Source organism: Paraburkholderia sp. CNPSo 3272, assembly GCF_024206495.1.
In the GTDB taxonomy this organism is placed as follows: Bacteria; Pseudomonadota; Gammaproteobacteria; order Burkholderiales; family Burkholderiaceae; genus Paraburkholderia.
The window spans coordinates 57672-113601 of sequence record NZ_JAMBPQ010000019.1; the positions used below are offsets into that span (position 1 = coordinate 57672).

Here is a 55930-nt window from a genome sequence, read left to right on the forward strand (position 1 = left end):
TGCGAGCTGAAGGAAGCGCAGATTCGCGACGGCCTGCATACGTTCGGCGAATCGCCGCAAGGCCAGCAGCGGCGCGACACGCTGCTCGCGCTCGGGCGCTATGCGTGCGGCGACGGGCAGGGGGCGAACGCGGGTCTCATCGACGCACTCGCGCGCGACCTGTGCATCGATCACCTCGTCGATCCGGCCACGGTCGATTGGGCTGCGCCGTGGCATGGCCCGCGTCCGCCGCAGCTCGCTGCGGTGAGCGATACGCCATGGCGTCATGCGGGCGACACGCGCGAACGCCTGGAAATGCTCGCGGCTACGCTGATTGAAGACATTTGCTCAGGCCAACGAAGCGATGCGCAGCAGGCATCGCTGCCGCATGCGGCCCAGGTGCTTGCGCGCCTGCGCGATGACGTGCTGCCGCGCCTCGACGCCTGCGGCCCCGAAGAGATGCGTCAGCTGCGCCGTGGCTTGGAAGGCCGCTTCGTGCCGCCGGGTCCGAGCGGTTCGCCCTCGCGAGGCCGCCCCGACGTGCTGCCCACGGGCCGCAACTTCTACTCCGTCGATACGCGCGCCGTCCCGACCCAGGCGGCGTGGACGCTCGGCATGAAATCGGCGCATCAGCTCATCGAGCGTCACCTGCAGGAGCACGGCGACTACCCGCGCGCCGTGGGGCTTTCGGTATGGGGCACGGCGACGATGCGCACCGGCGGCGACGACATCGCCCAGGCGTTTGCGCTGATCGGCGTGCGGCCGAAGTGGGCCGCCGGCAGCCAGCGCGTGTCCGACTTCGAGATCATGCCGGTCGAGGCGCTGGACCGGCCGCGCATCGACGTAACGCTGCGCGTATCGGGCTTCTTCCGCGACGCCTTTCCCAACGTCATGCATCTGTTCGACGCCGCCGTGCAGGCGGTGGCCGGTCTAGACGAGCCGGAGCACCAGAATCCGCTGCGCGCACGCGTGCTGCGCGAGCGCGACGCGCTGGTCGCGAACGGTATGGCCGCCGACGAGGCGCGCCGCCGCGCGGGCTGGCGCGTGTTCAGCGCGCGCCCCGGCGCGTACGGCGCGGGCTTGCAGTCGATGATCGACCATCGCCAGTGGCAGACCGACGCCGATCTCGCGCACGCGTACCAGGCGTGGGGCGGCTACGCCTACGCGCAAAAGAGCGCGGGTGACGAGGCGGGCGAGGCGTTCCGCGCGCGTCTCGCGACGCTCGACGTGGTCCTGCAGAACCAGGACAACCGCGAACACGACCTGCTCGACTCGAACGACTATTACCAGTTCCAGGGCGGCATGGCCGCGGCGGCGCGGCACTTTTCGCAGGCGCAGCCCGCGCTCTATCATGCGGATCACAGCAACCCCGCTGCGCCGCGCATTCGTCCGCTGCACGAAGAGATCGCGCGCGTGATCCGCTCGCGCGTGGTCAACCCGAAATGGATCGATGGCGTGAAGCGTCACGGTTACAAGGGCGCGGCGGAAATGGCGGCGACCGTGGACTATCTGTTCGGCTATGACGCGACCGCGCGCGTGGTGGGCGATCATCAGTACGCGCTCGTCGCGAACGCCTACGTGCACGACGACGACACGCGCGAATTCATGCAGCGCCACAATCCGCACGCGCTGCATGCCGTGTGCGAGCGGCTGCTCGAAGCGATCCAGCGCGGTCTCTGGCAGGAGCCGGGCGAGCATCGCGCACAACTCGAACACCGTCTGCTCGAAGCCGGGCAGCATCTGGAAGGATCAGGACCATGAGCGCTGCGGCCACGCGTCCCGCGTTTCCCTTTACCGCGCTGGTTGGCCAGGCGCCACTGCAGCGCGCGCTGCTGCTCGCGGCCATCGACCCCGCGATAGGCGGCGTGCTGGTGAGCGGGCCGCGCGGCACCGCGAAATCCACGGCGGCGCGCGCGCTCGCGGCGCTCCTGCCGGAAGGCGCGTTCGTCACGCTGCCGCTCGGCGCGAGCGAGGACAAGCTGATCGGCACGCTCGACCTCGAAGCGGCGTTGCGTGAGAGCGCGGTGCGCTTCGCGCCGGGGCTGCTCGCGCGCGCGCACGGCGGCGTGCTCTACGTGGACGAAGTGAACCTGCTGCCCGATGCGCTCGTCGACGTGCTGCTCGACGCGGCAGCGAGCGGCGTGAACACGGTGGAGCGCGATGGCGTGTCGCACACGCACGACGCGCATTTCGTGCTGGTCGGCACGATGAATCCCGAAGAGGGCGAGTTGCGTCCGCAATTGCTCGATCGCTTCGGCTTGATGGTCGAACTCGGGACGCCTTATGACGTCGCTGAACGGCAACGCATCGTCAAGGCGCGTCTCGCGTTCGATGCTGATCCGCAGGCGTTTTGTGCGGCGCGCGAGGCCGAACAGCGCGCGCTCGCGCAGCGTATTGCGGCTGCCCGCGATGCGCTCGACAAGCTCGACTGGAGCGATGCCGTCCACGAGCGCGCGGCGCAGCGTTGCATCGAGGCCGCCGTTGACGGCTTGCGCGCCGACCTCGTGATGCTGCGGGCGGCGCGTGCGCTCGCGGCGTTCGAAGGGGCGCAGGCGGTGAGCCCGCAGCACGTCGACGAGGTTGCCAATTGTGTGCTCGCGCATCGCCGGCACGCCATGCCGCAGCGCTCCGACGCGCCGTCTTCCCCTGAGCAGCGGCCGCCCTCATCCGCACCCATGAGCGAAGACAAGCACACCGAAACAACATCGGATGCCGATTGGGGCGAGATGCCGCCCGAGCCCGTCGCGGCGAAGGCCGTAAAGGGCGTGATCCCGCTGCCAGCAAAAAAACGCTGACCCGTCGGGCACAGGCCGCCGCCTCGGTACAGGGCGGCGCTCGACGGCGAGAAGGCCCGGGGCGCGGTCCCGCGCAAATCGCGAAGCGCGGCGAGCGCATCGCCTGGCCGCCCACGCTCGCGGCCAAACGCGCCGGGTCATTGCAGGCGCAACATTTGCGCTACGCCCAACGCAAGACGGGTTCCGGCGCGCTACATTGCTTCGTGCTGGACTGCTCGGCTTCGATGCTCGCGCGTGGCCAGCTCGCGCTTGCCAAGGGGTTGTTGGTCGCACTATTCGACCGCGCCCGCGCCGAGCGTGTGGAAGTGGCGCTGATTGCCTTCGGCGGTGCCGGGGCCGAGCTGCGGTTCGGGCCCGCGGTGCCGCGCTGGTGGAACGAGCGCTGGATCGAGCCGATCGGCGGGGGCGGCGGCACGCCGCTCGAAGCGGGCGTCGGCCGCGCGGCGCAGGTGCTCGAAACCGCCGCGCGCCGCGATCCGGCACGCGCGCGCCATCTCTGGCTGTTCAGCGACGGCCGCACGACGCAGTGGCCCGCGCGGCCACGCCACGCCGACCATGTCACGGTGATCGATTGCGAACTTGGCGCGCTGCGCGTGGGGCGTTGCGAGGCGCTCGCGCAGGCATGGGCCGGCGAGTGCCTCGACGCTCAGGCGCTGCTCGCCTGAACGCGCGTCAGCGCACGCTGCCGGTCCAGTAGAGCACGTCGTCCTGACGATCGAAAACGTAGACTTTCATCGCCATCTGCTCGGCGGCCGTGAGGCGGTCGAGTTCGAGGCCGAGCGTCGCGTGCGCGGGGTCGCCCGTTTCCGCTTGCACGTTGCGGATGACCGCGCTCGTTTCGATCGCCGTTGCGTTCTCGCCCGAGCGCAGCTGGAAGGCCACGCGCAGCCGCTCGCCAACCTTGCCGAGCGCCCACGCGGCGCTCACCGAAAGTCCGAGCGCGCTGATCCCGCGTGCGAGCGCCACGCCGTCATAACCCGTGCCTTCCTCGCCGATGCCGTAGCGCACGGGAAATTGCGCGCGCACGCGAACCGAGCGGCGTTCGCGCAGGCGGCGGATGTTGGCGGGCTTCGACAGCACGAGGTAGTCGAGCGGTGACTGGCTGAGCGCATGCACGGTGCATACGAAGCGATAGACTGCCTGGCTCGCAATCGCGACGATTTCCACGTTTTCGCACGGCGTGATGGCGATGGGGCGGCCATCGACATAGGGCGTCGTCACGAAGAGCGCTTCGTTGGGCGCGAAACCGATCAGGCGGCACGGGTGCATCGGCGCGCCGCTCGCGCCCATCTGCGGACGCAGGCCCATCAGCGCGCCGATGGTCAGGTGCATGTCGCGCGTGGTGGCGGCGGTTTCGCTAATGCCGGGTGCGTTCCTGGCCGTCGCGCTCTCCGGTGTGGCCTCGAGCCGTTCCATGTCGCCGCGATGCGGCGCGAAATGCAGGAACAGAAAGTCGCGTTCCGCTTCGCCCATCAGCACCGCGCCGGCGTCGAGCAGCAGGGCGCCGTCGCTATCGACGACAGGCCATGCGAGCGGCTCGCCTACCGGCAGGGCTTGCGGCGTGAGTGGGGCGGCTTGCGTTGCGGCGTCGGTGGTTTCGGGTTGATCTTCGGTGGTCGGGTTGGTCATCGGCGCAGGGTGGACGGTGAGCGGTTCGCGTAGTGAAGGCACTTCGCGGGTTCATCTGGTTTACGGCGCTGCGGCAGCGAAATTGAGTGTGTGCCGCGATTCGAAGGCGGTTTCGCGAGCCGCAGTATGATGGCGCCTGAATGCAATCTGTAATCGGCCGGCACGCGGGACAAGCGGTATCAACGGAACGCGCGGAGCAAAGAGGAAACGCCTCATGAAGCTCTGGACACGATGTTTGCGAATCCTCCGCCAATGGAATCGGGCGCTCATGCAGTGGCTGGGCAGCCATCCGTTCATTGTCGGCACGATGGGCTCGCTGGTCGGCGCGGCCATTGTGGCGATCGTGCTGCTGGGGCTGATGCAGCAGCGCAGCCAGGCCATCGTCAGCACGCAGCACAATTCGGGCGCGCTCGTTGCGCTAATGTCGAACGACCTCGAGGCCCATTTCAGTATCTGCGATCTGGTGCTGCTCGATGCCGCGGAGAGCGCGCGCGACCCGCGCACGCAAAGCCTGCCGGCCGACTTTCGCCGCAAGCTGCTGTTCGGCCGCGTAGCGACCGGCGCGTATCTCGACGACGCGTTCTATGCCGATGCGAGCGGCCATATCGTCGAATCGCGCGACGGCCGCGCGTATCCCGGCGTCAATCTCGCAGACCGGGACTATTTCACGGCGCAGCACGAGCGCTCGGTCGGCATGTATATTTCGGACCCGATTCGCTCGCGCACGCGTGAGGGTCAATATTCGATCGCGCTGTCACGCCGCGTGACCGAGTACGACGGCTCGTTTGGCGGCGTCGTGGTGCTCACGATGCGTCTTGCGTATTTTCAGCAACTGTTCGACCGGCTCGACATCGACCCGAAGGGCAGCGCGTTCATCATGCTCAGCGACGGGATTTTGCTTGCGCACCATCCCTATTCGGACTACGAAGTGGGTGCGCAAATCGGCGAGCTGGATTACGTCGAGCCGATGCTGAAGACCACTGCCGGCTCGTTCATCGCCGTGGGCGGGGACGACGAGGTCGAACGCATCTACACGTTCAAGCGCGTTCCGCACACGTTGCTCATCGCCGTGGTCGCGCCTTCGGTGGACGGCGCGCTCGACGCGTGGCGCCACCGCCTGTGGATCTATGCGCCGATGGCGTTGATCTTCGGCGCGCTGATCGCGGCTTCGTCATGGCTGCTCGCATTTTCGATGCGCACGCGGCTCGCCACGCAAATAGAATTCGAACGTCTCGCGGTCACCGACGCACTCACGGGCCTCTTCAACCGGCGCGCACTCGACTTACGCATGGAAACCGAATGGCAGCACGCGAGGCGCGCATGCGAACCGCTCTCCGTGCTCTTCATCGACATCGACAAGTTCAAGCTCTTCAACGACTTCTACGGTCACGGGGAGGGCGATAAGGTGCTCGCCGCCGTGGCCCGCGCGATACGCGAGGCCTGCCGCCGCGCAACGGACATGGTTGCGCGATACGGCGGCGAGGAGTTCGTCGCGGTCCTGCCGGCCACCCCGGCCGACGGCGCCGTGAAAATCGCGGAAGCGGTGCGCCAGCAGGTGGCGGCGCTGGGCATCGCGCACGAGCACAGCGAATACGGCACGCTGACCGTGAGCATTGGCTGCGCCACCTGCGTGCCGCACAAGAGCGATGGCGCGCAGGCGCTGTTGCGTGCCGCCGATGCGGAGCTTTACGCCGCGAAGCAGGCGGGGCGCAATCAGGTGAAAGCGCGCGAGTTCGAAGGCGCGCCACCGGACCCGCGCGACTCGCTGCCTACCTTGAAGGTGTGAGCGCTTTCTTAGGCGTCCTCGCGATACCAGCGAGGCGTGTAAATCCACTCGCGGCCGTCGCCGCGAGCGAACCCGCGCGTGGTCGACGACCCGACGATCACCATCGTGCGCATATCGACGTCGGCGGAACGCAGTTCGCCGAGGGTCGTGGCGCGCAGCGTCTCGCCGGGGCGTCCCACGTCGCGGCCCAGCACCACGCGTGTGTGCGGCGCGCGCACGCTGCGCACGATCTCCAGCGCGCACTCGAGCTGCCAGGGCCGCGCGCGCGAGATGGGGTTATAGAACGCCATCACGAGATCGGCCTGCGCTGCGTGCAGCAGGCGCTTTTCGATCACCGTCCACGGCTTCAGGTTGTCGGAAAGCGAAAGCATGCAGAAGTCGTGGCCGAGCGGCGCGCCGATTTGCGCCGCCGTGGCGAGCGCTGCGGAAACTCCCGGCACGATCGCCAGTTCGACGGCATGCCAGCGTGCGTCATCCGAGCCTTCGAGCGCTTCGAGCACGGCGGCCGCCATGGCGAACACGCCGGGGTCGCCCGACGAGACCACGGCCACGCGCCGGCCCTCGCTCGCCATCTCGAACGCGTGGCGGGCGCGCTGCAGTTCCTCGCGATTGTCGGTGGCGTGGCGCAGCTGGTCCGCGCGAAACGGGCCGGCCATATCGACATAGGTGGCATACCCGACGATATCGGTGGCGCTGTCGAGCGCGGCGCGCGCGGCGGGCGTGAGCAAGTCGGCGCGGCCGGGGCCGAGGCCCAGCACCGTGAGCTTGCCACGCGGGCGGCCCAGCGCGAGCGGGTCGAGCGGCGCGGCCGCGCAGGCGAGGGCGACGCCGTTGTCGTTCGGCGCGCAGTGCTCGACGTTTGCCGCAAGGTCGAGGGCGGCGAGCGCGGCTTGCGGCGTGTTCTCCGCGCCATCGACGAAGCGCAGCGGTACGCCGAGTTCCGTTGCGGCCTGCGCGAGCGACGCATCGCGCATGTGCGCAGCGGGGGCGACGAGCGCCGCGAGCGCGAGCGGCGCGAGACCGCGCGCATCGAGCGCGTGGCGCACGCTATCGGCAAGCGCCTCGTGCGGCGCACCCACGGCCGCGACGATGCTGCGCGGATGAATCACGAGGTCGTCGGGACTGCCGTTCCAGGCTTGCGCGCTCACGCGGATGGCATGGCGCGCCTCGGCGTCGCGCGGCAGATCGACGTTCTCCAGCCACGGTGCCTGGCCGTCCACGCGCGTCGTTGCGCCCGCAAGCAGATCGGAGACGAAGCGCTTGCCTTGCGCGAGGCTCGCAAGCGCATAGCCCGCGGGCGGATTGAGCAGGCAGGTGCCGAAGCGCAATTCGCCGCTGGTGGTGATGGCGGGCGCCACCGCGAGCGCCGCGCCGATTTCGCGCGCCATGACGTTCACGCCCGTGAGTCCCCCGAGCAGCGGCACGACGGCGCTGCCGTCCTCGGCGAGCGCGAGCACCGGCGGCTCCGCGCCCTTGTTGGCAAGGAGCGGCGCGAGGCAGCGGATCACGATGCCCGCCGCGCACAGCGCGACGATGGGCAGGCCGCGCTTATAGCATTCGCGCAAATGCGCGCCAAGCTCGCTGAACGCGACATCGCCTGCCACGCGGCCCTCCAGCGCATGGACCTGCGCGCCAGGGTAAAGCGCCTGCACGCGCCGCGCCGTGGCGAGCGCGCCGGGACCGAGAATGACGATGGCGGGCGGCGTCACGGCTGCCATTTCGCCCCCGGCACGACGAGCAGCGAGAAGTACGGCGAAGCCATCGGATCGACGTCGTCGAGCGGGACGATGCGCTGGTTCGCCATGGTTGCGCGCTCGACATACAGCGCGCGCTGCGCGAGGCCCAGCTCGCCCAGCACGCGGCGCACCTTGTCGAAGTTGCGGCCCAGTTTCATGATCACGGCGGCATCCGCGTCGGCCAGGCGCCGGCGCAATTCGTCCTCGGGCAGCACGCCCGAGAGTACGGCGAGGCTCTGGTTGCGGTAGACGAGCGGCACGCCCAGCACCGCCGCACCGCCCAGCATCGAGCACACGCCCGGCACGACTTCGGCCTCGTAGTGCGCGGCGAGCCGGTCATGCAAATACATGTACGAGCCGTAGAAGAACGGATCGCCTTCGCAGATCACCGCCACGTCGCGTCCGGCGTCGAGATGGCGCGAAAGCATTTGCGCCGCGCCGTCGTAGAAGTCGGCGATGATCGCTTCGTACGAGAGCGGCGGTTCGAGCGCTTCGGTCGTCACCGGGTACACGAGCGGCAAGCGTTCCTGCTCCGCTTCGAGATGGGCCTCGACGATGCCGAACGCATTGCCTTTCTTGCCCTTCGCGACGAAATACGCGACCACGGGCGCGGCCTTGAGCAGCCGCAGCGCCTTGAGCGTGAGCAGTTCGGGGTCGCCGGGGCCGACGCCAATGCCGTGCAGACGTCCTTTACGGATCATTTATTCGGTCTCCGAAGCGAGTGCGTTGACGGCGGCGGCGGCCATTGCGCTGCCGCCGCGGCGGCCGTGCACGACGACGAAGGGCACGCCGTGACTTTGGGCTGCGAGTTGCGCCTTGGACTCGGCCGCGCCGACGAAGCCCACAGGAAAGCCGAGGATGAGCGCGGGGCGCGGTGCGCCGGCGGCAATCATGTCGAGCAGGTAAAAGAGGGCGGTGGGCGCATTGCCGATCGCAACGACGCTGCCTGCGAGATGCGGCCGCCACAGCTCGAGCGCGGCTGCCGAGCGCGTGTTGCCGATGTCGCGCGCGAGATCCGGTACGGCGGGATCGTCGAGCGTGCAGATCACGGCGTTGTTCGCGGGCAGGCGCGCGTGCGTCACGCCATTGGCGACCATTTTCGCGTCGCAGAGAATAGGCGCGCCGCCGGCGAGCGCGTTGCGGCCCGCCGTGCCCGCGCCTGCGGAAAACGCGAGGTCGGCGGCAACGTCCACCATGCCGCATGCGTGAATTACGCGCACGGCGAGCTTTTCGAGGTCGGCGGGAATGCGCGAGAGGTCGGCTTCGGCGCGGATCGTCGCGAACGACTCGCGATAGATCGCCTGGCCGTCGCGAATGTAATCAGACATCTTGGATACTCCGGGGCCGCTGCGCGAGTGCGAGCGCAGCGGCTTCGATCGTCAGGTTGCGCGCGACGAGTTGGCCAAAGCGCTGGCCGAAGCCGCTTTGCGTATCGTCGCGCTCATACAGGTCGTAGTGGTCCGGGTCGCTGGCGAGCAACGTGAACGGCGCGCAATGCGCGGCCGCGCAGGAGCGCTCGCAGCCGCTCAGGTGGGCTTCGGCGCCGGGCGGCAGCAGGGCGGCGAGGCGCTGTGCGTCGGCTTTAGTGTCCGCGTGGCTTTTGACGCATCCGGTTGAGCCCGTGCACGCGATGAGGCGTGCGCGCGGGTCGGCGCGCGAGACGATGAGACCGAGCGCGTGCAGGCGCTCGAGCGTGGCGGGCATGGCGTGCGCGGGCACGTTGGGCAGCAGGACGCCCTGCCAGGGCGTCAGGCGCAATGTCGCGTCGCCCGAGTCTTCAGCGAGTGCGGCTAGCGCGCGCAGCGTTTGCGCGTCGATACGACCGAGCGCGGGCTGCGCGCCCACATAGCCGCTGCCGTCGCTATGCAGCGCGTGTGCGCCGAGGCGCAAGCCGGCGGGACTCGCCACGCGGCGCCATGCGTGCAGCGCGGCGTCGTCACGCATCAGTGCGAAATCCCCATGCTGTTGCGCGCGCTGCAGCAGCGCATCGAGCGAGTGAGCGGCGAGGACGTCGCGCATGCGTGTGGCGTCCGCGCCCGCGAGGTCGAGGAACGCATGCAGCAACGCGCGCATCGATGCGCAAACGTCTTCGGCCGCGAGCGTGCCGACTGGCTGCGCTGTGGGGCAACCCGCGAGGCCCAGGGCGAAGCGCACCGTTGCGCCATGCGGCAACGTGGCGAGCCAGATGTCGTGCGGGTGCTCGAGCATCGCTACACGTTCGCCGCCGTCCAGTTGCAGCGCGAACTTGGGCGAGAGCGCGGCGAATCGCGGCTCGCGCTGCATCATGTCGATGAGCGCGGCGGCGAGTTCCGTCGTGTCGCACAACGCGTCTGGGTCGAGGCCCGCGAGCGGGCTCAGCATCACGTTGCGCAGTTCGTCGGCGGCGCACGCGCGCTCGTCCGGGCTCGCGGCGTCGATGCCGGCGGGGCCGAGGCCCGCGCCGATCAGCGCGGCGCTCAATGCTGTTTCGTCGCCGGCTCGCACGCCGCGAATCTGCACGTTCGCGCGATTGGTCAGTTCGAGCACGCCGCTCGCGTGCGTCGCCGCAGCGTCAGCGAGGGCGCGTGCACGCGCGGCGCTCAGGACGCCGCCAGGCAGACGGATGCGGCACAGGCCGCCGTCGCGAGCCGCGACCACGCGCACGAGCCCCGGGCACGCCGAGGGGCGGAGCACGGCCAATGCGACAGCAGGCGAGACGGGCTTCGTTTCGTGTTTCAAGGCATTACCGGATAAGCATCACGCTGGAGCGGCGCGTTACCCGCACGGCAGGCGGGAAACGGCAGCGATATCGGTACACCCCGCCCGATATGGGTTCGCGCGAACAGTCGGCCGGCAGGTCTCCTGGCTCACAGGTCGTCGACCGCATCGGCCTTCCCGGTAATACCAGTGGCTCGGGTGGATGCGGTCTCGCTGCTCACAGTCGCGGGGGCGGCCGGGATTGCGATCCGGAGTTAGCGCTTCAGCGCTTACTCCGGTCCCATGCAAAGCTGCCTTAACGGCGCCGGCGGACACGGTATTATGCCCGTTTTCGCGCGTGCTCCACCCCACGATCGGGCTGCGGGCCGTGTCGGTGTAGAGAAACAGGCAACCAAACAGGCAACGGCGGGAGAGCGAATGCAGGGCACGCAGGCATGGCTGACGGTGGTGGGCATCGGCGACGATGGCTACGCGGGGCTCGGGCGCGACGCGCGGCGCGCGCTGTTCGACGCGGCCCTCGTGACAGGCGGCGAGCGCCATCTCGCGATGCTGCCCTCGCGCGTGCGTGCGCGGCGCGAAGCGTGGCCGCAGCCGTTCAGCGTGGAGGCGCTGCTTGCCTACCGCGAATCAAATCAGTCCGTATGCGTGCTCGCCAGCGGCGACCCCATGCTGTTCGGCGTGGGCGCGACACTCGCGCGCCGCGTGGTGCCCGGTGAAATGCGCGTGCTGCCCGCGCCTTCATCGCTCTCGCTCGCGGCGGCGCGCAAGGGATGGGCGCTGCAAGATACGGCGATGGTCTCGCTCGTCGGCCGTCCGCTCGATGCGCTGCGCCGCCATCTCTACGCGCGCTCGCGCGTGCTCGCGTTGAGCGCGGAAGGGCGCACGCCCGCGGCGCTTGCCGCGTTGCTCGCCGAAGCGGGCTTCGGCGCTACGCGTCTTGCCGTGTTCGAGCATCTTGGCGGTCCGCTCGAACGCCGCATCGAAGGCCGCGCCGATGCGTGGCACGTCGAAGAAGCCGCGGCGCTCAATCTGGTCGCGTTCGAATGCGAAAGCGATAGTGCGCAGACGCCCGCGCGCGGCTGGACGCTCACGCCAGGCCTCCCCGACGACGCCTACCGCCACGACGGTCAGATCACGAAGCGCGACGTGCGCGCGCTCACGCTCGCGCGTCTCGCACCCACGCCCGGCGCGTTGCTGTGGGACGTGGGCGCCGGCAGCGGCTCGATCGGCATCGAGTGGATGCGCTCGCACGCCGCTTGCCGCGCGATCGCAATCGAGGCGCACGCCGGGCGTCAACGCTTCATCGAGCACAATCGCGCGGCCTTGGGCGTGCCGGGTTTGCAAGTCGTTGCGGGCCGCGCGCCCGAGGCGCTCGCAGGACTTGCCGCGCCCGACGCGGTCTTCATCGGCGGCGGCGTGAGCGTCCCCGGCGTGCTGGATGCATGCTGGGCGGCGCTCGCGAGCGGCGGGCGGCTCGTCGCAAACGCGGTGACGTTGCAGAGCGAAGCGGCACTCGTGGCATGGCGCGCGCAGCACGGCGGCACGCTCACGCGCATCGGCATCGGCGAGGCGCAGCCGCTGGGAGGCTTCGACACCTGGCGTCAGGCGCTGCCCGTCACGCTTTACGAGGCCGTCAAGCCATGACCGCGCGCATCCTGCTGCTCGGCGGCACCGGCGATGCGCTGGCGATCGCGCGCACGCTCGGCCCGCAGCATGTGTACTCGCTCGCGGGCCTTGGCCGCGTGCCTGCCGATCTCGCCTGCGCGGTGCGGGTGGGCGGCTTTGGCGGGGCCGAAGGGCTCGCGCGCTTTCTCGCCGACGAAAACATCGCGCTCGTTTTCGACGCCACGCATCCCTATGCCGCGCAGATCAGCGCGAACGCGGCGCGCGCATGCGCGGCGGCACACGTGCCGTACTGGACGCTGCGGCGTGCGCCGTGGCAGCCGCAGATCGGCGACGACTGGCGCATGGTGAGCGGCTGGGCTGGCGTAGTCGAAGCGATTGCGCCGTTCGCGCGCCCGCTCTTCACGCTCGGGCGCGAGCCGCTTGCACATCTGAACGAAGTGCCGCAGCAGCAGTACTGGACGATCCGTTGCCTCGAAGCGCATCCCGGCCACGCCCGTGCGCGCATCATCGACGCGCGCGGGCCGTTCACGGCCGAGGGCGAGCAGGCGCTTTTTACCGAAGCGCGCATCGACGTCGTGGTCAGCAAAAACAGCGGCGGCGCGGCGACCGAAGCGAAACTCGCCGTCGCGCGCAATATGGGCTTGCCTGTGGTGATGATGCAGCGGCCGCTGCTGCCGGACGCGCAATGTGAATTCACATCAGCGCAAGAAGCAATCGACGCGCTCGCGAACCCTATTCAGCGGAGTTTCCACGCATGACCGTTTTCTTCATCGGCGCGGGTCCGGGCGATCCTGAACTGATCACCGTGAAGGGCCAGCGCCTCGTGCGCAGCTGCCCCGTCATTCTCTACGCGGGTTCGCTCGTGCCGCCCGCCGTGCTGGAAGGCCACCGCGCACACAAGGTGGTGGACACCGCGCCGCTCACGCTCGACGAGATCGTCGTGCTGCTCGAAAGCGCGCATGCCCAGGGCTTCGACGTGGCGCGCGTGCATTCGGGCGACCCGTCGCTCTACGGCGCAATCGGCGAGCAGATCCGCCGACTGCGTATGCTCGGTATTCCTTATGAAGTCGTGCCCGGCGTGACCGCGACCGCTGCGTGCGCGGCGGCGCTCGGCAGCGAACTTACGCTGCCCGGCATTTCGCAGACGCTCATTCTCACGCGCTACGCCACGAAAACGTCGATGCCCGAAGGCGAGCAGCTAGGCGACCTCGCGCGTCATAAAGCGACGCTCGCGATTCACCTGGGCGTGCGCCATATCGCGCGTATCGTCGAGGAATTGCTGCCGCACTACGGCGAGGATTGCCCGGTCGCGGTGATCTATCGTGCGAGCTGGCCCGACGAGGAACGCGTAACGGGCACCCTCGCAGATATCGCGCGGAAGGTACTGGCTACGGATATCGAGCGTACTGCGCTCATTCTCGTGGGACGCGTGCTCGCGGCGGACGGATTTGCGGATTCGACGCTGTACGGTGCGCAGAAGCGCCAGGGCTAAGAAAGCGCACGCAAGTGCGCGCGCAGCTTGTCCACCTCGCCCTCGGCGAACTCCTTTTCGATCTGCACATGCGTTTGCTGCCACAGCGGAAACGCCGCGTTGAGCAGCCGATGCCCCTCGTCCGTGAGGCTCAGCAAACGGCTGCGCTTGTCTTCCGGGTCCTGCTCGATGACCACGAGACCGCGCCGCTCCAGCGGCTTGAGCGCGGCCGTGAGCGTGGTGCGGTCCATGGCCAGTAGCGACGCCACGTCTTTCATGCCCGGCGGATGCGGCCGGTTCAGCGACATCAGCAGCGAAAATTGTCCGTTGGTGAGATCGAGCGGACGCAGCACGTCGTCGAAAAGGCGCGCGAGATTGCGTGCCGCCCGCTGCATATGCAGACACAGGCAGCAATCGCGCACCGATAGCGTGGTTTCGAAGGGGAGTTTCTTTGCGCGTGCCATATTGCAATTATGTTGATATCAACCTATGCTGTCAAGGCCGGATGGGCGACATGCCGTTGCTCCCGTTTTCAGACCAGCAACCAGACCAGCAGTTGGAGGACACATGAGCGATCAGAAACTGTTTCTCGCTGTTTTTCTCGGTACCAAAGACAACGCACGCATGAAGGGTTGGGCGGCGCTTTCCGAAGCGGATCGGCACGCAAAGGAAAAGGAGGGCATTGCAGCCTGGCACGCGTGGGTCGAAAAGCACAAGGCGTCGATCGTCGATATGGGCGGGCCGCTCGGCAAGACCAAGTCGATTGGCGAGCATGGCATCGCGGACATATCGAACGCGCTAACGGGCTATACCGTTCTGCGTGCCGCATCGCACGAAGACGCCGCGAAGCTGTTCGAAGGACACCCGCATTTTTCGATTTTTCCGGGCGAGGGCGTCGAAGTGATGCCGGTTCTACCGATTCCCGGGGTCTGAACGGAGGCGTCGTCATGAAACTCTACGGCTTTGCCGGCACCCGTTCGCAGCGCGCGCTATGGGGCCTCAAGGAAGTCGACGCCGATTTCGAATTCATCTCGGTCAATCTGCTCGCAGGCGAGCACAAGCGGCCCGAATATCTGCGGATCAATCCCGCGGGCAAAGTGCCCGTGCTGATCGACGGCGAGCGCGTGATTCCCGAATCGGCGGCAATCGTGCTGTATCTCGCGGATAAATATCCGCAGAAGGCGCTGTTGCCCGCGGATCTCGACGAGCGGGCCCAGGCGTATCGCTGGACCCTGTTCGCGGTCACCGAACTGGAGCAGCCGCTCTGGAGAATCACGCGGCATTCGTTCCTGTATCCGCCGGAAAAGCGCAGCCCCGCCGATATCGAACTCGCGCGGGAGGACTTCGGAAGCATGGCCGCGGTGCTCGAAAAGCACCTCGAAGGACGCGAGTTCATCGTCGGCAACAAGCTTTCGGTCGCCGACTGCGTGACGGTGTATCTGATGGACTGGGCCAACGAAGTGCAACTGCTGGAGGGCTTCCCGCGCTTGCAGACGTATCTCGAACGCCTCTACGCGCGTCCGGAGGCGCCGCAGCGCATCGCCGAAGCGCGCAAGGCGGCATAAATGGAAAACGGCCCAACCGGATCACGCCGATTGGGCCGCCTCGCTACCGCGTCACACCATGTCAATGCGCCCGCGCATGCTCATGATCCACATGCGTGCGCGGTTGCGTCACCGTGCTCACCACCACGAGCACGATCACGTTCACGAACAGCGCCAGGAAGCCGATGTTGACGTCCTTGAGCGCATCCGGCGCGAACGGAATCAGCTGAGCCACGCTCACGTGCGTGAGTGTCGTGATGATCACCACGAGCACGCCCGCCACGATGCCGCAGAACGCGCCTTGCTTCGTCACGCGATTGCGCGCGGAAAGGCTGCAAACCAGCGCCGGGAACAGCTGCGTGACGAAGTTGTAGCCCATCAGCAGCAGCGCGACGATGGTGTCGCCGCCCCTGAGCGTGAAGCCGACCGCCACGAGCGCGATCACCGGCACGAAAACGCGCGCGAGCTTCGCGACCTGCGCGTCGTCCGCGTTCTTCGAGAGTGCGCCGCGATAGACGTCGTTGGCGAGCAGCGTCGAAGCCGTGGTGAGGATCATCGAGCCCGGCACGAGTGCGGTGAGCACGCCTGCCGCGCCGATTACGCCCACGAACCACGGGTCGAATGTTTGCAGCGCGAGACGGAACAGCGAAAGATCGATGTCCGGACCCTTGAGGCCCGGCACCTTGAGCACGGCCGCGAAGCCGCAGAAGAATACGAACAGCAGAATGAGCTGATAGAGCGGCAGGATCATCGCGTTGCGGCGGAAGATGCGCTCGTTCTTCGCGGTGTAGACCGACATGAAGGTGTGCGGCCACATGAAGAACCCCAGCGCTGTGAGCAGCACGGTGGACTGGAACCACGTCACGCTCTGACCTCGCGCCGGGAACGTGAGGAAGCCGGGCTTGGCGGCGTCGATGGCACGGAACATCTCGCTCAGGCTGCCGTAGTGGTGGATCGGCAGGTAGATGCCGAGGAACACCGCGATGGCGAGAATCATCGTGTCCTTCACGACCGAGTTCCACGCACAGCCGCGCACGCCCGAAACGATCACGTAAGCCGTGACCACGGCCGCGCCGATCCAGATCGCCGCCGTCGAGGAGATCGCGCCATAGGAGGCCGTCGTCACGATGATGCCGAGACCCTTGAGCTGCAGGACGAGATACGGCACGAGCGCGAGCACGCCCACGCACGCCACCAGCACGCCCAGCGCGGGGCTCTGGTACTTGCGCGCGAAGAAGTGGGGCTGCGAGACGAGCCGGTGCTGCTTGGCGAAGCGCCATACGGGCGGCAGCATCCAGTACGAGAGGATGTATGCAAGCGTGCCGTAAGCCAGAATGTAGTAGACGGGCGCGCCCTTGCCATAGGCGAAGCCGCTGCCGCCGAGGAACGTGAAGGTGGTGTAGATCTCGCCTGCCATGAGCAGGAACACGAACGCGGTGCCGAAGCTGCGGCCGCCCACGGCCCACTGCTCGAGATTCATGTCGTGCCCGCGGCGGGCGCGCATGCCGAGGTAGAGCGCGACGAAAGTCATCGCCGCGATGATGATGAGGGCGCTCATGATCGCACCTCCGCATCCGCTTCGCCCGAAAGCCGGTTGACCGGGTCGAGCCGGTAGACGATCCCCATGATCACCGCGGCCAGCACGACCCACATGACGATCCATGCGAGCACGAGCGGCATGCCGAGCACGAGCGGCTCAGTGCGATTGACGAACGGCACCCCTAACAGGATGCCGATAAAGGGCAAGGCAGCGAGCAACCGCAGTGACATGGCAACTCCTCTTTCAAATGAGAAGAAAAGAAACGTCGCGTCGGGGTGCGAGGCCACCCACTCTATGCTTGGGAACGCGCCCCGTAAAGCTGCCAAAAATACTGAAGGGGCTGCGGTAAGGATTGGTGCAACGCGCCATTTTTCGGGGCGTTGGCCGACGTCGATCAGGCACGCCTGACGCCGATCCGGCTACACTTCTCGCAGCCCGGCGCGCTCTTTTTGCGCATGCCCTTACCGGATCGACTCCATGATCGAGAGCCTGATTTCAGACATCCTGTTCGGTTTTATCGGACTTATCAGCATCATTAATCCCTTCAGCGGTGCCTTTGTTTTCCTCGATCGCTCCGCCACACTCACCGACGAAGAGCGGCGCCTGCTCGCCAAGCGTGTGGCGATCAACGCGTTCTTCGTGCTGGTCGCGGCGTTTTTCGTCGGCACGCCCATTCTGCATTTCTTCGGCATTTCCATGGAAGCGCTGCGGATTGGCGGCGGCCTCGCGGTGGCCGTGAGCGGCTGGCAAATGCTCAACGCGCCCGAGCCCGAACCCGCCCCGGTCGATCATCCGGTCAAGCCCATGAGCGCGAGTTCGGCCTCCGGCAAGGCCTTTTTTCCGCTGACCATTCCGCTCACCACCGGCCCCGGCTCCATCGCCACAGCCATTGCGCTGAATGCCAACCGCACGCACAAGCTTTCGGCGTGGCTGCTTTCGAGCTTCGCGTCGATCGTGATCTCGACGCTCGTCATGCTCGTGATCTATTACGTGTATAGCCGCGCCGCGCGGCTTTCGCAGTACCTGGGTGTGGAAGGCACGCGCGTGGCCATGCGCGTGTCGTCGTTTCTGCTCCTGTGCATCGGGGTGCAGATCATACTGACTGGCCTGACCGGCTTTCTCACGCCGATCGCCGACCTGCGCGCCGCAAAGTAGCGGTGCCTGCAAACGGGCCGGCATACACGAGCGTCCTTACGCGAAGGAGACCACCATGTGCCGCTGGCTCGCTTATACGGGAAACCCCGTGCAGCTCGAAACCGTGCTCTTTCACGCACGCCATTCGCTGATCGACCAAAGCCTGCACTCCACCAAAGGCGCGACCACCACGAACGGCGACGGTTTCGGGCTCGGCTGGTACCAGGACCCGCACGACATTCCCTATCGCTACCGCAGCGTTCATCCGGCCTGGAACGACCGCAACCTGCGCGAACTCGCGCGCGCGGTGCGTGCGCCCATGTTCGTCGCGCACATCCGCGCGGCCACGCATACGCCCGTGCAGGAAACGAACTGCCATCCGTTTCGGCACCGGCGCTGGATCTTCGCGCACAACGGGCTGATCCGCAGCTACCCGCTGATGCGGCGCGATCTGCTGGTCGCGATCGATCCGGGGCGCTTCAATGCGCTCGAAGGGTCGACGGATTCGGAAACGATGTTCTATCTCGCGATGACGTTCGGCCTCGAAGTCGAGCCCGTTCTTGCGCTGGAACGCATGGCCGGTTTTGTCGAGGAAACCGCAAAAAAACATGGCATCGAGCCGGCGCTCAATATGACCGTCTGCGCATGCGACGGCGAGCAGATCGTCGCCGCGCGGTATTCGAGCGAACGCAATTCGCGCTCGCTCTATCACACCACGGCGTTCCGGCATTTGCGCGAACTGTATCCCGACGACCCGCGCATCACTGCCGCCGGTGACGACGCGTATCTGCTCGTTTCCGAGCCGCTCGGCGATACGCCCGATGTATGGGCCGAAGTGCCGGAATCGACGGCGATCGTCGTGCGCGGGCCCGAGGTCGAATACCGGCCGTTCGTGCCGGTCGCGCCTTGAACTGACGGCGGGCGCCTTAAACCGGGGTCACGCGCCCCGGCGTCTTCGCCTTGCCGCCGCGAGCGCGAGCACCTCGTCAAATAGCGTGACGTCCACGGGCTTCACGAGATGCATCTCGAAGCCCGCTTCGCGGGTGAGTTCGATGTCGGCGGCCTGGCCGAAACCCGTCATCGCGGCGAACAGCGTGTGCTTGAGCGGCGGCAGCGCGCGCAGGGTGCGCAGCGTCGCATAGCCGTCGATCTCGGGCATGGCGATGTCGATGAGCGCCGCGTCGGGGGTGAAGCCCTCCACTTCCTCGCGCGCGTGGGCGGCGCTGTAGGCCACGCGCACGTCGTGGCCTTTGAGTTCGAGCAGCATGGCGAGGCTGTCGGCCGAATCGCGGTTGTCGTCGACCACGAGCACGCGCAGCGGCGGCACGCCGGCTTCGGCCAGTGCGGCAAGTTCGGCCGTGTCCGGCGTGAGCGGCGGCGGCTGCACGGCATGCGCGGCCTCGCGCGCGAACGGCAGGCGGATCGTGAACGTGCTGCCTTTGCCGGGCCCATCGCTCCTGGCGGAGATGGTGCCGCCATGCAGCTCGATGAGCGAGCGGCACAGCATGAGGCCGATGCCGAGCCCGTTCTCTGCGGGCCCCGGCGCCGAGCGGTCCTGGCTGAAGAGGCCGAAGATCGACTCGTACGTGCCGGGCCGCAGGCCGCGGCCTTCGTCGTGCACCTGGATCTGTACGGCGCGCGCGGCGGAACGCACGTCCACGACGATATGGCTGCCGTCGGGGGAGAACTTCGAGGCGTTGTGCAGCAGGTTCTGCAGCACCTGCACGAGCCGCGTGTGATCGCCCGTCATGGTGAGGGTCTCGTCGGGCATCTGCACGTCCACGTGCTGGCCGCGCGCCGAGGTGAAGGGCTGCGCCGCGTCGATGGCGTGCGCGACCACTTCGCGCAGGTCGAGCGGCGCCTCGCGCAACTCGATCTTGCCCGACGTGATGCGCCCGACGTCGAGCAGGTCGTCCACGAGCCGCGTGAGGTGCACGATCTGCCGGTCGATCATGTCGCGTGCGCGCTCGATGTCGGGGCTCGGCGCATCCATGAGGCGCATCGTGGCCACGGCGTTGCGCACCGGCGCGAGCGGGTTGCGCAGTTCGTGCGCGAGCAAGGCGAGGAACTGCTTCATCTGCTCGCTCGAATGCTCGAGTTCGTCGGTACGGCGGCTTTCGGTCATGTCGCGCGTGACCTTCGCGAAACCCGTGAGGCGGCCTTGGCCGTCATGCACCGCGGTCAGCGTGACACTGGCCCAGAACATCGAGCCGTCCTTGCGCACGCGCCAGCCCTCGGTCACCACCCGGCCCAACTCCTTCGCGCGGCGCAGCTCGCGTTCGGGCTGGCCGGCGGCGACTTCGTCCGGCGGATAGAACACGGAAAAATGCTGGCCGACTATCTCGGCCGGGCGGTAGCCCTTCAGGTTGGTCGCGCCGGTGTTCCAGCTCACGACGTGGCCGTGCGGATCGAGCATGAACATCGCGTAGTCGCTCACGCTTTCCACGAGCAGGCGAAAGCGCTCTTCGGAAAGACGCAGCGCCTCGACCTGGCGGCGTTCGGCGGTGAGGTCGCGCGTGACCTTGGCGAAGCCGGAGAGCGAGCCGTCGCGCTCGTGCAGCGCGGTGATGACGACGTTGGCCCAGAACATCGAGCCGTCCTTGCGCACGCGCCAGCCTTCGTCGTTGAAGCGTCCGTGCAGCGCGGCCTGCTCCAGCTCGTGATCGGGCCAGCGGCGCGCGTTTGCTTCGTCGGTGTAAAAACGCGAGAAATGCTGGCCGATGATCTCGTGCGCTTCGTAGCCTTTGATGCGGGCCGCGCCGCGATTCCAGCTCACGATGTAGCCGTGCCTGTCGAGCAGGAAGATCGCGTAATCCTCGATCGGCTCCACGAGCGCCTCGAAGCGGCGTTCGTGGTGGCTTTCGGCGGCGGTGTTGTGCGGGGCGATGCCGGGGTCGGGCGTCGTCATGGTCCTCGGGTCTGTCATAGGGCCTGTTCACGGAGTTGACAGGCTCTGGCCTCTTGAATGGACGTCCCGCGTGCAGCGGGCGCCGCAGCTTACCACGCGCGCTGCCCGGAGCGGTCGTACTTTTCGGCCATTGCCGGAATGCCGGCCCGCACGTGGCGTTCCGCCCGGCGCACCTGGCGGGTGAGCAGCACGACGTGCGGCGGCACCACGCGGCGTGCGCGCAAGGTCCAGAGCGCGCCGCGCAGCAGCGCCACGCCTGCCGGGCCGAGCGAGCGCTGGCGCGCGAACACGGCGAGCGCTCGGCCGGTCGCCGCGATCGCGTCGCGCGCGGGCAGCCGCATCCACGCGACCCAGGCGGTGTTGCGCGCGAGCGCGCATTGCTGCGCGCGCGTGAACCACCGGTAAAGCGGCTCGCGATGCGCGAGCGCCTGCTCGCAATAGACGATCTGATGGCCGGCCGACAGCATGTCGAGGGCGGCCAGCTCCTCGGCGCCGCCGTGTGACAGCCGCTCCTCGTAGCCGCCGAGCGCGCGGAACACGGCCGCGCGGAAAATGCACGCGCCGGCCATGAAGTTGGTGAGCGCCGGGCCGGCCCCGCCTTCCGCGCCCGGCGACGTGGCGGCGAGCATCAGGCAGGCGGGGTGAATTTCGCGCTCGTCGCCGCTTACCACGCGCGCGTTGAGGACGGCGACTTGCGCGTGGGCGTCGAGCAGGTGCGCCGCGCGCGCGAGTGCGCCGGGTGCGAACCAGGTACTGTCGTCGCAGCACGCGACATAGTCGGTGCGCGCGAGCAGCACGGCGCGATTGAAACCGGCCATGCCGTGGTCGCCCAGCGACTGGACGATGCGCACCTGCGGGAAGAGCGACGCCAGCAGGGAGACGGTGGAATCGGTGGAGCCGTTGTCGGCCACGATGACGTCGGGGTGTTCGGGAAGGGCGGTGAGGCGGGCGACGGTATCGATGGTTTGACGCACGTGATTGCGCGTGAGGACGACCACCGTCACGCGCGGCGCGCTGGGAGTTCCGGGGGCAGGGGCGGAGTCGTTCATCGCAGCAGGCGGCGGGAGCCGGCCGGTGAGTTGTCGAATTGACCTTGTCAGCATACGCCGATGGCGCGCGACATGCAGTAGATGACGTGGGCCAGGGGCTGGGCGGCGCAGCGGCGGTGCTGCGCTGCACCTTCGGGCGGTGCGCAATTTTCGCGCCGCGTGCGAGTGGCGCGCGCGATTAGCGCGATCAGGCGATTCGCCGCTCAGTCGCGGGCGCAGACTTCGTCGAGATGGTCGAGCAGGTCGGCGGGGTCTTCATACACGCGCAGCGCGCCCGCGCTTTTCAGTTCCTCGGTGCCGTAGCCGCCCGACTGCAGGCCGATGCCGAGCGCGCGGCAGCGCTGGGCCGCGAGCATGTCCCAGACGCTGTCGCCTACCACGAGGCAGCGCTCGATCGGCACGCTCAGCCGCAGCGCCGCGGCGACGAAAAGATCCGGGTCGGGCTTCGCGTGGCGCACTTCGTCGCGCGTGATCACGGTCGTGACGGACGGGTCCACGCCGAGCGCCTGCAAGTTCACGGACGCCGTGGCGAGCCGCCCGCTCGTGGCGATCGCCCAGGGCACCTGCGCGGCGCTGAGGGCGTCGAGCAGCGCGCGGGCGCCGGGTAGCGGTCGCACCTTGTCGGCGTGGCGGCGATAGGCATCGGCGTGCAGTTTTTGCAAGCGCGCGATACGCTCGGGCGCGATCGACTCGTGGGCCTCGTGGGTCTCGCGCAGCAACTGGTTCATGAAGAGCCCGCCGCTCATGCCGATGCGCCGGTGAATGCGCCACACCGAAAGCTCGATGCCGTCCGCGTCGAGCGCTTCCTTCCATGCGAGCACATGCTGATACACGCTGTCGACGAGCGTGCCGTCGAGGTCGAACAAAAAGGCCGTTTCGTTGCGCATGGGTGGCTCCTGTGGCTACAAGACGATTACGCGGTGTGGCCGCAAAAAGTGTACGCCGCGCGCCGTTGGCGTGCGTCGCAGCGGGCGCGCGGCGTCGCCTCAAGGCGCGCTGGCCGCAGCCGCCCCGGACGCCCCCGGTGCGCCTTGCGCGGCGCCCGTCTGCGGATACATCTGCAGCAGCACCCGCAGGACGCCGTTGGTCCAGCCAAAGCCGTCCTGCAGCGGATATTCGCCGCCGCCCGCCGACGAGGCCTTCGTGGCCGACGCGCTCACGTCGTATTTCTCGACGAGCTTGTGCGTGCGCGTGTAGTAGGCGAGGTTCGTCGCAATCCAGCGCGTGGCGATTTCCTGCGCGAGGTCCTGTTCGCCGTAGCGGCGCAGCCCCATGACCGCGAGATATTGCAGCGGCGCCCAGCCGTTCGGCTCGTCCCATTGCTGGCCGGTCGCGACCTGGGTGGTGGCGAGGCCGCCGGGGCGCAGCAGTCCGGCGCGTACCGCGGCGGCCACTTCCTGCGCCTGTGCTTTCGTCGCGACACCCGCATAGAGCGGGTAGACGGTCGCCGCCGTGAGCCGGTGCGTGAGCGTGCGGTGCGCGAAGTCGTAGTCGCTGTAGGCATGCAGTTGCGGGTCCCACAGCACGCGGTCGATGGCGTCGGCGCGTTGTTGCGCGCGCTTCGTCATCAGTTCGGCCTCGCGCGCGTCGCCCTTCAGGCCGTAGGCCTTCGCGAGCGTGCGTTCGAGAATCACCATCAGCGAATTGAGGTCGACCGGCGCGAGCGAGGTCACGTCGATGGTCGAGAGCGTGTGGCCGTCGGCGAGCCAGCGCGAACTGTAGTCCCAGCCCGTTTCCGCGCCCGCGCGCAGGTTGCGCCAGAGATCAGAGGCATCGCGCTGCGGGGTGGCGCGCGCGGTCAGGATGTCCTCGCGGTATGACTCGTCGCGCGGGCGGTTGCGTGCGTCCCAGTAGCGGTTGAGCAGCGTGCCGTCGGGCAGGCGCACGAGGTGGCGCGCGGCGTGGCCGGGCTTGAGCGTCTGCGCGCCGGCCATCCAGTAGTCGTATTCCTTGCGCAGTTGCGGCAGGTAATGGAGGTACACGGCGTCGCCGTCTTTCTGCGCGACGAGGCTCACCATCTGCGCGAAAAACGGCGGCTGCGAGCGGCTCAGGTAGTAAGTGCGATTGCCGTTCGCGATGTGGCCGTAGCGGTCGATCAGCGCGGCGAAGTTGTTCAGTTCGTCGAGCGCGAGTTCGTGGCGGCCGCTGGCCTCCAGGCCGAGCATGATGAAGTACGAATCCCAGTAGTAGATTTCGTTGAAGCGCCCGCCCGGCACGACGTACGCAAAAGGCAGCGGCAGCAGCGACGAATACGGATTCGGCTTCGCGTCGGGACGGCGGCTCAGCACGTTCCAGAGCGTGTCGATGTGGCCGACGACATCCTGGTTCGGATCGGAAACGTAGTGATCTTCGGATTGCGCCGGGGCCGTGAAGTACTGGTTCACGAACTGCGTGAGCGCGGCCTTGCGTGCGGCGTTGTCGTGCTGACCCGCGTGTTGCTGGCGCCAGCGCTCGTAGGCGGCTGTGATCTGACTCGGGCGCTGGTTGGGCAGCATGTCGGCAAACGTCTTGCTGTCGGGGAAGATCTGCGCGAGCTGCACGTCGTGATAGAGGCGGCCGTAGAGGTCGGCGGGCGTGGCGGGCTGGCTCTCTTTTGCGGTGTCATGCTGCGCCGGCGAGCGAACCGGCGTGGCCGATCGCGCCGGCGTTTGTAATTCCTGCGCGTTGGCGGGTGCGCTCGCCGAGGCTGCGGCGTCGGCTTGTGCGTCGGCAGCCTGGGCGGTTTGCGCAAGCGGCCAGGCGAGGCACAACGCAGCGGCGAGCGCGGCGGCACAGGAGATGGGGCGGGATGTCGTGGCGGATGTGGGTGTGCGGGAGCGGAACGGAAAAGACATGGGCTTGATGTTTTTGATGGGCGACGAGCGCGCCCGCGCGCAAACCTGGGGCGCAGGCGAAGCGCGCAAACGAAGCAATTCCCGTTCCGCGCCAACGGTTAAACGAGACGGGCGGCGACCTCAGTATTCAAAATCGGGATACTCCGTATTCTCCATATCGCGTTGCGCGATAACGGGCGTAGCGGCGAAACTTGCGAAAAATCAATTCAAGCAACGCCGCATCAGGAGACATCTCATGCGCACTCAGATTGGCATCATCGGCGCCGGGCCCGCGGGCCTGCTTCTTTCCCATCTTCTGCATTTGCGCGGCATCGACTCCGTCGTGCTCGAGCTGCGTGGCCGCGAGCAGATCGAATCGACCATACGCGCCGGCGTGCTCGAGCAAGGCACGATGGACGTGCTCACCGAAGCGGGCGTCGGCGAGCGCATGAAGGCCGAAGGCGCGCTGCATCACGGCTTCGAACTCGCGTTCGAAGGCAAGCGCCGCCGCATCGATCTCACTGGCCTCACGGGCAAAGCCATCACCGTCTACGCGCAGCACGAAGTGCTCAAGGACCTCGTGGCCGCGCGCGTGGCCGCGGACGGCAAACTCTTCTTCAATGTCTCGGACACGTCGATTCACGGCGTCGAAACCAGCACGCCGTCGATCCGCTTCACGCTCGAAGGGGAGGCGCACGAGCTGCACTGCGACTACGTGATCGGCTGCGACGGTTTCCACGGCGTGTCGCGCGCCTCGATTCCGGCAACGCTGCGCCAGGACTACGAGCGGGTGTTCCCGTTCGGCTGGTTCGGCATTCTCGTCGAGGCGCCGCCCACTTCCGACGAACTCATCTACGCGCGGCACGATCGCGGATTCGCGCTCGTCAGCACGCGCTCGCCGAACGTGCAGCGCATGTATTTCCAGTGCGATCCGAAGGACGACGTCGACAACTGGTCCGACGACCGCATCTGGGCCGAGTTGCACGCACGCGTCGATTCGCGCGAAGGCCACCGGGTGGTGGAAGGCAAGATCTTCCAGAAGAACATCGTCGGCATGCGCAGCTTCGTTACGACCACGATGCAGCACGGGCGCCTCTTTCTCGCGGGCGACGCGGCGCATATCGTGCCGCCGACCGGCGCGAAGGGCCTCAATCTCGCGGTGGCGGACGTGCGCGTGCTGACCGCGGCGCTCGTGGCCTTCTACAAGGAAGGCCGCACCGATCTGCTCGATGGCTATAGCGAAACGGCGCTGCGCCGCATCTGGCGCGCCGAACACTTCTCGTACTGGATGACGCGCATGATGCACCGCCTCGACGACGCCACGCCGTTCGAACAGCGCCTGCAGGTTGCGGAACTGGAGCACGTCACCACCTCGCGCGCCGCCGCGACCGCGATGGCCGAAAACTACGTGGGCGCGGTTGCCGTGTGAGGTAAGCGCAACGTATGAAACGACCGCGCGAGTCCCGCAGGGCTCGCGCGGTTTTTTCTGTTTACGGTGTCGGGTTGGACAGCTTCAAATCGCCGTGAGCGGCGCGATGCCCAGTTCGGTTGTGATATCGGCGAAAGGCTTTCTCACGGAGTCGGGCAGCGTGATCGTCTGCATGTGCCGTTCTCGATTCTCCGCTTCGTACTGGCCAGGGTATTGCACCGGCTGCGCCGGATCCTGCGGCGGGCAGCTGAGCAGATAGTCGAGGAACGACTCGACCTCCTGCGAGCGCCACGTCGTGTTGAAATCCACCTGCGGATCGAGCACCAGCGCGAACAGATTGTTGGTCGCCACGCCGTTGCGCGGATTGTCCGGATGGATCGTGCCGCCGCCCGAGAGCACGCCCGCGAGCAGTTCCGCCACGAGTCCGAGCGCATAGCCCTTGTGCAGGCCGAACGGCAGCAGCGCGCCGGGCGGGTCGGCGAACAGCACGTGGGGGTCCGTGCTCGGCTGGCCGTTCGCGTCGATCACCGAGCCGTCGGGCGCCGGCAGACCGTTTTCGGCGAGCACGCGCGCCTTGTTCACGGCAATGGCGCTCGTGGCGATATCCACGACGAAGGGCGGCCGCCCGCCCGGCAGCGGGCCCGCGAAGCACAGCGGGTTGGTCGTGAGCCGAGGCTCGCGCCCGCCGAACGGCGCGACGGTCGGCGCGCGATTCACCACGTTGGTGAACGCGAGCAGCACGTAGCCCTGCGCCGCGACCATTTCGCCGTAGTGGCCCATGCGCCCCAGGTGATGGCTATGACGCAGCGTCACGATGCACTGTCCATGTTCGCGCGCGCGGGCGATCGCGTCTTCCATCACGACCTTGCCAATGTGCTGGCCGAAGCCGCTGTGGCCGTCGTAGCCGATCAGGCTGCCGCGGTCGACGACGCGCTCGGCGCGGCCGTCGGCGGTGACGAAACCCGCGGCCAGCACGCGCTTGTAGTTCGGCAGGATCGACAGGCCATGGCTCGCGTAGCCCACGCGGTCCGATTCGATCAGATGGTCGGCCACGTCGGCGGCGATGTCCTCGGGCACCGAGACGTTCGTGAGCACGGCCGTGGCGAAGCGGCGTGCGTCGTCGATCTTGACTTCCATGAGCGGCTCCTTGCTAACGGTGCAGCGTTCGCGTGCAGTGATCAGATCCAGCCCAGCCAGCGCCACCACGTCGCGGCGAACAGCAGCAACAACACGTAGCCGACGGCGGTCAGCACGATGCCCACGCGCGCGAACTGCTTCGCCGTGAACGTTTCGGTGGCGAGGCACACCATGTTTTGCGGCGCGTTGATCGGCAGGATGAAGCCGAAGCTCACGACATACCCGAGCAGCATGGTGAGACCGAGCCGGTTGAAGTCGCCCTGCATGGACTGCAGCACCGACACGAGGATCGGCAGCATCGCGGAGGTGAGCGCCGTTGCGCTCGCAAAACCGAGGTGGATGAGAATGAGAAAGGCCGAGAGAATCGCGAAGGCCATGAACGGCGTGGCGGTGTCGAGCCCCGTGTGATGCGCGACGAGGTCGCCGAGCCATTGGCCCGCCTTCGTCGTGAGCAGCGCCGTGCCGAGGCTGATGCCCACGCCGAACACGATCACCGTGCCCCACGGAATGCGGCTTTGCACGGTCTTCCAGTCCATCACGCCGAAGCGCGGCAGCAGCAGCAGCACGAGCCCCACGTAAGTGACCGAAGTGGTGTCGAACGGGTGCAGCTTGCCTTCGGTCGCCCAAAAGAGCAGCAGGCCGATGGAAACCCCGAGCAGGCGTTTTTGCGGGCCCGTCATGGGGCCGAGTTCGCGCAGCGAGGCTTCGACGGCTTCCTTGCCGCCCGCGATGGCGTCGGCTTCGGGCGGCAGCATCTTCAGCACGATAAAGAGCAGCGCGGCCGACATCACGATCGCCCAGGGCGCGCCCGCAATCAGCCAGTCGAGCCACGTCACGCGTGCGCCGAGCATCTTGTCCATGAAGCCCACGGTAAGCAGGTTCTGCGCGGCGGCGGTCTGGATGCCGACGTTCCAGATGCTCGTGGCCTGCGCGACCACGATCATGATGCCCGCCGCGATGTTCGAGCGCTTGTCCACGCCGAACGCCGAGATCACGCCCACCATGATCGGCACGACGCAGGCGCTGCGCGCGGTGGCGCTCGGCACCACGAGCGAGAGCACGACGGTCACGGCGACCGCGCCGATCAGGATGCGCCGCGTGGTCGTGCCGATCAGCGAGAGCGTGACGAGCGCAATACGCCGGTCGAGCCCGGTGACGGTCATCGCCGCGGAGATAAAGAGTGCGCCGGCCACGAGCGCGAGCGCGGAATTGGAGAAGCCCGCGAGCGCCATGCTGATGGCTTTGTTCGTGCCGTAGTCGACCGCGGGGTTTTCGATGGTGGGCGCGGTGCCCACGAGAAACGCCATGAGCGAGGTGATGATGATGGCGCTCGCTTCGTACGACACCGCTTCGGTGAGCCACACGACCACGGCGAACGCGAGGATCGCGAGCATGCGCTGGCCGGCGGGCGGGAGGCTATCGGGCAGGGGCAGCAGAAGCACGACGACGAGCGCGATCACGCCCGCGATCAGGCCCACAGGTATGCCTCTTTTCTGTGGCGCTGCGCTCGCGTTGGCGGCTGGCTGGGGTGCGTTCATGGCGATGACTCCATGTTGGGCATGCACGCGGCATGGCTCGCGTGTCGCTTCTGGCAGAGCGCATGCAGCGTCGACGGCGGCGGTGTGGCGGCTTGCGGACGAGTCAGCGCATTCGCTTCGCGGATCGTACTGCCTTTCGACTGATGAAGCGTTTAGTGTGTACGGCGGGAGCGGGCGAGCGCGAAGGCGGGGCAAGTGCAGCGTTGCAGCATGCTGCGGGTGAGGCGGGCAACGTGATGGTGGAGGCGTTTTAACCGGCAAAACGGCCGGTTAAAACGGCCGCTGACGCGAATTACTGGCTGGCGCCAGCAGCAGCGTTAGCTTTCTTCTGTGCGTCCTGCAGGTTCTGCGGATAGTTCGGGTCGTTCAGCGCCGGCTTGTAGCCCGCGTCTTCCAGCTTCTTCAACTCGGCGTTGTTCTTCGCGCGGGCTTGCTTGCGCTCGGCCTTGCGCTGCGCTTTGGCCTGAGCCTTGGCCTGTGCTTTCTGTTCCTTGGTGAGCGGTTGCGAGGCCGCGGCGGCGGCGGGTGCACTGGCTTCCGTTTGCGCGAATGCCGGCGCGGCAACGCCGATCAGGAATGCGGCGGTTGCCGCGGCGAGAGTCAGCTTGCTGGTGGTGGAGCGCATTGATTTCCCTAATGATTGGTTTGAATGACTTACCCAGGGCTGGGAGGACGGGCGCGCATGGCTGCGGCGCGCCCGTTGCTCAATGTAATCGATCCCCACAAAAGACGGTAGCAAGCGCTGACCCTGGCTTGCTGGTAACCGCAGCGGCGACCCCGGCGGCCTCGCTGGGCACTCAGGCGCCGAGTTTCGCGGCCGCCGCTGCGACTACTCGCGCGCGCTCGGCGAGCGACGCAGCTGTCTGCGCGCGCAACCTTTCCACGATTGCGCGCGGCGCGGTGGCGGGGTCGCCCGCATCGAACGGCGGCGCGGGTGCGTACTCGAGTTCGAGCTGCAGCGCCTGAGCGGCCTCGTCGCCGATCAGTTCAGCGGCGAGCGTCAATGCGAAATCGATACCCGCGGTGATCCCGCCGCCGGTCAGCACGTTCCCATCGCGCACCACGCGCGCTTTCACGGGCAGCGCGCCGAGCGGCTCCAGCAGTTCGTGGAAGGCCCAATGCGTGGTCGCACGGCGTCCGCGCAGCAGCCCGGCCGCGCCGAGCACGAGCGCACCCGTGCAAACCGAGGTGACGTAGCGCGCCGTGCTCGCCTGGCGGCGCAGGAAGGCGAGCGTCTCGTCGTCGGGAATCAACTGAGAAACGCCGCTGCCGCCCGGCACGCAGACCACGTCGAGCGGCGGGCAGTCCTCGAAGGTCGTGTCGGGTGTGAGCATGAGGCCGGTGCTCGAGCGCACCGGGTGGAGCGTCTTCCAGATGAGCCGCGCCCGGGTGTCCGGCATCGAGGCGAGCACGTCGTACGGACCGGTCAGGTCGAGCTGTTGAACGTTGGGAAATGCGAGAAATCCGATCTGCAGTGCCATGTGATGTTCCCGGTCAAGGTTGGACTGTCGAAAAGGCCGACGGTGTGCCGATGATTCGGGAATCACTGTAATCTTGCGCCGCTCCACAACCATGCCAAAAACCGCGCAAAAACTGCCAGCGGCGCGCGAGCCATGCATGGAAGCACTCGGTGATCGAGACACGCGCCGCGTTCAGCCGCGGCTTAATTAGCCACAGCGTAAGCAGCGCGCTTGCTGCTTCGAACTCAGGCCGGCATCTTGCGGAACGTCACCGCGATGCGGTTCCAGCCGTTGATCGCGATGATCAGCAGCGTGAGGTCAGCGATCTCCCGATCGCTGAAATGCGGCTTCACGCGTTCCCACACTTCGTCGGGCACGTGCGTTTGCGCGAGCAGCGTGACAGATTCGGTCCATTCGAGCGCCGCGCGCTCGCGCTCGGTGAAGAATGGCGTCTCGCGCCACACCGATACCGTGGCGAGCCGGCGATCGGTTTCGCCGCCTTTGCGCGCATCTGAGGTGTGCATGTCCACGCAGTAGGCGCAGCCATTGATCTGCGAAGCACGCAGGCGCACCAGTTCCGCGAGCGGCTTTTCGATCGAGCTTTTGCTCGCGCGCTCTTCGAGCGCAATCATGGCCTTCGTGCCTTCGGGGCTGGCCTTGTAGAAATCCAGACGTGCTTGCATGAGCGTTCACCTGTCGAGTTGAATTTCGTGGCGCTGTCTTCGACAGCGACGTTGACAACGATGCGTTGGACTTGCGAATTGCGTAACCACAGGGGCACTTTAGGCGTTGTGCTGGCGCGTTCACATAGCCATTCTGGCAATATTTCGGGTGACCACTTTCACCCCCGTCGAGCGCTACCTGCAGCATCATCATGGAACTCCACGTCACCGTGTCGGGCCGTCGCGACCTCGCCGGCCAGATCTATCGCCAGTTGCGTGACAGCATCGTCGATGGCCGTCTGGCCGGCGGCACCCGCCTGCCGTCCACGCGCGATCTCGCCTTGCAGCTCGGCGTTTCGCGCAAGACCACGCTCGACGTATTCGAACGCCTGCTCGCCGAAGGCTATCTGAACTCGCGGCGTGGTTCGGGCACATTCGTGGCCGAAACGCTCGAACGCCTGCCCGCGCGCGAGCGCGGTGATCCGAATCCGCAGATACGCGCGGCGACCGCTGCCATCACGATCGCGCGTGCCGGGAAGGCGCCGCGTGCGGCGCAGGCCACGCCGTGGTGGCACGCGCAAGCCGAGGCGCTGCACGGTTCGCTGCCGCGCCTCGATACACGGCTCGCCTGCGACTTCGCGGGCGGCGTCACCGACAAGTCGCGCTTTCCCTTCGACATCTGGCGGCGCTGCATCAACGACGCTCTGCGCGTTCAGGCGCGCGGTTACGGCTTGTATCGCGATCCGGCGGGTGAGGAGAAGCTGCGCCTTGCGGTGTCGCGCTATCTCGCCTTCAACCGCGCGGTGCAGGGCACCTGGCAGGACGTGATCGTCACGCAGGGCGCGCAGCAAGCGCTCGATCTGCTCGCGCGCGTGACGCTCACACCCGGCGACGTCGTGGTCGTGGAGGACCCGGGCTATCCGCCCGCGCGCGATATCTTTGCCGCGCTGGGCGCGAAGGTCGTGCCAGTGCCGGTGGATCGCGACGGGCTCGTCGTCGCGCGGCTACCGAAGGCGGCGCGGCTCGTGTACGTCACGCCGTCGCACCAGTTTCCGCTCGGCATGCCGCTGAATCTCGAGCGGCGCGTCGCGCTGCTCGCATGGGCGCAGGCGTGCGGCGCGCTCGTGATCGAAGACGACTATGACTGCGAATACCGCTTCGAGGGCCGCTCTTTGGAGCCGCTCAAGAGCCTCGACAACGCCGGTCTCGTGGCTTACGTCGGCACGTTTTCGAAGACCATCTTCCCCGAACTGCGCGTGGGCTACGTGGTGCCGCCTGCCGCGCTGGCCGCACCGCTCGCCCGCGCGCGGCAGATTGGCGATGCCCACGGCTGCGTGCTCACGCAGACGGCGCTCGCCGACTTCATGCTCAACGGCCATTTCGCGCGTCATTTGCGGCGCATGCATCAGATGTATGCGCAGCGCCGCGACGTGCTGCTCGCGCATCTGCGCGGACCGCTTGCGCCGTGGCTCGAACCCGTCATGCCCAACATCGCGGGGTTGCACCTGGCGGCGCGGCTCGTCGCGCCGCTCGACGCCGCAGCGGTGACGCAGGCCGCGCGCCGCGCGTCGATCGGGCTGCATCCGCTCGCGCCGTTTCATCTCGAAGCACCTGTACAGAGCGGTTTTCTGTTCGGTTACGGTGGGGTCGACGCCGAGCGTATCGACGCCGCGCTGACGTCGCTCGCCACGCTGCTGCGCACGCTTTGACTGCATTCTGCCGTCGCGGCGACATCGGCGTGGCAGCCGAAATCATGCAAAAACGCCATACGTATGGCGCTTTCCTGACGAACGCGCCGTGCGCCGCGTCGGCCGCAGCGCGTCGTCCGTGATCGATTCGGGCGCGTCAGGTGCACGTTTACCCCTGTAAACAGGCGTCAAAATGTGATCGAGAGTCAGCGCCGCGCAACAAAATCGTAACGACAATGCAAAAGCTTCACGCAAAACGCTTGCGCGTATGTAGAATCCGCCGTTGAAGCACGTGCATTCCGCAGTGCTTCTTCGATTCACTGACCAACACTGGTAGGAGAAACATGCCGACTTCCGCAAAGAAAGTGGCCGCAAAAAAGGCAGCTGCCCCGGCCAAGAAGGTTGCCGCAAAGAAAGCGCCCGCCACCAAGACGGCCGCAGCTAAGAAGGTCGCCGTGAAGGCGTCCGGCGTACCGACGCCGATCAAGGACACCTTCACGAAGGCCTCGCTGGCTACCCACGTCGCTGAACGTGCAGGCGTCGAGCCGAAGGCTGCCAAGGCCGTGCTCGCCGCGCTGGAAGACACGATCCTCGGTTCGGTCCACAAGAAGGGCGCTGGCGAATTCACGCTGTCGGGCCTTCTGAAGATCGTCGTCCAGGCCGTGCCGGCGAAGAAGAAGCGCTTCGGCAAGGATCCGTTCACGGGCGAAGAGCGCTGGTTCCCGGCGAAGCCCGCATCGGTCCGCATCAAGGCGCGCGCCCTGAAGAAGCTGAAGGACGCAGCAGCAGCCTGATTGCGCTGATTGCGCTTCAAGCCGCGACCTGAGGGTAGCGGTTATCCGTCAGTACCAAAAAATCCCCGTTGGTGTCGAGCTCACGGGGATTTTTCATTTGGTGCGTGCAATGCGCACGGCCACTGCCATGCTATGTCCTTATGTTATGGCCGACATCAGATAGGATGTTCGAGAAATCAAGTTGTAATTTGTCATCTACGTCGTATGTAAACGATGCCGTAGATCAAATAGTTAAGTTGTCCATAGCACAGTGTTATGCAGACAGCCGACCTCAGTTTGCGCCAGGTGGAAGCGTTTCGCGCTCTGATGCAGCGGGGCACCGCCTCGCTTGCGGCAAAAGCTCGGCATTTCTCAGCCTGCGGTGAGCCGTTTACTTGCCGACTTCGAAGCCAAGGTGAGGTTCGCACTTTTCGAGCGGCGCCAGGGGTGCTTGCTGCCGACCGTCGACGCCCATACGCTGCAAGACGAAGTCGAGCACGCGTTCTTCGGCTTCGAGCGCGTGGCTCAGGCGGCCGCGCAGATTCGCGCGCAACGGCGCGGCGTTGTGCGCGTGCTTCGGCGGATCTTTGCACCGACTTCCTGCCGCGCGTGGCCGCGGCGTTTGCGAGCGAGCACGAAGGCGTCGATTTCGAACTGCTGACTGGCGAGGCCGCCGCGATGGCCGAGCGCGTGGCGGCGCAACGCTGCGATCTCGGTTTCGTCGCGCAAGCCGTCGCGCATCCTGGCGCGTCTCGAGTATCTGAGTGAATGGCCGCTGCGCTGCATCGTGCCGCGCGGACACCGGCTCGCGCGCAAACGCGTGGTTCAGCGCAAGACTGCGCGGGCGAACGCTTCATTTCATTCGCCGCGGCGAGCGAGGCCCGCCTCTCCATCGACCGGCACTTTGCCGAATGCGGCGTGGCGCGTGAGCCCGGCGTCGAAGCGGCGCGCGCGCAATCGGTCGTGGGGACGGTGGAAGCGGGGTGGGCATCGCGCTCGTCGACGCGCTGACCGCCCAGCACGCGAGCGCGCGGGTGAGCGTGAAGCGTTTCACGCCCGCGCTCTCGAGCGCGCTCCACGTCGTGCGCGGCGCGCAGCGCGCGGCGACGACGCTGGGCGACGCATTCGTGTGTCACGCCGCCGCCGCGCTGTCGCGGCTGCGCTGAGCCTTTCGCTCGCGTAAAAGGCATGTAAACGGCGCGAGTCGTGGCCGTGCGTGCACACCCCCCGGTGGATTCCTTCTAAAACCCGGCGGGCATAAAAAAACCAGCCGGGGCTTGCGCCGTAGGCTGGTTTGTGCCGCGTGTCGTTTATAGCTGCGCGGTCTGGCTTCTGCGCCGGAATGGCTCGTCAGCCAGTTCCGGCGCCGGGCCGAAGCCCGGAGTGAAGCGTTGCTTAGAACTTGTGGCGGATGCCCAGGCTGACCAGGGTCTGCGAGCTCGAAGCCGAGTTGAAGCCGTACGAACCGATCGATGCGCCGGCCGTCGACGTCGTGGTCGCGCTGTCGCGCTGCGTGCCATTGGCGTGCTGATAAGCCGCAACAGCGTACAGGTCCGTACGCTTCGACAGGTTGTAGTCCGCGCCGAGCGAAACCTGGTTGTACGTGTTCGACGTGTCGCCAGAGCCGTGCGTCCAGGTGTAGCCGAGGCCAAGCAGCAGGGCCGGGTTCAGCTGATAACCGAGGAAGCCACCAGCAACGTTGAAGCGCTGGTTCGACGGGAATGCCGAAGCGCCGTCCGTGCGCATCTGAACGTTGCTGTAACGGCCGCTGAACGTGAACGGACCAGCGACGTATTGTGCAGCGACCGAAGCGATGCCAACCGACTTGGCCGAAGCGTAAGCCTGGGTGATCTGGCTGCCGTCCTGGAACATGGCGTCCGACGTTGCGCCCGAAGCCCAGCCGCCGTTAGCTGCGCGCGATGCCGGCGACGACGCGTTGTCCATGCGGAAGTAGCCGCCCGCAACGTTGAACGAGCCGATGCCGTACGTTGCAGCTGCACCCCAGCTCTGACCCGAGCCGGTTGCGCCAGCGACGCCGCCGAACGCGTACATGCCTTCGAACTGGAAGCCTTGCAGAACCGGCGAGACGTACTTGACTGCGCTGTTCGTACGCGAGCTGTTGTCGTTGTTGTCGACGTCGCCCGGGGTTGCGAACGTGCTGCCGAAGTAATTGTCGCCCGTCAGCGGCTGAACCATGTCGACCAGCGGGTCGTACTGACGGCCGAACGTGACCGTACCGAACTGGTCGTGCGACAGGCCAACGAATGCTTGACGGCCGAAGATTGCCGTGTTGCCGTTGTACTTGCCCATCTTGCCGCTGTTGATGTCAAAGCCGCTTTCCAATTGGAAAATTGCCTTGAGGCCGCCGCCCAGATCTTCCGTGCCCTTCAGGCCCCAGCGGTTGCCCGACAGATTGCCGCCGGCCAGGCCGACCAGATTCTTGTTGGCCTTGTTGGCGTCCATCGTGTTGTGGGCCCACTGGATCGATTCGTCGATCACACCATAGAGGGTCACGCTGCTTTGAGCGTGCGCGGTGCCAGCTGCGGCCAAGAGGGCCAGCGAGAGGGTCGAGAGAGCGACTCGTTTCATTCTGTTTTCTCCACGCAGAAATTGTGTAGTTGTTGCGCGTTGGAGAATAACGCAGCAGGCCAGGCGACCTGAAATGAAAAAATAAAGATTGTCGCGAAAACCTGACACCGGCCAGAAGCCCTTGTCAGACGGGGCCTCCGTCCATTATGCCGTTTCAAGAAATATTCGATTGTTGATCGAGCATTATTGTTGTTTTTGATAAAAGTTCCGTAAACAGCCGTTATTTTTTCCCCTTGGCGCGACCTTTGGTAGCGGCCTCAATTGGCGCGGCCGCATTGGGGTGGCGGCGCCTGCCGGCGGCCGTCACGGCGAGCGCGGCGCTCGCGACGAACAGCACCGAACCCCATGGGTGGCGCTTCACATAGCGGTCAGCGGCGACGACCGTGCGGCCCGCGTGAACCAGCGTGAGCGCGGCCGCGTAGGTGGCGCTGTTTTCCATGCGCACCACCGAACGGCGGATGTGCAACCCCGATTTCAGCCTTCCGAACACGCCGCCATGTGCGCTCGCGCGCCCAATCGCGCCGAGCCGCGTTTCCGATAGTGTCGATTTGTCTGCTGCAACGGCCGCCGCCAAGGCCGAAGGCATTGCCGTAATGCCTGCGCCGCCGTTTCCGATCGGCACGGCCGACGGCGCCGGCGCTCCGGCGGGGTCCGCGCGCTTCGTGTCGTCCCGCGCGACGATGGTGGAGGCGGCGAGCACCGAGGCTAGCTTGGCGCGGCTGCCGGGCGGCGTTTCCTCGAGGAAACCCCACGCTCCGCGCGGATCGTGCATGCGGCCGCGCGCGGCCGAGAATTCCGCGCCGAGCAGGAGCACAGCCGCCGAGAAATAGAGCCACATGAGCAACACCGCGAGCGAGCCGGCGGCGCCGAAGGCCGTCGCCATGCCCGCGTGCGCGAGATAGAGCGCAAACAGCTTCTTGCCCGCCGAGAACAGGACCGCCGCGACGATGCCGCCCACCATCGCGTCGCGCCAGCGAACGTTGGCGTCGGGCAGGAAGCGCAGCAGGGCGCCGAACGCGACGGTCAACACCACGAGCCCCACGCCAAGCTGCATGAGGTTGCCGATGATCACATAAGGAGAATTGCCCCAGAGCCACTGACCGACGAACGTAATGGCCGTGTCGAGCACGAGCGAGACGATGAGCAGGAACGCGACGCCGAGCACGAGGCTGAATGAAATGAGCCTCACGCGCACGAGCGCCATCACGCTGGAGGGACGTTCCCCGTCCGGCGGCCAGACGATGTTCAGCGCGGAATTGAGCGAGGAGAAGGTTGCGGAAGCGCCGATCACGAGCAAGGCGAGCGAGATGATCGCCGCGGCGCCGCCTTTGCCGCCCGCCCGGTGCGCGTTTTGCACGATGGTGGTGATGCCCGCGGCCGCGTCGTCGCCGAGCACGTTGTGGACCTGGCGGAAGAGTTCGCCGCGCGCGGCATCGTCGCCGAAAAACCAGCCGGCCACGGCAATCACCATCACGAGCGTCGGCGCGAGCGAAAACGCCGAGTAGAACGCGATGCTCGCCGCGAGCGACGGGCAGCGATTGGCGAGGAACTGGCGCAGCGCGCCCACTACCCACGACGCTTCCTTGCGTGCGGCGGACTGCAGTCGTTCGGAGGAAAGCGTTGACATGATGGTGCGCCCCGCGGTGGATGCTTCAGTGGTCCGTTTTCATCACAAAGATGGCTTCATTCGCCATTTAATATTAGCAAGCGGGGTTCCCGGGCGATCTCGCGCTGCACGCGCGTCACGCTTGGGGGCATCCAGCGCGATCCGTCTCCCAAAACGTCTTATACTGAAAATACCCACGATCAAGCCGAGGACGAATCATGCTGCAGATGTCCCGGCGTCAGTTCCTCAAGGTCACGGCAACGTCGCTGGCGGGTTCCAGCCTCGCGTTGATGGGTTTTGCTCCCGACAACGCGCTTGCCGAGGTCCGACAATACAAACTGGCGCGCACCACTGAAACCCGCAACACCTGCCCGTACTGCTCGGTTGGTTGCGGGATCCTCATGTACGGTCTCGGCGATGGCGCGAAGAATGCTACGACGAGCATCATCCATATCGAAGGCGATCCCGATCACCCCGTCAATCGCGGCACGCTGTGCCCGAAGGGCGCCAGCCTGATCGATTTCATTCATAGCGAGAGCCGCCTCAAGTACCCCGAGTACCGGGCGGCCGGCTCGAACGAGTGGAAACGCATTTCGTGGGATGACGCGCTCGACCGCATCGCGAAGCTGTTGAAGGAAGATCGCGACGCGAACTTCGTCGAGAAGACCGCCGACGGCAAGACCGTGAACCGCTGGTTGACCACGGGCATGCTGGCCGCATCGGCGGCCAGCAACGAAGTCGGCTATCTCACGCACAAAGTGGCCCGCAGCATGGGGCTGCTCGCATTCGACAACCAGGCGCGTGTCTGACACGGCCCGACGGTGGCAGGTCTTGCCCCGACGTTTGGCCGTGGAGCGATGACGAACCATTGGGTCGACATTCGCAATGCGGACGTGATTCTGGTGATGGGCGGCAATGCGGCCGAGGCGCACCCGTGCGGCTTCAAGTGGGTCACGGAGGCGAAGGCGCACCGGGGTGCGCGGCTCATCGTGGTGGACCCGCGCTTCACGCGCACGGCATCGGTCGCGGACTTCTACGCGCCGATCCGTACCGGCACGGACGTCGCCTTCCTTGGCGCGGTGATCAACTATTTGCTCACCAACGACAAGATCCAGCACGAGTACGTGAAGAACTACACGGACTTCACGTTCATCGTGCGCGAAGACTACGCATTCAACGACGGCATTTTTTCGGGCTACGATGCGCAGAAGCATTCGTACACGGACAAGTCGTCCTGGAACTACGAGCTCGGCGACGACGGCTTCGTGAAGACCGACGACACGCTGCAGAATCCGCGCTGCGTTTATCAGTTGCTCAAGCAGCATTACTCGCGCTACACGCCCGAGATGGTAGAGAAAGTGTGCGGCACGCCGAAGGATAAATTCCTCAAGGTGTGCGAAATGCTTGCGAGCACGGCTGTGCCGGGCCGCGCGGGCACGATCATGTATGCGCTCGGCTGGACCCATCACTCGATCGGCTCGCAGAATATTCGCACCGGCGCGATGGTGCAGCTCCTGCTCGGCAACATCGGCATTGCGGGCGGCGGCATGAATGCGCTGCGCGGCCACTCGAACATCCAGGGGCTGACCGACCTCGGGCTCATGTCGAACCTGCTCACGGGCTATATGACGCTGCCGTCCGAAGCGGAGCAGGACTACGACGACTACATCAAGAAGCGCGCGGCGCAGCCCATGCGGCCGAACCAGCTCAGCTACTGGCGGAATTACGGCGCATTTTTCGTGAGCTTCATGAAGTCGTGGTGGGGCGACGCGGCCACGAAGGACAACAACTGGGGCTACGACTGGCTGCCCAAGCTCGACAAGCCGTACGACCTGCTGCAGACCATCGAGCTGATGAACCAGGGCAAGGTCAACGGCTATATTTGCCAGGGCTTCAACGTCATGGCGTCCTCCCCGAACAAGGCCAAGACCGTCTCGGCGCTCAGCAAGCTCAAGTGGCTCGTGATCATGGACCCGCTCGCCATCGAGACTGCCGAATTCTGGAAGAAGTACGGCGACTATAACGATGTCGATCCGACTTCGATTCAAACCGAAGTGTACCGTTTGCCCACCACGTGCTTCGCGGAAGAAAACGGCTCGCTCGTGAGTTCGAGCCGAGTGCTGCAGTGGCACTGGAAGGGTGCGGAGCCGCCGGGCGAGGCGAAGAGCGACCTCGAGATCATGTCGGGCCTGTTCATGCGTATCCGCGCCGCGTATCAGAAGGACGGTGGCAAGCTGCCCGATCCGATCGTCAAGCTCGACTGGCCGTATTCGGATCCTGCGAGCCCGACGCCGGAAGAGCTGGCGAAGGAGTTCAACGGGCGTGCGCTCGCCGACCAGACCGATGCAAAAGATCCCACCAAGGTGCTCGTGAAGAAGGGCGAGCAGCTCTCGGGCTTCGCGCAGTTGAAGGACGACGGCACGACCGCGAGCGGCTGCTGGATCTTCTGCGGCGCGTGGACCCAGGCGGGCAACCAGATGGGCCGGCGCGACAACGACGACCCCACGGGTATTGGACAGACGCTCAACTGGGCCTGGGCGTGGCCGGTGAACCGGCGCGTGCTGTACAACCGTGCCTCGTGCGACGTGGCGGGCAAGCCCTTCGATCCCACCCGCAAGCTGATCGCCTGGAACGGCAGCGTATGGGCGGGCGCGGACATACCCGACTACAAGGTTGACGAAGCGCCCGATCAGGGCATGGGGCCGTTCATCATGAACCCCGAGGGCGTGGCGCGTTTCTTTGCCCGCGACGGCATGAACGAAGGGCCATTCCCTGAGCACTACGAACCGTTCGAGAACCCGCTCGGCTATAACCCGTTCCACCCGAACAACCCGCTCGCCACGAGCAATCCGGCGGCGCGCGTGTTCCCGGACGATCGCAAGACGTTTGGAACCGCGCAGCAGTTCCCGCATGTGGCGACCACGTACCGGCTCACCGAGCACTTCCACTTCTGGACGAAACATGCCCGGCTGAACGCGATCATTCAGCCGCAGCAGTTCGTCGAGATCGGCGAGGCGCTCGCGAAGGAGGTGGGCGTGGTGGCCGGCGATCGCGTGAAGGTGTCGAGCAATCGCGGCTATCTGATCGCGGTGGCGGTGGTCACCAAGCGCATCAAGCCGCTGACCATCGAGGGCAAGACCGTGCATCAGGTCGGCGTACCGCTGCACTGGGGCTTCAAGGGGCTCACGCACCCGGGCTATCTGACGAATACGCTCACACCGCCCGTGGGCGACGGCAATTCGCAGACACCCGAATTCAAGTCGTTCCTCGTGAAGGTCGAAAAGGCATAGGGAGGCGACGACATGGCATGGCAATCACTTGACGTCAAACGCCTCTCCGCGACGACCTCGGAGCCGCCCGGCGTGCGCGAGCCGGTTACGGGCACGGTCGCGAAGCTCATCGACGTTTCTAAATGCATCGGCTGCAAGGCGTGTCAGACCGCGTGCATGGAGTGGAACGATCTGCGTGACGAAATCGGTGTCAATACGGGCGTCTACGACAATCCGCACGATCTCACAGAGCACTCGTGGACCGTAATGCGCTTCACGGAATACGAGAACTCGCAGGGCGACCTCGAATGGCTGATCCGCAAGGACGGCTGCATGCATTGCGAGGACCCGGGCTGTTTGAAGGCGTGTCCCTCGCCGGGCGCGATCGTGCAGTATACGAACGGCATCGTCGACTTCCACCAGGAAAACTGCATCGGCTGCGGCAATTGCATTACCGGCTGCCCGTTCAATATTCCTCGCATGTCGAGCGAGCGCCGCGTCTACAAGTGCACGCTCTGCTCGGACCGCGTGGCCGTGGGACAGGAGCCCGCGTGCGTGAAAACCTGCCCGACCGGAGCGATCGTCTTCGGCACCAAGGAAGACATGAAGCAGCACGCGGCCGAGCGCATCGTGGACCTCAAGGAGCGCGGCTTCGAGAACGCCGGGCTTTATGACCCGCCGGGCGTGAGCGGCACGCACGTGATGTACGTGCTGCATCACGCGGACCGGCCGTCGCTCTATGCCGGGCTGCCCCAGGATCCGCACATCAGCCCGATGGTGCGGCTCTGGAAGGGCGTGGCCAAGCCGATCGGGCTCGCCATCATGGCGCTCACCGCACTGGCCGGTTTCTTCCATTACACGCGGGTAGGCCCGAACGAAGTGACGGCCGAAGACGAAGTCGCGGCGCGCGAAGAAGCGCGGCGCATGCGTGGCGAACTCCCCGAGGAGCGCGGCGATGAAAGACGATGAACCGCAACTGATCGAGCGCTACACGCCCAACGAGCGCAGCAACCACTGGATCACCGCAATCTGCTTCATCCTGCTTGCGCTCTCGGGCCTCGCAATGTTCCATCCGGCCATGTCCTGGCTGTATGCGGTGCTTGGCGGCGGCCAGTGGACGCGCATTCTGCATCCGTTCATCGGCGTGGTGATGTTCGTCTCGTTCCTGATCCTTGCGCTGCGCTTCTGGCATCACAACTATCTGGACAAGGACGACATTCAGTGGATGAAACAGATGGGCGACGTGCTCAACAACCGCGAAGACAGGCTGCCCGAAATCGGCCGCTACAATGCGGGCCAGAAGCTGTTATTCTTTGTGATGGTGATTTGCCTCGTGCTGTTGCTTTTGACCGGAATCGTGATGTGGCGGCGATACTTTTCGGCCTACTTTCCGATCGAAATTATCCGGCTCTCTTCGCTGGTGCATGCCGCAGTGGCATTTGTGCTGATCTGCGGGATCATTATTCATATTTATGCGGCCATCTGGGTGAAGGGATCGATCGGCGCAATGACGCGCGGTTACGTCACCTGGGGCTGGGCGAGAAAGCATCATCCGCGCTGGTTCCGCGAGAGCATCAAGTGACGCACAGGCTGCGCGCCGCATGCCGCGCCGTTTGGCCACGGCAGTCGCGGCGCGAGCGGCAAACCGCCGGCGCCCGCGAGGGCACGGCGGTTTTTTCCTCGTGAAGCCGTTCTGGAGCTGACCCGTCGTGACGCAACGCATTCTCGACCCGCAGCAAATCGAATCGCTCGATCCTTCGGCCATTCCGCGCATCCGTCTGCCCGAGCGCATCGCCTTTTTCAGCACGCGCGCCGTGCGCCTGCGGCATCTCGCAGACCACAATCCCATTGGCGGCTACGTGCGGCTCATGGCGGCGCTCGTCGACGCGCAGCAGGAGGCGCTCGAACATTGCAGCGCCTCGATGCCCTCGCGCGAAGCCATTGCGAACGCGCAGCATCACTCCATGCCGATCTTGCCGGCGCTTTCGGGCGAGCGTGATCCGCAATGGCGCGCCGTACTATCCCGTCTCGCCGACCGGGTCGAAGCGGCAGGAGCGGTCGCGCCTGCGCTCGCGAAAGTGCTGGGCGAGTTGCGCGCCATGACCGAAGGACAGATCGACGCCCAGGCCGATGCGGTTCTCGCCCAGCGCTACACCGAAGTCGCACCTGCCACCGCGCCGTTCATCATGGCCGCGCTGCAGGTGGTGTGGACCGACCTTGCGAGCCGCATCGACGTGCGCGACGTGCCTTATGTCGATGCGCCAGGCGTCTGTCCCTTGTGCGGCTCGCCGCCCGTTGCCAGCATCGTGCGTATTGGCGGCGTGTATCAGGGCTACCGGTTTGCGCAATGCGGCCTGTGCGGCACCGAGGCTCACGTGGTGCGCGTGAAGTGCACGAACTGCGATTCGACCAAGGGCATTGCGTATCACGGCATCGAAGGCGGCAATGCCGCACTCAAGGCCGAATCGTGCGACGAATGCCATACGTACCGCAAGATCGGCTATCAGGAGAAGGATCTCGACTTCGAGCCGCTTGCCGACGACCTGGCGAGCCTCACGCTCGATTTGCTGATGAGCGATGCGGGCTATCGTCGCGCGAGCCCGAATCCGTTGCTATGGCCCGAAGTGCATGGCGACCAGTAAGGAGCCGCGCACGCCATGAGCGAAGCCGTGGGACAAGCAGCGGAGCACGATGCGCACGCCCTGCATGCGCTGCTCGCGAAAATGCCGGCGGTCGAGCGCGTAATTGCCTCGGAGCAAGCGCAGCCGCTGATAGCACAGTACGGACGCACCCAGGTGCTGGACGCGATACGCGCCACGCAGGACGGCTGGCGTCGCGATGTGCGAACTGGCGTCCTGGCGCACGAAAACAAGGATACCGAACCATTTTCGCTGGAGCGCATGATCGAGGCGGTCACGCAGCGGTTGGCCGAACGCACGCAAAGTCGCCTGCGTTCCGTCTTCAATCTCACGGGCACAGTGCTGCATACGAATCTCGGCCGCGCGCTGTTGCCCGACGAGGCGGTAAAAGCGGTGGTGCAGGCGCTCACGCAACCCGCAAACCTCGAATTCGACCTCGCGAGCGGCAAGCGTGGCGACCGCGACGACCTGATCGACTCGCTGATCTGCGAACTGACGGGCGCAGAAGCCGCGACAGTCGTGAACAATAACGCAGCAGCCGTGTTGTTGCTGTTGAGCGCACTCGCCAATCGCAAGGAGGTCGTCGTTTCGCGAGGCGAGCTGGTCGAGATCGGCGGGGCGTTCCGCATTCCCGACATCATGAGCCGCGCGGGCGCACGCTTGCGCGAGATCGGCACGACGAATCGCACGCATCTTAAGGATTACGAAGCGGCGATCAACGGCCACACCGCGCTCCTGATGAAAGTCCATTGCAGCAACTACGCGATCAGCGGCTTTACAAAGAGTGTCGGACTCGATGAACTCGCGCCGCTCGCCCGTCAGCGCGGCCTGCCCGTCGCCGTCGATCTGGGCAGCGGGACGCTCGTCGATCTCGCGCAGTGGGGCTTGCCAGCCGAGCCCACGGTGCGCGCGACCGTGGAAGCGGGCGCGGACCTCGTGACCTTCAGCGGCGACAAGCTGCTCGGCGGCCCTCAGGCGGGACTGATCGTCGGCCGCAAGGAACTCATTGCGAAGATCAAGAAGCACCCGCTGAAGCGCGCATTGCGGGTCGGCAAGCTCACGCTCGCCGCGCTCGAACCCGTTTTGCGGCTTTATCGGGCGCCCGAATTCTTGCAGGAGCGGCTCACTACGCTGCGCCTGCTCACACGGCCCGCCTCGCAAATGCAAGAGGCGGCGCAGCGCGCGCTGCCCCTGTTTCAGCGCGCCATCGGCGAAGCGTATGCGGCGAGCGTCGAGCCGATGTTCAGCCAGATCGGCAGCGGCGCGCTGCCCGTGGACGTGCTGCCGAGCAGCGGGCTAGTCGTGCGCCATGCGGGGAAGGGCGGCAGCGGCCGCGCGCTGCTAAGGCTCGAACGCGCCTTGCGGGAACTGCCGCGGCCCGTGATCGGACGCATTGCCGACGACGCGCTGCGTCTGGATCTGCGCTGCCTCGAACCCGCGGACGAAGCGGCGTTCGCGGCGCAATTCGCGGAGCTGCGTCTGTGATCGTCGGCACGGCGGGGCACATCGACCACGGCAAGACCACGCTGGTCCGCGCGTTGACCGGCGTGGACACCGACCGCCTGAAAGAAGAGAAGGCGCGCGGCATTTCGATCGAACTGGGCTACGCGTACCTGCCGCTCGCCAATGGCGATGTGCTGGGCTTCATCGACGTGCCCGGCCACGAAAAGCTCGTCCATACGATGGCGGCGGGTGCATGCGGCATCGACTTCGCGTTGCTCGTGATTGCGGCCGACGACGGCGTGATGCCGCAAACACGCGAGCACCTTGCCATTCTGCAACTGCTGGGCGTGCAGCAAGGCGCCATCGCGCTGACGAGGTGCGATCGCGTCGATGCGCCGAGACTCGGCGGCGTGCGTGCCGAAATCGCCGCGTGGCTCGCTGACACGATGCTTGCAGACGCACCCGTATTCGCGACCAATGCCACGCAGCCGCATGACGACGGCGTTGCGCGGCTCGACGCGTGGTTGCGCGAGCGCGCGAGTACATGGCGGCCGCGACGAGACGATGGACTCTTTCGCCTCGCCGTGGATCGCGTATTTACGTTGACGGGCCAGGGGACGGTGGTGACGGGCACCGTATTCGCCGGGCGCGTACAGGCGGGCGACGCGCTCGTGCTCGCACCCGCCGGCACGCCAGTGCGCGTGCGTGGCCTGCATGCACAGAATCGTGCGGTACAGGCCGGCGATGCGGGCCACGCGGGCCAGCGTTGCGCGCTCAATCTCGCGGGCATCGACAAGGAGCACATTGCGCGCGGTGACTGGATCGTCCATGCGCGGCTGGCCGAGCCGGCCGTGCGTCTCGACGTAGAACTGCATTTGCTCGACGACGCGGGCATTACGTTGCAGCACTGGTCGCCGCTGCATGTGCATCTCGGCACGACGCATCGCGTTGCGAACGTCGCGTTGCTCGAAGGCGAAACGCTCGCGCCGGGCGGGGCTGCCCGCGTGCAACTCGTGTTCGCAGCGCCGTTGCACGCGTTGCCGGGAGACCGCTTCATCGTCCGCAACGCGCAAGCGAACCGCACCGTAGGCGGCGGGCGTGTGCTCGATCCGTTCGGCCCGTCGCGGCGGCGCCGCACGCCGGAGCGGCGTGCATGGCTCGACGCGTTGCGCACGTGGCTCGACGAAGCCAGCCTGGCGCCGCTGATCGAGGAAGCGCCGCGCGGCATTGCGCGCGCGACGTTGGTGCAGTTGACCGGTTACGACGACGCTGCGCTCGCTTTGCCGGCTGATGCGATTTCCATCGCAGCGCAAGGACGCGACGACGAAGGCGCGGTGATCGCCCATGCGCACTGGACGAGGCTCGCCGAACGCATTGTCGAGGCGCTTGCCGAGTTCCATGCGCGCTCGCCCGACGAGCAGGGGCCCGACGCGGCACGGTTGCGCCGCATGGCGGCGCCGCTCGTGAGCGATGCGGTGTGGCGTGCCGCAATTGAAGCGCTCGAGCGCGCGGAGCGCGTGGCACGCAGCGGGCCGTGGCTGCATCTCCCGTCCCACGCGGTAACGCTCGACGCCGACGATGAAGCGCTCGCCGCGCGCCTCATGCCGCTGCTCGCACAAGGGCGTTTCGATCCGCCGTGGGTGCGGGATCTCGCGCGCGAGACGCGGCAGCCGGAAGAGAAGGTGCGTGCGCTGCTGCGCAAACTCGCGCGCCTGGGTATGGTGTATCAGGTCGTGCGCGATCTGTTTTACGATCGCGACGTGGTGCAGACGCTCGCGCGTGCGGTTGCACAGATCGCCGCGGAGCAGGGCGGCGCGGTCAACGCGGCGGCGTTTCGCGACGCCACGGCATTGGGTCGCAAACGCGCGATCCAGATTCTGGAGTACTTCGACCGCGTTGGATATACTCGCTTTCAACGCGACACGCATCTGCTACGGCACGATAGCCGGATGCGCGAATGGTTGTAGGCACATCGATATGTGTTTGCGGTTGCAGGTGGTTTGGGTTTGACGAAGGAAGGCATTCGTATCCGGTGGTACGGCCGGGCTTCAAATCCGGTTGGGGGCGTCAGCCGCTCCCGGGTCAGTTCGACTCTGGCTGCCTTCCGCCACATGGGCCTTCCGGCCTGGTCCGATATCTTTGTACAGGTAACCATAAAACTTCCGCCTGGAAGTTAATTGGTTTAAAAATCGCCTGCCCAATTTACGTTTTGTTACGCATGACGGTAGCCGCCTGCATTCTGGCAGTCGATACGGTCGTTCCCTGCGATGGTGGCCATTGGACTCATAGAAATCAGGCGGCTTGCTCCGGCTTTAGCCTTCGCTATCTTCGTTGTGTGAAACCAAGGCGCGGATTGCATGAACCATTCTTTACCGCAACGTCACGGACTCATTGCCGGGGCGTGATCCCGGAATGCCTGTACCGGTTTTCGAGCGCGCCAGCCTCGAGTATCTGGCCGGTTCGGTGCAGTCCGAAACGCTGCATGAGGACAATGCCAGTCCCATCGGCATGCTGTGCAACATCCGGCTGAACGTCCCTTCAGGATTCGCGGATCACTGGGTGCGGAGGATGTCGTCTGGGGCCTCAAGTTTCTTGGCGAGGACGAGAACTTCGCGTGGGCGAAGTGGCTGGAGTGCTGAACCGCTTTTCACTGTCGAAACCCACGCTCGTTTCACGTGGGGTGTGCTGCAAACATGTGGCCGCCTACGGCGCGACAACAGGCATTGACGGTTTACCTCGATACCCGCCGGAGTCGCGCCTTGCCACGGGGTGCCAGTCACCGGTCGTCCCGAATCGAAGGGCGTTATGACGCCGTGACGGTGTCCGCTGAGGGATGCGAATCTTGGCGACATACAGGGAGCCCGCGACACAGATCGCTGCGCTCGAGGAGTAGGCGGCGACAGCGCGGGCGGCCGAGTTCGAGGCGGTGCTCGCAGACATCAGGATCAAGGTCGCCAATAATGGATTTACCGTGCAGGACATCTTCGGACGGGCGCGGGCTACGCGCGCTACATACGCCCGGGACGTCGTGCCCGCCAGATACCGTCACCCGAAAACGCAGGCGACCTGGTCGTTTGGTGGGGCCTCACTATGTCCACTTTGGCGCCGTCGGTCTAGACGGTGCTCGAGCAACTCTTACCGCGGTCTACGACTTCCGGCCGAACACTCGCAGCACGTGCGGAACACGAATCCGATTGAATCGACGTTCGCGACGGTGCGCCATCGCACGAGCCGCACGCATAACGTCTGTCGCACGCGACCTTCCGCGCCATGGCCCTCAAGTCGATCGAGGCGGCCAAGCAGTCATGGAGAAAGATCCGCGGCGTGGACAAGACCGAGGCACTTCTGAAGAGCGTCCCCTTCAAGGACGGAACCCCGGTGATTGCAAGCACACCGGTTCCTCACGTACTGGCCGCCTGATCATGCCGATCGACCCGTACACACCACTCTTGACGACCGCTCGTTCAAATCCCGCGGCCGTCTCATTCTGGTTTTAATGTTATCCGGCCATTCTTTGTCTGATTCGACCATCTTTTACCGGTGCCAAGACGGTCCACATGTTTTTGAAGTCCCCGAGCCCATGCAAAGTCGGCCTCACGTCCGAGGTCGCGCACGAGCCTGACGACCTTCACCCGATGGCAGTGGCTCAAAAACTCGTCGAGCACGTCGCCGCGCAGGTTACGCAGGCTCACCATCAGGTTGCTCGCTTCCTCGAACGACTGACCTTTGCCGATGTCGCTGGCGAGTTCCAGGATCGCCCGCTCGGGCACTGACACATTGACCTCCGGGTCGCCAGCGGGAAGTGGCTTCAGGCCCTTGTCGTAGGGCAGGTCGTCGTCGAACAGAGAGGTGGTCTGGAACGAGTAGACCAGATGCTGGCCCACCCAGGACGGGATGCGATAGGGCTTCTGGCCCCACAGCACAACCTTTTCGCGGAACGCGATGTTGTGCCGGACGCCCTGCCAGGCAAGGGCGGTTTTGCCTCCAACGTGAAGACCCGCAATGCGGCGAGTCAGGTACGCGATCGAACCGTCCCGTGTCGGCGTGTCCCCGGTCAGAAGGTAGACGCCCTGCGAGAGCCGTTGCAGCCACCCGGATCTGACCATGTGCGCCGCGAGCGCAGCGCTGATCCCCATGTCCCTGAGAATGCCGGAATCGATGGGGTGACCGCGCCGGCTTTCCTGCATCAACCGCTGGACTGTCCTGTTGCTCATCGGCTACCTGAAGTTGCATTATTTGCTCGCAGTATATGCAAGATACTGCGCATTTTCTGCAAATTTTTAACGCACCCTAAGATCGAAACTTGCGTCGCCGCTCGATTTCCCGGGCCGGTCATCCCCGGCTCGATGTGAAATCCCATACGGGTGGTCAGATAACTATCCTTATCTGACTACCGGGATTCTTTGCCCAGACTCGCCCGCCGGAAAACGTGCCGCCCCGGCATGAATGAAGTTGGGCACTCGCTTGCGCAGCATCCGGTGCATGTGCGCCCCTCGTCGTGGCGTGGTGCCTGTACGGCGGCGCACGTCGCCCTCGCGCAGCCTTGGGTGACCGTGCCGCGGGCGCCGGGCGTGGACCCGAACACGCCCGGCAACGGCATCCATGGATGCCAACTCGTCGTGAGCCAAGCTGAAACTGGAAAGTGGTCCACCCGAGAGGGCAGCCAGGCACAGCGGCGAGGACGTCGGGACGACGTGGGCATATCTGTTTTGATAGGAACACTTATCACAAGGGCGCCGTCGAATAGCGTACCTGATACGGATTCTCTTCATTTCTTGCTCAGTAAATTCTGACAGGGAGTCGGACTAAGGGACGGTGACCGAACCTCACTCCCCGTCATGCCGCTTGGTTTCGAATCGAACTTTTGTTTGTCGGTCGTTTTTTCTTCCATCGACCTGTGGGGAGAATATGAACGGTGTGCCTCGATCAGGCATGCGTATTCCACGTAAGTCGAGCAGCCGTCCAACGGCAAGGCGAGCAGGCCTTCCCCGCGGAGCCATGCGGCGATTCCACTGTAAGGCGAGCGCCGCGGCGCAGTTTGGATTGCCAATTGCGGCATGCCAGTTGTCGATTTGAATCTGGCTGGCGATCGACTGCGAAATGCCGGTCGTGTCGTCATTGGGCACTTCGAACAGTTCAGGCTGCGCCGAATCCGACAGCGGTGTCATCAGCAGGTCATTCATGACGAGGACGTCAATCTCGGCCCCTTCGAAGCGACTCCGCGTAGCACCTGCAGCATTCTGCGATGGCGGCCATCTTGATGTCTTCAGGTACCGGGACGGGCAAGCGCAGCTTCGCGCGATTCAGCCGCACCGAGAGGAGGCGCGGTTGACGTTCGCTTGCTTCACATTCGACGAGGAGTCCCAGGTGCTCTTCGAAGCCGAACTGATCGATACTGCTTCATGACTGCTAGTCAGCCAGGGCTGCGGCTGGCCATGAGCTAGAGTAGTCGTTCAACGGACGGGTGTGCAGTCTGGGGCGCGTACGCGTGGTCCATTTGTGCGGCTGCTTTGCGTTCACACCTGCCCAGGCGCCAGTACGGGACGATAGAAGTGATAGCTTGCGTCGATAGGTGAACGAATCCATCGCGCCTGGCGTGCTTGGCTCGCCGTTATTCATCGTCGGCGACGAGCTCTTCTTTGGTGTCGGTAGCAAAGAGATCCCCTTGGATGCCTGGTGGAAGGACGGTGAGGTATCCCTTCATCATCGCTCCTGCATCAACGACTTTGCCGCCGAGTCGCGAGCTGCTCGTCTGGGCCCTATGTTGAGGCGTGGACTGCTCGCGTGCCTTTGATGTCAGCGTCGACATCCATGAACCTCAGTTAGAAGTGCTCCGAACTGCTTAGCGGTGTTAGCAGTAGCCGCTCCATAAATATGCGTCGGTCGTCTTTCTGTTTGGCCGTGCCCTGATGGGATAGCAGTGATTCCGAGAGGTCATAGCTGTACAGGGCGAAGCCCCGCGATCTCGCTTCGCTGGCATTGAATCCCAGCGCGCGGAAACATTGAGTGATATAGCTCAGCCGCTTCGCGTCGACATCATCCACGACGCTTCGAGCTGACTCATCTCTGCGTGCCCACGCGCGGATAGCCAACTCGGACGCCGCAGCTTCCGCGGCAGAGGAGCCTCGGAAGGGTAGTGAAAGCAAGTCACGGATCAGTTCGCGCGCCGAGAGTCCCCGGCTCTCGAAGCGGAAGATGATTTGCTCGGTCGCCTCGTCACGCCAGGCAATTAACACCCGCTGGAGCAGGTCGTCTCTGTCCCTGAAATGCCAGTAAAAACTGCCCTTAGTGACGCCGATCTCCTTGGCCAGCACTTCCACGCGAACGGAATCAATGCTGCGGCTCTCCAAGACTCTTCGTGCCGCGCGAATCCAGTCGTTTGGGCCGAACTGCCCGCGACTGCTTTGAGTAGCTTTGGTCTCTGCCATATTGGCTCCGGGAAAACGAACATTTTACCGCCTTTCGATATACGGGCCGGTACGGTAGATCGTGCCTGGCTTGCCTTCGGGCACGACCCCAGCACGCGTTTACCCCAAGTAGGCTTTTGTTGACGTAGGTCAAAGACGCTCATACCATACGCATACGTATGCGTATGGAGAAATTTGATGGCTAGTCTAGAAGGCGTGGGTAGGGAACTTGTGGCAGCCGAACATCGCACGAACTATTTCGACGAGGGGCACGGCAAGCCGCTGTTTCTGTTGCATGGTTCTGGGCCCGGTGTCTCGGGGTGGACCAACTGGAAGGGCGTGATGCCTGACCTGGCCGAGAAATTCCGGGTCATCGTCCCGGACATCGCAGGTTTCGGCTTTACGGAGTTCAAGGAAGGCAGCCAGTACGACATCAAACTCTGGGTCCGTCACCTCGTCGGCATCATGGATGCGCTCGGCATCGAGAAAGCATCGTTCGTCGGCAATTCATTTGGTGGTGCACTCTCACTCGGGTTGGCGGTATTTGATCCTTCGCGAGTCGAGCGCATCGTCCTGCTCGGCACGCCCGCTGGCGAATTCGAGCAATCGGCTGGGCTGCGCTCGGCGTGGGAGTACGAGCCGTCGCTGGAGAACATGGAGCGCACCATGCGCCTCTTCCCGTTTGACCAGTCGATCATCACGCCTGAAATGGTCAAGTCGCGTTACGAGGCGAGCGCACGTCCTGGCGCCCAGGACGCACTGCGCAAGCTGATCCCGAAGCCGAACGCCGAAGGCCCCACGATCGTGAAGGGCTTCCCTGAACACGTCGTTGCGAAGATTCAGGCCCCGGCGCTTGTTCTGCACGGCCGTGAAGATCGTGTTGTTCCGCCTCAGTGTGGCCAGTTGCTCGCTCGCGCAATTCCTCGTGCCGACTTGCACCTTTTCGGTCAGTGCGGGCACTGGGTCCAAACCGAGCGTCGCGCCGACTTTCTGCGCCTCGTTACGGCGTTCTGCGAATAACCGTCATGAGCCGAAACGTACTCGAGCGTGTGCTCCATCAGTTGAGCGTGGATCGCGCTGCCAAGCAGCGCTTTCGTGATGATGCTGAGGGCTTTCTTCGGCGTTTCGCGCTCGGCGAAGAGGAGCGTCAGATGGTCCTCAATTTCGATGTGCTGGCTCTGCAGAACGCCGGCGTCAATCCGATGCTGACGATGGGCTTCTGGCAGGAACTATCGCCGACGCGTGATATGCGCGCCTATATGGAACGCCTTCGCCCTGTTGGAGAAGGTGAGGCAGTGCACGTCGCGGCGCTCAAACAATAAGCAGGGAGAAAGCCGACATGGCAAAAGTGGTGGGTGGCTTTCTCGTGCCACACGACCCCGTGATGTTCGTGGCGCCGGAGGCGCCGAAGCCGGAAATCCGTGACCGTATGTGGAAGGCGTTCGAGACCTGCTCCAGGCGTCTCGCAGAACTGAAACCGACGAGCGTGGTGATCGTCGGCGCTGACCACTACATGCTTTTTGGAACGACCTGTCTTCCGAGCTTCCTGATTGGCACGGGCGACGTCGACGGTCCGCTGGACGCACTTCCCGGTCTCAAGCGAGGTGTCATTCCAGATAGCGCGCCGTTGGCGCAGCACATCGCTGAACACGGTCTCGCGAGCGGTTTCGATTGGGCAGTCGCGCGAGCACTGACCGTAGACCACGCCGTTGGTATTCCGAATCAGCTAATCGTTCAGCCCCTTCGTGATGCGGGCGCACTGGTCGGCACGATTCCGGTCTATCTGGCCGCTGGTGTGGATCCCTATATCCGCATGACGCGCGCCGTTGCGCTGGGTTGCCAGATTCGTGAAGCCATCGAGGCGTCTCCCAGCGACGAACGGGTCGCTGTGATCGGGAGCGGCGGGATCAGCCATTGGGTTGGCACCGCCGAAATGGGGCGCGTGAACGAGCAGTTCGATCGCGAGATTCTCGACTATGCAACGCGGTGCGATATCGATGCGATTGCAAGTCTGAGCGACACATACATCCTCGAGAACGGCGGAAATGGCGGCATGGAAATTCGCAACTGGGCCTGCGCGATGGGTGCGCTCACCGGCGCGCGCGGTGAGGTAATCGACTACGCGCCGGTACCCGAATGGGTGACCGGACTCGGTTTCGTCCAACTCCATCTGCAATAACGGAGTGTTTCAAATGAACAAGGTTTTTCTCCTCAAACGCGAGGAACTCGCAGCGGGCGAGATGCGCAAAGTCGAGACGGGCGGTTGCCCGCTCGCGGTGTTCAACATCGAAGGACGCTTCTACGCGACCAGCGATACCTGTACGCACGCTACCGCGTCACTTACACAGGGCGAGATCGTCGATGGCGACCTGATCGCGTGCCCGGTGCATGACGGTCAGTTTCATATTCCGACTGGTCAGGCCGTCGCGTTTCCGTGCACGGTCGACCTGCGCACCTATCGCGTGATTGAAGAAGGCAGCGAAGTGTTTGCTGATCTGGATGCCGAGTCGGAAGACGCGGTCTCGTCGGTCTGAAGGAGGCATAGATGTCACACGAATGCACGGGCACTTGCCTTCGACTCCAACGCGACGCGGTCAGCGAACCGCTTCCCTATCTCGACCGTCTGATCGATCTCGAGAAGGGTAGCTTGTCGCGGCGGGTGTATTGGGATCACCAGATCTACGAGCAGGAACTCGAGAAAATTTTCGCGCGCAGTTGGCTGTTCCTCGCACACGATTCCCAGATTCCGAAGGCCGGGGATTATCTGACTACGTATATGGCGGAGGACAACGTGATCGTCGTCCGCCAGAAAGACGGATCGGTCAAGGCGTTCCTGAACACGTGCCCGCATCGCGGCAACAAGCTCAATTTCACGGACGCGGGTAACGCGCGCAGCTTTGTCTGCAATTACCACGGCTGGAGCTTCGGCATCGATGGCTCGCTGCGCGGGATGGCGGGGCAGGAACTGTTCGACGCCAGTGGCATGAAGGCAAGCGAGCATGGGCTGCACCCGGTCGCTCAGGTTGCTACCTATAAAGGGCTCGTGTTCGGCAACATGGACCCGGAAGCACCACCGCTCAATGAGTGGTTGGGCGACTTCCGTTACTACCTTGACGTAATGCTTGACATGGACGGGCAGGGCACGGAGTTCGTTGGCGGCTGCGTAAAGTCCGTCATCAACTGCAACTGGAAAGTGCCGGTCGAAAACTTCATCGGCGATATTTATCACGCACTCTGGACTCACGACTCCGCTGCGCGCGCGATGCTTGGCGGCCCTGTCGCCGAAGTCTACAAGGACCCGGAGTCGTATCACGTGAACTTTAATGGCCACGGCTGGGAGTTCAATCTCGACATCGTGGGCAATGCGGCGACCCTGGGTGACAAGGAAATCCGCAAGTACCTCTACGGCATTCAGCCCCAGGTTGCTGAAAGGCTCGGCGAATTCCGCTCGAAAATGATTGGCTCAATTTCCTCTGTCAGCGTCTTCCCGAATTTGTCGTTCCTTCCGGGGCAGAACACCTTCCGCGTCTGGCATCCGCGTGGCCCCGGAAAAATTGAACTGCACACCTGGACGATCGTGAACCGTAGTGCGCCTCAGGAAATCAAGGATCGCTGGCTCAAGGGGACGATGATGACGTTCTCGCCGTCGGGCGTCTTTGAGATGGACGATGGGGAAAACTTCGAATTCTCGACTCGCACGAACGCTGGGTTCGTTACACGGCAGCAAGAGCTGTATATGGGACTCGGTCTCGGCACTCAACTCACCGATACCGACCTTCCGGGCAACGTCTACCGGAATCAGGTCAATGAGGCAAACCACCGGGCGTTTTATCAGCGTTGGTCAGATCTCATGGGTGCACGCTCGTGGGAAGAAATTCCGAAGCGCGACAAGTCCAGCATGCCGGAGAGCGCGTTCAATCACGAGGAAGGCAAGGTGGATGCATGAACGCAAATGTGAAAGCTGAATTCGTAGCCGGCAGCGAGCACCAGGTCGATCGCGAGACTACGTATCGCATCGAGCAGTTTCTGTTTCGCGAGGCGCGCATGCTCGATAGCGAACGCTGGGAAGACTGGCTCGCGTTGATGACGGAAGACATCCACTACTGGATGCCGGCAATCGAGAATCGTCGTCGCGCCGACAAGCTGGGCGCGTACGCACCGGGCCGCGGCGCGTATTTCGATGACAACCACTTCGATCTACAACGTCGTGTTGCCCGTTTCATGCAACCGTCGGCATGGGCGGAGGATCCGCCGACGCGACACGTTCACGTGATCAGCAACGTCGAAGCCTGTCCTGCGGAAGTCGATGCAGAGTATCGGGTGCATTCGGTATTCGTGAATTATCGAAGCCGTGGCGAGGCCGACAACGATCTGATCCTTGGTCGTCGGGAAGACATCCTTCGCGAGACAGAAGGTGGTCTGCGTATCGCACGCCGAAAAATTGTCATCACGCAGTCACTGCTGATGTCGAAAAACATCAACACCTTCTTCTGATCATGGGCTGGCTCAACGACAACGTGGCGCTTGTTACGGGCGCGAATTCCGGCATCGGACTCGCGGTGGTTCGCCGGTTTCTGGCAGAG

General features: G+C 65.3%; 54 protein-coding genes, 1 tRNA gene and 1 riboswitch (2 of these 56 only partly in view). Of the genes, 32 read left to right on the forward strand and 23 right to left on the reverse strand.

The genetic code is table 11. From position 1 onward, the window contains the following. From cobN to M3I53_RS22380, 3 genes are all read left to right on the forward strand, one after another. A protein-coding gene (gene cobN, locus M3I53_RS22370; protein ID WP_254318035.1) for a cobaltochelatase subunit CobN crosses the window boundary here: on the forward strand, positions 1-1740 show its final stretch. The gene continues 2055 nt to the left of window position 1, outside the view; only the last 1740 of its 3795 coding nucleotides appear in the window; the start codon falls outside the window, past its left edge; the stop codon is at positions 1738-1740. Then, on the forward strand, positions 1737-2774 hold the full coding sequence (locus M3I53_RS22375; protein WP_254318036.1) for an ATP-binding protein: 1038 nt from the start codon (positions 1737-1739) through the stop codon (positions 2772-2774). Before cobN ends, M3I53_RS22375 begins: the two co-directional genes overlap by 4 nt. 155 nt (positions 2775-2929) lie before the next feature. Further along, the gene (locus M3I53_RS22380) at positions 2930-3439 is read left to right on the forward strand and encodes a VWA domain-containing protein (RefSeq protein WP_309249543.1); all 510 of its coding nucleotides are present in this window, start codon (positions 2930-2932) and stop codon (positions 3437-3439) included. Positions 3440-3446: 7 nt separating this feature from the next. Here M3I53_RS22380 and M3I53_RS22385 read toward each other — a convergent pair whose 3' ends face one another. After that, positions 3447-4445, reverse strand: coding sequence for a flagellar brake protein (locus M3I53_RS22385; protein ID WP_254318037.1), 999 nt, complete (start codon positions 4443-4445; stop codon positions 3447-3449). Between the two features lie 226 nt (positions 4446-4671). Here M3I53_RS22385 and M3I53_RS22390 point away from each other — a divergent pair, with 226 nt between their 5' ends. Beyond that, positions 4672-6189 (forward strand): sensor domain-containing diguanylate cyclase, encoded by a 1518-nt coding sequence (locus tag M3I53_RS22390; RefSeq protein ID WP_254318038.1) that lies wholly within the window; start codon positions 4672-4674, stop codon positions 6187-6189. Between the two features lie 8 nt (positions 6190-6197). On the opposite strand, the gene cobJ is transcribed toward M3I53_RS22390, so the two are convergent. Genes cobJ through cobG form a run of 4 tightly spaced genes read right to left on the reverse strand, consistent with a single transcriptional unit; the run spans position 6198 to position 10643 of the window. Beyond that, complete coding sequence (gene cobJ / locus M3I53_RS22395) at positions 6198-7907, reverse strand: precorrin-3B C(17)-methyltransferase (protein WP_254318039.1); 1710 nt, start codon at positions 7905-7907, stop codon at positions 6198-6200. Beyond that, a complete protein-coding gene (locus M3I53_RS22400; protein ID WP_254318040.1) occupies positions 7895-8626 on the reverse strand; it encodes a precorrin-2 C(20)-methyltransferase in 732 nt (243 codons plus the stop codon). The genes cobJ and M3I53_RS22400 overlap by 13 nt, the downstream gene beginning before the upstream one ends. Beyond that, a complete protein-coding gene (locus M3I53_RS22405) occupies positions 8627-9253 on the reverse strand; it encodes a precorrin-8X methylmutase (RefSeq protein WP_254318041.1) in 627 nt (208 codons plus the stop codon). It lies immediately after the preceding gene. Next, positions 9246-10643 carry a precorrin-3B synthase gene (gene cobG / locus M3I53_RS22410; protein ID WP_254318042.1) on the reverse strand — a complete coding sequence of 466 codons (1398 nt, stop codon included), beginning with the start codon at positions 10641-10643 and terminating at the stop codon, positions 9246-9248. The genes M3I53_RS22405 and cobG overlap by 8 nt, the downstream gene beginning before the upstream one ends. Before the next feature lie 95 nt (positions 10644-10738). Then, positions 10739-10946, reverse strand: a riboswitch (cobalamin riboswitch). A gap of 93 nt (positions 10947-11039) precedes the next feature. Here cobG and cbiE point away from each other — a divergent pair. From cbiE to cobM, 3 genes are read left to right on the forward strand one after another with little or no spacing between them, the layout of a single operon-like run. Further along, positions 11040-12266: a precorrin-6y C5,15-methyltransferase (decarboxylating) subunit CbiE gene (gene cbiE, locus M3I53_RS22415; RefSeq protein ID WP_254318043.1), complete on the forward strand. Its 1227-nt coding sequence runs from the start codon at positions 11040-11042 to the stop codon at positions 12264-12266. Beyond that, a complete protein-coding gene (locus M3I53_RS22420) occupies positions 12263-13006 on the forward strand; it encodes a cobalt-precorrin-6A reductase (RefSeq protein WP_254318044.1) in 744 nt (247 codons plus the stop codon). The genes cbiE and M3I53_RS22420 overlap by 4 nt, the downstream gene beginning before the upstream one ends. Continuing rightward, positions 13003-13740, forward strand: coding sequence for a precorrin-4 C(11)-methyltransferase (gene cobM, locus M3I53_RS22425; RefSeq protein ID WP_254318045.1), 738 nt, complete (start codon positions 13003-13005; stop codon positions 13738-13740). Before M3I53_RS22420 ends, cobM begins: the two co-directional genes overlap by 4 nt. On the opposite strand, the gene M3I53_RS22430 is transcribed toward cobM, so the two are convergent. Next, positions 13737-14183 (reverse strand): MarR family winged helix-turn-helix transcriptional regulator, encoded by a 447-nt coding sequence (locus tag M3I53_RS22430; RefSeq protein ID WP_254318046.1) that lies wholly within the window; start codon positions 14181-14183, stop codon positions 13737-13739. The genes cobM and M3I53_RS22430 overlap by 4 nt on opposite strands. Before the next feature lie 103 nt (positions 14184-14286). On the opposite strand from M3I53_RS22430, the gene M3I53_RS22435 reads away from it, so the two are divergent. Further along, positions 14287-14652: a hypothetical protein gene (locus M3I53_RS22435; RefSeq protein WP_254318047.1), complete on the forward strand. Its 366-nt coding sequence runs from the start codon at positions 14287-14289 to the stop codon at positions 14650-14652. A 14-nt stretch (positions 14653-14666) separates the two neighbouring features. Continuing rightward, positions 14667-15284, forward strand: a complete 618-nt coding sequence (locus M3I53_RS22440) for a glutathione S-transferase family protein (RefSeq protein WP_254318048.1) — start codon at positions 14667-14669, stop codon at positions 15282-15284. 61 nt (positions 15285-15345) lie between these two features. On the opposite strand, the gene M3I53_RS22445 is transcribed toward M3I53_RS22440, so the two are convergent. Together M3I53_RS22445 and M3I53_RS22450 are read right to left on the reverse strand one after the other, a co-directional pair. Continuing rightward, on the reverse strand, positions 15346-16821 hold the full coding sequence (locus M3I53_RS22445; protein ID WP_254318049.1) for a sodium:solute symporter: 1476 nt from the start codon (positions 16819-16821) through the stop codon (positions 15346-15348). Continuing rightward, positions 16818-17033, reverse strand: coding sequence for a DUF3311 domain-containing protein (locus M3I53_RS22450; RefSeq protein WP_028205546.1), 216 nt, complete (start codon positions 17031-17033; stop codon positions 16818-16820). Before M3I53_RS22450 ends, M3I53_RS22445 begins: the two co-directional genes overlap by 4 nt. 247 nt (positions 17034-17280) lie before the next feature. Between M3I53_RS22450 and M3I53_RS22455 the strand changes: the two genes are divergently transcribed. Together M3I53_RS22455 and M3I53_RS22460 are read left to right on the forward strand one after the other, a co-directional pair. Continuing rightward, positions 17281-17958, forward strand: a complete 678-nt coding sequence (locus M3I53_RS22455; protein ID WP_254318050.1) for a MarC family protein — start codon at positions 17281-17283, stop codon at positions 17956-17958. Between the two features lie 55 nt (positions 17959-18013). Beyond that, positions 18014-18847 carry a class II glutamine amidotransferase gene (locus M3I53_RS22460; RefSeq protein WP_254318051.1) on the forward strand — a complete coding sequence of 278 codons (834 nt, stop codon included), beginning with the start codon at positions 18014-18016 and terminating at the stop codon, positions 18845-18847. Between the two features lie 27 nt (positions 18848-18874). On the opposite strand, the gene M3I53_RS22465 is transcribed toward M3I53_RS22460, so the two are convergent. The 4 genes from M3I53_RS22465 to treF form a co-directional block, all read right to left on the reverse strand. Beyond that, complete coding sequence (locus M3I53_RS22465; protein WP_254318052.1) at positions 18875-20845, reverse strand: PAS domain S-box protein; 1971 nt, start codon at positions 20843-20845, stop codon at positions 18875-18877. Between the two features lie 89 nt (positions 20846-20934). Further along, on the reverse strand, positions 20935-21894 hold the full coding sequence (locus tag M3I53_RS22470; RefSeq protein WP_254318053.1) for a glycosyltransferase family 2 protein: 960 nt from the start codon (positions 21892-21894) through the stop codon (positions 20935-20937). Positions 21895-22097: 203 nt separating this feature from the next. Then, entirely contained in the window at positions 22098-22781 is a 684-nt protein-coding gene (locus tag M3I53_RS22475; protein WP_254318054.1) for an HAD family hydrolase, read from the reverse strand. A 99-nt stretch (positions 22782-22880) separates the two neighbouring features. Continuing rightward, positions 22881-24728: an alpha,alpha-trehalase TreF gene (treF, locus tag M3I53_RS22480; protein WP_254318055.1), complete on the reverse strand. Its 1848-nt coding sequence runs from the start codon at positions 24726-24728 to the stop codon at positions 22881-22883. Positions 24729-24963: 235 nt separating this feature from the next. Between treF and M3I53_RS22485 the strand changes: the two genes are divergently transcribed. Then, entirely contained in the window at positions 24964-26136 is a 1173-nt protein-coding gene (locus M3I53_RS22485; RefSeq protein WP_254318056.1) for a 4-hydroxybenzoate 3-monooxygenase, read from the forward strand. 84 nt (positions 26137-26220) lie between these two features. Here M3I53_RS22485 and M3I53_RS22490 read toward each other — a convergent pair whose 3' ends face one another. The 5 genes from M3I53_RS22490 to M3I53_RS22510 form a co-directional block, all read right to left on the reverse strand. After that, a complete protein-coding gene (locus M3I53_RS22490; protein WP_254318057.1) occupies positions 26221-27273 on the reverse strand; it encodes an Ldh family oxidoreductase in 1053 nt (350 codons plus the stop codon). A 41-nt stretch (positions 27274-27314) separates the two neighbouring features. Then, positions 27315-28811 carry a DASS family sodium-coupled anion symporter gene (locus M3I53_RS22495; RefSeq protein ID WP_254318058.1) on the reverse strand — a complete coding sequence of 499 codons (1497 nt, stop codon included), beginning with the start codon at positions 28809-28811 and terminating at the stop codon, positions 27315-27317. A gap of 292 nt (positions 28812-29103) precedes the next feature. Beyond that, complete coding sequence (locus M3I53_RS22500) at positions 29104-29436, reverse strand: DUF4148 domain-containing protein (RefSeq protein ID WP_254318105.1); 333 nt, start codon at positions 29434-29436, stop codon at positions 29104-29106. Positions 29437-29608: 172 nt separating this feature from the next. Then, the gene (locus M3I53_RS22505) at positions 29609-30292 is read right to left on the reverse strand and encodes a DJ-1/PfpI family protein (protein ID WP_254318059.1); all 684 of its coding nucleotides are present in this window, start codon (positions 30290-30292) and stop codon (positions 29609-29611) included. Positions 30293-30516: 224 nt separating this feature from the next. Then, a complete protein-coding gene (locus M3I53_RS22510; protein ID WP_254318060.1) occupies positions 30517-30954 on the reverse strand; it encodes a carboxymuconolactone decarboxylase family protein in 438 nt (145 codons plus the stop codon). Positions 30955-31145: 191 nt separating this feature from the next. Here M3I53_RS22510 and M3I53_RS22515 point away from each other — a divergent pair, with 191 nt between their 5' ends. From M3I53_RS22515 to M3I53_RS22535, 5 genes are all read left to right on the forward strand, one after another. Next, positions 31146-32642, forward strand: a complete 1497-nt coding sequence (locus M3I53_RS22515) for a PLP-dependent aminotransferase family protein (RefSeq protein WP_254318061.1) — start codon at positions 31146-31148, stop codon at positions 32640-32642. Positions 32643-32965: 323 nt separating this feature from the next. Beyond that, entirely contained in the window at positions 32966-33415 is a 450-nt protein-coding gene (locus M3I53_RS22520; RefSeq protein WP_069266248.1) for an HU family DNA-binding protein, read from the forward strand. A 361-nt stretch (positions 33416-33776) separates the two neighbouring features. Further along, complete coding sequence (locus M3I53_RS22525; protein WP_254318062.1) at positions 33777-34055, forward strand: hypothetical protein; 279 nt, start codon at positions 33777-33779, stop codon at positions 34053-34055. Then, positions 34004-34162, forward strand: coding sequence for a hypothetical protein (locus tag M3I53_RS22530; protein WP_254318063.1), 159 nt, complete (start codon positions 34004-34006; stop codon positions 34160-34162). Before M3I53_RS22525 ends, M3I53_RS22530 begins: the two co-directional genes overlap by 52 nt. Before the next feature lie 215 nt (positions 34163-34377). Further along, positions 34378-34560, forward strand: coding sequence for a hypothetical protein (locus tag M3I53_RS22535; protein WP_254318064.1), 183 nt, complete (start codon positions 34378-34380; stop codon positions 34558-34560). Positions 34561-34789: 229 nt separating this feature from the next. On the opposite strand, the gene M3I53_RS22540 is transcribed toward M3I53_RS22535, so the two are convergent. Together M3I53_RS22540 and M3I53_RS22545 are read right to left on the reverse strand one after the other, a co-directional pair. Beyond that, the gene (locus tag M3I53_RS22540; RefSeq protein WP_254318065.1) at positions 34790-35983 is read right to left on the reverse strand and encodes a porin; all 1194 of its coding nucleotides are present in this window, start codon (positions 35981-35983) and stop codon (positions 34790-34792) included. Positions 35984-36203: 220 nt separating this feature from the next. Then, positions 36204-37610 carry a YihY/virulence factor BrkB family protein gene (locus tag M3I53_RS22545; RefSeq protein ID WP_254318066.1) on the reverse strand — a complete coding sequence of 469 codons (1407 nt, stop codon included), beginning with the start codon at positions 37608-37610 and terminating at the stop codon, positions 36204-36206. A gap of 197 nt (positions 37611-37807) precedes the next feature. On the opposite strand from M3I53_RS22545, the gene fdnG reads away from it, so the two are divergent. The 8 genes from fdnG (at position 37808) to M3I53_RS22585 (ending at position 48360) form a co-directional block, all read left to right on the forward strand. Continuing rightward, positions 37808-40879 carry a formate dehydrogenase-N subunit alpha gene (gene fdnG / locus M3I53_RS22550; protein WP_254318067.1) on the forward strand — a complete coding sequence of 1024 codons (3072 nt, stop codon included), beginning with the start codon at positions 37808-37810 and terminating at the stop codon, positions 40877-40879. 12 nt (positions 40880-40891) lie between these two features. Continuing rightward, positions 40892-41827 (forward strand): formate dehydrogenase subunit beta, encoded by a 936-nt coding sequence (fdxH, locus tag M3I53_RS22555; RefSeq protein WP_254318068.1) that lies wholly within the window; start codon positions 40892-40894, stop codon positions 41825-41827. Next, positions 41814-42440, forward strand: a complete 627-nt coding sequence (locus tag M3I53_RS22560; RefSeq protein WP_254318069.1) for a formate dehydrogenase subunit gamma — start codon at positions 41814-41816, stop codon at positions 42438-42440. Before fdxH ends, M3I53_RS22560 begins: the two co-directional genes overlap by 14 nt. Before the next feature lie 127 nt (positions 42441-42567). Continuing rightward, on the forward strand, positions 42568-43500 hold the full coding sequence (fdhE, locus tag M3I53_RS22565; RefSeq protein WP_254318070.1) for a formate dehydrogenase accessory protein FdhE: 933 nt from the start codon (positions 42568-42570) through the stop codon (positions 43498-43500). Positions 43501-43515: 15 nt separating this feature from the next. After that, the gene (selA, locus tag M3I53_RS22570) at positions 43516-44982 is read left to right on the forward strand and encodes an L-seryl-tRNA(Sec) selenium transferase (RefSeq protein ID WP_254318071.1); all 1467 of its coding nucleotides are present in this window, start codon (positions 43516-43518) and stop codon (positions 44980-44982) included. Then, positions 44979-46907: a selenocysteine-specific translation elongation factor gene (gene selB / locus M3I53_RS22575; RefSeq protein WP_254318072.1), complete on the forward strand. Its 1929-nt coding sequence runs from the start codon at positions 44979-44981 to the stop codon at positions 46905-46907. Before selA ends, selB begins: the two co-directional genes overlap by 4 nt. A gap of 47 nt (positions 46908-46954) precedes the next feature. Further along, a tRNA-Sec gene (locus tag M3I53_RS22580) sits at positions 46955-47050 on the forward strand. A gap of 1160 nt (positions 47051-48210) precedes the next feature. Next, positions 48211-48360, forward strand: coding sequence for a hypothetical protein (locus tag M3I53_RS22585; RefSeq protein ID WP_254318073.1), 150 nt, complete (start codon positions 48211-48213; stop codon positions 48358-48360). A gap of 62 nt (positions 48361-48422) precedes the next feature. Here the strand turns inward: M3I53_RS22585 and M3I53_RS22590 are convergent, their stop codons facing one another. The 4 genes from M3I53_RS22590 to M3I53_RS22605 form a co-directional block, all read right to left on the reverse strand. Beyond that, the gene (locus tag M3I53_RS22590; protein ID WP_254318074.1) at positions 48423-49154 is read right to left on the reverse strand and encodes a type IV toxin-antitoxin system AbiEi family antitoxin domain-containing protein; all 732 of its coding nucleotides are present in this window, start codon (positions 49152-49154) and stop codon (positions 48423-48425) included. A 612-nt stretch (positions 49155-49766) separates the two neighbouring features. Then, a complete protein-coding gene (locus tag M3I53_RS22595; RefSeq protein ID WP_254318075.1) occupies positions 49767-50123 on the reverse strand; it encodes a hypothetical protein in 357 nt (118 codons plus the stop codon). A 428-nt stretch (positions 50124-50551) separates the two neighbouring features. Continuing rightward, positions 50552-50749, reverse strand: a complete 198-nt coding sequence (locus tag M3I53_RS22600) for a hypothetical protein (protein WP_254318076.1) — start codon at positions 50747-50749, stop codon at positions 50552-50554. 13 nt (positions 50750-50762) lie between these two features. Continuing rightward, complete coding sequence (locus M3I53_RS22605) at positions 50763-51368, reverse strand: TetR/AcrR family transcriptional regulator (protein WP_254318077.1); 606 nt, start codon at positions 51366-51368, stop codon at positions 50763-50765. Positions 51369-51545: 177 nt separating this feature from the next. Here M3I53_RS22605 and M3I53_RS22610 point away from each other — a divergent pair, with 177 nt between their 5' ends. The 7 genes in view from M3I53_RS22610 to hcaB are tightly spaced (at most 17 nt apart) and all read left to right on the forward strand, a layout consistent with a single transcriptional unit that may run on beyond the window. Further along, entirely contained in the window at positions 51546-52367 is an 822-nt protein-coding gene (locus tag M3I53_RS22610) for an alpha/beta fold hydrolase (protein ID WP_254318078.1), read from the forward strand. A 5-nt stretch (positions 52368-52372) separates the two neighbouring features. Next, positions 52373-52669: a hypothetical protein gene (locus M3I53_RS22615; RefSeq protein ID WP_254318079.1), complete on the forward strand. Its 297-nt coding sequence runs from the start codon at positions 52373-52375 to the stop codon at positions 52667-52669. A gap of 17 nt (positions 52670-52686) precedes the next feature. After that, positions 52687-53526, forward strand: a complete 840-nt coding sequence (locus tag M3I53_RS22620) for a hypothetical protein (RefSeq protein WP_302057793.1) — start codon at positions 52687-52689, stop codon at positions 53524-53526. Positions 53527-53539: 13 nt separating this feature from the next. Next, positions 53540-53881 carry a non-heme iron oxygenase ferredoxin subunit gene (locus M3I53_RS22625; RefSeq protein WP_254318081.1) on the forward strand — a complete coding sequence of 114 codons (342 nt, stop codon included), beginning with the start codon at positions 53540-53542 and terminating at the stop codon, positions 53879-53881. Positions 53882-53892: 11 nt separating this feature from the next. Continuing rightward, the gene (locus tag M3I53_RS22630) at positions 53893-55293 is read left to right on the forward strand and encodes a Rieske 2Fe-2S domain-containing protein (RefSeq protein ID WP_254318082.1); all 1401 of its coding nucleotides are present in this window, start codon (positions 53893-53895) and stop codon (positions 55291-55293) included. Beyond that, the gene (locus M3I53_RS22635) at positions 55290-55841 is read left to right on the forward strand and encodes a 3-phenylpropionate/cinnamic acid dioxygenase subunit beta (RefSeq protein WP_254318083.1); all 552 of its coding nucleotides are present in this window, start codon (positions 55290-55292) and stop codon (positions 55839-55841) included. The genes M3I53_RS22630 and M3I53_RS22635 overlap by 4 nt, the downstream gene beginning before the upstream one ends. A 2-nt stretch (positions 55842-55843) precedes the next feature. Further along, positions 55844-55930, forward strand: the beginning of a protein-coding gene (gene hcaB / locus M3I53_RS22640) for a 3-(cis-5,6-dihydroxycyclohexa-1,3-dien-1-yl)propanoate dehydrogenase (protein WP_254318084.1). The gene runs 726 nt beyond the window's last position; the window shows 87 of its 813 coding nt (coding positions 1-87); it begins with the start codon at positions 55844-55846; its stop codon lies off the right edge, out of view.

What these genes read in the sequence shown, in the direction of transcription:
- M3I53_RS22630 (WP_254318082.1), top strand. Translation starts at nt 53,893, where the DNA reads ATGTCACACGAATGCACGGGCACTTGCCTTCGACTCCAACGCGACGCG.
- M3I53_RS22605 (WP_254318077.1), bottom strand. Translation starts at nt 51,368, where the DNA reads ATGGCAGAGACCAAAGCTACTCAAAGCAGTCGCGGGCAGTTCGGCCCA.
- M3I53_RS22440 (WP_254318048.1), top strand. Translation starts at nt 14,667, where the DNA reads ATGAAACTCTACGGCTTTGCCGGCACCCGTTCGCAGCGCGCGCTATGG.
- M3I53_RS22490 (WP_254318057.1), bottom strand. Translation starts at nt 27,273, where the DNA reads ATGGAAGTCAAGATCGACGACGCACGCCGCTTCGCCACGGCCGTGCTC.
- M3I53_RS22610 (WP_254318078.1), top strand. Translation starts at nt 51,546, where the DNA reads ATGGCTAGTCTAGAAGGCGTGGGTAGGGAACTTGTGGCAGCCGAACAT.
- M3I53_RS22405 (WP_254318041.1), bottom strand. Translation starts at nt 9,253, where the DNA reads ATGTCTGATTACATTCGCGACGGCCAGGCGATCTATCGCGAGTCGTTC.
- M3I53_RS22450 (WP_028205546.1), bottom strand. Translation starts at nt 17,033, where the DNA reads ATGTCACTGCGGTTGCTCGCTGCCTTGCCCTTTATCGGCATCCTGTTA.
- M3I53_RS22460 (WP_254318051.1), top strand. Translation starts at nt 18,014, where the DNA reads ATGTGCCGCTGGCTCGCTTATACGGGAAACCCCGTGCAGCTCGAAACC.
- fdxH (WP_254318068.1), top strand. Translation starts at nt 40,892, where the DNA reads ATGGCATGGCAATCACTTGACGTCAAACGCCTCTCCGCGACGACCTCG.
- cbiE (WP_254318043.1), top strand. Translation starts at nt 11,040, where the DNA reads ATGCAGGGCACGCAGGCATGGCTGACGGTGGTGGGCATCGGCGACGAT.
- M3I53_RS22620 (WP_302057793.1), top strand. Translation starts at nt 52,687, where the DNA reads ATGGCAAAAGTGGTGGGTGGCTTTCTCGTGCCACACGACCCCGTGATG.
- M3I53_RS22495 (WP_254318058.1), bottom strand. Translation starts at nt 28,811, where the DNA reads ATGAACGCACCCCAGCCAGCCGCCAACGCGAGCGCAGCGCCACAGAAA.
- M3I53_RS22375 (WP_254318036.1), top strand. Translation starts at nt 1,737, where the DNA reads ATGAGCGCTGCGGCCACGCGTCCCGCGTTTCCCTTTACCGCGCTGGTT.
- M3I53_RS22505 (WP_254318059.1), bottom strand. Translation starts at nt 30,292, where the DNA reads ATGGCACTGCAGATCGGATTTCTCGCATTTCCCAACGTTCAACAGCTC.
- M3I53_RS22475 (WP_254318054.1), bottom strand. Translation starts at nt 22,781, where the DNA reads ATGCGCAACGAAACGGCCTTTTTGTTCGACCTCGACGGCACGCTCGTC.
- M3I53_RS22465 (WP_254318052.1), bottom strand. Translation starts at nt 20,845, where the DNA reads ATGACGACGCCCGACCCCGGCATCGCCCCGCACAACACCGCCGCCGAA.
- M3I53_RS22485 (WP_254318056.1), top strand. Translation starts at nt 24,964, where the DNA reads ATGCGCACTCAGATTGGCATCATCGGCGCCGGGCCCGCGGGCCTGCTT.
- treF (WP_254318055.1), bottom strand. Translation starts at nt 24,728, where the DNA reads ATGTCTTTTCCGTTCCGCTCCCGCACACCCACATCCGCCACGACATCC.
- M3I53_RS22625 (WP_254318081.1), top strand. Translation starts at nt 53,540, where the DNA reads ATGAACAAGGTTTTTCTCCTCAAACGCGAGGAACTCGCAGCGGGCGAG.
- M3I53_RS22585 (WP_254318073.1), top strand. Translation starts at nt 48,211, where the DNA reads ATGGCCCTCAAGTCGATCGAGGCGGCCAAGCAGTCATGGAGAAAGATC.
- selA (WP_254318071.1), top strand. Translation starts at nt 43,516, where the DNA reads ATGAGCGAAGCCGTGGGACAAGCAGCGGAGCACGATGCGCACGCCCTG.
- M3I53_RS22420 (WP_254318044.1), top strand. Translation starts at nt 12,263, where the DNA reads ATGACCGCGCGCATCCTGCTGCTCGGCGGCACCGGCGATGCGCTGGCG.
- M3I53_RS22455 (WP_254318050.1), top strand. Translation starts at nt 17,281, where the DNA reads ATGATCGAGAGCCTGATTTCAGACATCCTGTTCGGTTTTATCGGACTT.
- M3I53_RS22590 (WP_254318074.1), bottom strand. Translation starts at nt 49,154, where the DNA reads ATGAGCAACAGGACAGTCCAGCGGTTGATGCAGGAAAGCCGGCGCGGT.
- M3I53_RS22445 (WP_254318049.1), bottom strand. Translation starts at nt 16,821, where the DNA reads ATGAGCGCCCTCATCATCATCGCGGCGATGACTTTCGTCGCGCTCTAC.
- cobJ (WP_254318039.1), bottom strand. Translation starts at nt 7,907, where the DNA reads ATGGCAGCCGTGACGCCGCCCGCCATCGTCATTCTCGGTCCCGGCGCG.
- M3I53_RS22435 (WP_254318047.1), top strand. Translation starts at nt 14,287, where the DNA reads ATGAGCGATCAGAAACTGTTTCTCGCTGTTTTTCTCGGTACCAAAGAC.
- M3I53_RS22470 (WP_254318053.1), bottom strand. Translation starts at nt 21,894, where the DNA reads ATGAACGACTCCGCCCCTGCCCCCGGAACTCCCAGCGCGCCGCGCGTG.
- M3I53_RS22635 (WP_254318083.1), top strand. Translation starts at nt 55,290, where the DNA reads ATGAACGCAAATGTGAAAGCTGAATTCGTAGCCGGCAGCGAGCACCAG.
- M3I53_RS22545 (WP_254318066.1), bottom strand. Translation starts at nt 37,610, where the DNA reads ATGTCAACGCTTTCCTCCGAACGACTGCAGTCCGCCGCACGCAAGGAA.
- cobM (WP_254318045.1), top strand. Translation starts at nt 13,003, where the DNA reads ATGACCGTTTTCTTCATCGGCGCGGGTCCGGGCGATCCTGAACTGATC.
- M3I53_RS22400 (WP_254318040.1), bottom strand. Translation starts at nt 8,626, where the DNA reads ATGATCCGTAAAGGACGTCTGCACGGCATTGGCGTCGGCCCCGGCGAC.
- M3I53_RS22430 (WP_254318046.1), bottom strand. Translation starts at nt 14,183, where the DNA reads ATGGCACGCGCAAAGAAACTCCCCTTCGAAACCACGCTATCGGTGCGC.
- M3I53_RS22600 (WP_254318076.1), bottom strand. Translation starts at nt 50,749, where the DNA reads ATGTCGACGCTGACATCAAAGGCACGCGAGCAGTCCACGCCTCAACAT.
- M3I53_RS22615 (WP_254318079.1), top strand. Translation starts at nt 52,373, where the DNA reads ATGAGCCGAAACGTACTCGAGCGTGTGCTCCATCAGTTGAGCGTGGAT.
- M3I53_RS22390 (WP_254318038.1), top strand. Translation starts at nt 4,672, where the DNA reads ATGCAGTGGCTGGGCAGCCATCCGTTCATTGTCGGCACGATGGGCTCG.
- M3I53_RS22595 (WP_254318075.1), bottom strand. Translation starts at nt 50,123, where the DNA reads ATGAATGACCTGCTGATGACACCGCTGTCGGATTCGGCGCAGCCTGAA.
- M3I53_RS22520 (WP_069266248.1), top strand. Translation starts at nt 32,966, where the DNA reads ATGCCGACTTCCGCAAAGAAAGTGGCCGCAAAAAAGGCAGCTGCCCCG.
- M3I53_RS22500 (WP_254318105.1), bottom strand. Translation starts at nt 29,436, where the DNA reads ATGCGCTCCACCACCAGCAAGCTGACTCTCGCCGCGGCAACCGCCGCA.
- M3I53_RS22510 (WP_254318060.1), bottom strand. Translation starts at nt 30,954, where the DNA reads ATGCAAGCACGTCTGGATTTCTACAAGGCCAGCCCCGAAGGCACGAAG.
- M3I53_RS22515 (WP_254318061.1), top strand. Translation starts at nt 31,146, where the DNA reads ATGGAACTCCACGTCACCGTGTCGGGCCGTCGCGACCTCGCCGGCCAG.
- M3I53_RS22540 (WP_254318065.1), bottom strand. Translation starts at nt 35,983, where the DNA reads ATGAAACGAGTCGCTCTCTCGACCCTCTCGCTGGCCCTCTTGGCCGCA.
- M3I53_RS22560 (WP_254318069.1), top strand. Translation starts at nt 41,814, where the DNA reads ATGAAAGACGATGAACCGCAACTGATCGAGCGCTACACGCCCAACGAG.